We start from the raw sequence: 46,149 nt of genomic DNA on the forward strand, positions 1-46,149 counted from the left end.
TCCCGGAGCGCATGAAGATCCTGCTCACCTGGCGCGGCACGGTTCCGATCGCGACTTTGACCGACCACGATGTCCGCGAGGTCGATTTCGAGATGAGAAATCTCTGAGGGGAGGAAGTCTCGCCGTCCATGCAGCCCACCACCACGCGCGCTCCGAGCGTCAGGCTTGACGGCCAAAGTCAGCGGCCGGTAGCCTCGCATTTCCCGATTCCATGAGACGTCGGAACCCCAAGCACGCGCTGAGAGTACGCGGCTGACGCGGCGTACGGGACGGAGAGACCGGAATGGCCACGCACATCGTGCAGCAGGGGGAACATCTCCCGGGCATCGCGGCCCAGTTCGGATTCTCTGACCACAAGACGCTCTGGGATGATCCGAATAACTCGGAGCTGAAGAAGCTCCGCGGGAATCCCCTGGTGCTCCTGCCGGGAGACCAGGTGTTCATTCCGGAGCGCGAGACCCGCACGGAATCGGCTTCCACCGAACAGCGCACGAAGTTCACGGCGACGAGCCAGGCCCTGAAGCTGCGGGTGAAGCTCCTGGACTTGTCCGAGGACCCGATCGACCGTTCGGGGCATGCGACGACCAGCGCCGGGACCGTGGATGTCTCGCCGCAGGATCACATCTACGAGATGGATATCCAGGCCACGGACAAGAACGTGTCCCTGAAATTCGATCCCGACCCGGCCTTCGAAGTGAAACTGGCCGTCGGATCGCTCGATCCGGTCAAGGAGCAATCCGGGCAGCAGGAGCGATTGAATAACCTCGGCTACTTTGCCGGCTTCAGCAAGAAGATCGATCCGCAGCAGTTTCAATTTGCGGTGGAAGAGTTTCAGTGCGACCGGAAGAAACAGGGGCTGAAGGTGGACGGGAAGATCGACGAATCCACCCCGAACGGCAAGAAGACCCAACAGGCCCTGGAGAAGGACCACGGGGTATGACGGCCGATCGCGGCGACGATAATGTGAAGCAGGTGATCTCGCTGGATCTCGGGCAGGACGGCGTTGCCGCCACTCATCCCGTGGAGATCGACTTTCCTCACTTCGTGGCGCCGTCGCTCGAATCGGACAAGACTCACAATACGATCAAGGATTTCTTGATCGTGGTCGGGTGCGTGACGGTGCCGGACGCCCACTTCAAGTTCGATCACTCGTTCGTCGTTCCCGAAGCAAAGGTGTCGATGAAGCGTCTTGCCAAGATGCGGGACGCCCTGGCGGATCCGGACAAGCCAGCCGATCCCAACGATGGCAACTCCAAGCCGACGCCGGGGGCCAAGCCGCCGCTCTCCCTGTTCGGCCACGCCGATCCAGTCGGAAACGATGAGTACAACAGCGAGTTGAGCCAGCGGCGCGCCCGCGCGATCTACGGGATGCTGATCCGCGACGTCTCCGAGTGGGAGAAACTCTTCGACCATCCGCACTCGAAGGGCGGAGACCAATGGGGTAGCGACGAGACCGCGCAAATGGCGGTGGCTACCGGCGAGGACCCCGACAAGAAGTTCTCCCGGCCGGAACGCAAGGCGCTCATCGCCAAGTACATGGACACCGTGTGCGTGCGCGACGGCGCGAACGGCGAGGAGCCGTTCCAGTTGAGCCCGACCGAGGATTTCCTGGCGCGCGGGGCCGATCGGAATCGCAAGGGCGACGTGCAGGGGTGCGGCGAATTCAATCCCACCTTCGTGATGTCGAAGAAGCGCTCGGACGCGTTCGACGCGGCCAAGGACAATGAGGGCCGCGACGACGCCAATGAGGTGGACCGCCGCGTGGTCGCATTCCTCTTCAAGCCGGGCAGCCAGATCAAGCCCGCGAAGTGGCCCTGCCCCACGATGCGTGATCCCAATCCGGGCACGACCTGCAGGGGGCGCTTCTGGTCCGACGGGGACCAGCGCCGCAAGGCCGATTTGAGCTTCGACAAGGTGTTCGACACCCAGGTTCGGCTGGTGCCGGGGAAAGGCCCCGATGATCCGCCCGTGCAGCGCACGCCGACCTTTGCCTGCCGCTTCTACCACGGCATCGCTCAGAACTCCCCGTGCGAAGGCATCAGCAAGCAGTGGGTCTTGCGCATTCTGCGCGGGCCACCGATCTCGGGGAAGGCGGACCGGCCGTTCAGCAACCAGCGCTTCTCCGTCACGATGGGCGACGCCGCCGACGCGCCGGAGGTCCACGGTCGCACCGACGACGAGGGCGTCATTCGCCTTCCGGTGCTGGACGAAGAGACCACGATGGAACTGAAACTGGACGTCGGGGATGCTCTGCTGCCGCCGGGGGTCGATCCGCCCGCCGACCAGGGCGACACCAAGGACTTCACCTCCTTCACGCTCCTGGCGGGCGCTCTGTTGCCGATCGATGTCGAGAAGAAGAGCGACGCCGATCCCGGCGACCTCGAGGTGAAACAACGCCTCTTCAACCTGGGATACGGAAAAGGAGAGCCCGAGGAGTTCGACGACGACGTCACCCGGGTCGCGGTCAGCGCTTTTCAGCGCAATGAGAAGCTGGACAAGACCGGGGTGGCGGATGGCCCGACGCGCCAGAAGCTGGCGGAGGTGTATCAGTTCGTGCCATCGGAGGATTCGGCGTCTTCGTCGGGAGGGTCGGGATCACCGAACGCTTCGGCCTCACCGCCCGCGGGCAATTCCACGAGCGGCTCCACCACTCCGGCCTCGCCTGCCGGGCGCTAGTGGAGCGGACCATGTTCCACGCTGGGTGCCGCTGAATGCTCCAGGACCTGGACAACGACTCCAAGCCGTGGGATGCGGTGCACCGCCAGCTCTTCCACCGGATCAACAGCGACGACTTCGACAAGGATCGCGCCCCAGCCTCGGGTGACGGTCGCAAGGCCGGCGCCCGGTCGCTCAAGGACTTCAAGGAGGACGGGCTGACGGATCTGCTGGCCAACGGCGTCCTGGTGGCCGTCGAGAACGCGCTCACGGGCTTTCTGCCGGCACTGGTCACCAACCTGCTCAAGCAGTTCTCGAACGCCGCGGGCGACGCGTTGCAGAAGAAGATCGACGAGATCAACGACGCGATCGCCAAGCTGATCGCCTCGTCGCTCGAGGGCCTGGTCTTCGGGAAATTCATCCGGTCCATCCCGGCCTGGGTTCCTGTCGAACGTCAGCTCACGCCCGTTCCCGAGGACGAAAAGGACGATAAGAAGCTCAAGGCCGCCGTCGACAAGAACGCCAAGGAGCGTGTGGACTTCGAGAAGACGGCGAAGGAGAACGAAGTCGAAGGACGGCTGACCGGCAGCTATCAGCTCCCGCGCGGCATTCCCTTCCTGCAATGGAACCGCTGGTTCAACTGGGCGTTCGACGTCAAGCCGATCGATGGCTACCGCTTCATGGTCGGCAAGGGCAACGTGCGCGACGAGCCGGAGGACGATGCCCTCAATCCTCCGACCGGCGATGACACGCTGTCGCCCGCCACGGATGTGAACGAGGGCCCCGACCAGGCCATGCAGTGCCTGATGGACTTCGGCGCGTTCTCCAAGACGCCGGGCGAGATCGGCGACAAGCTGTTCGCGTCAGGGCCGATGTTCCAGAGCGGCTGGCCCTTCTGGCCCAGCTGCGGCGATACCTTCTGGGCCACCGGCCGTTGGGTCTACGACGGCACCCACCAGAAGCCCGACGACCGGGACAAGGACAAGGAGCTGATGCCCACCCAGCTCCATCCGCTCAAGGCGTTCGCCTCCGCCCGATACGAGGGCTTCAAATTCGACGAGAACCAGCGGCCGGTGGCGGCGGTCCGGTTCCTGTTCTTCGCGACCAAACGGGGTGGCTACCTGAATCTCGGCGCCCAGGGTCAGGACGTTGCGGACGACGAGTGCGGGGTGAAGATCAATTCCAGGGACTACGAGTTCATCCTCGATCTGCCGGAATCGCCCCCCATCGAGGACATCCGATGGCCGATCGGGCATTCACCGGTCACCGACGCGAACACGCTGGTGTTGCGGCCGTCGCTGCTGATCGACGTCAAGTTCGCCCCGTTCGACGTGGACGCCGGCACGTTCGCGGACAACCTGCAGTTCGACCAGGCGGTCATCCCTTCGGTGCGGCTGCTGAAACCCCCCGATCCCAAGAAGCCGACGCAGCAACAGGTGAAGGTCACGATCCCGCTCACCAAGTTCGATGCCGGCAAGGACGCGTACGGAGTCTGCATCTCCCTTGGCTGGGCCGATCCCAGCGGCGAGCTGGCCGACCAGGTGAAGCGGATCGAAATGAGATTCGACGACATCAAGTACTTCGACGGCCACAGCGACGTCCGGCTCAACTTCGCCGCCAACGGGCGCTGGGTGCACAAGGGGCTCGGGAAGGTTCCGGGTGGCACCGCGATCGACATCAGCACGCCCGGCTTCCTGCTGTTCGTCCCGGACGATGGCATCGTGCAGATGGAGTGTCACTCCACCCGCTTCAATGGCTTCGGCCGCTTCGAAGAGGAAGACAACGACGCGGATCGGACCCTCCACGTCGGCGGCATCTTCCGCACTCCAGAAGAACTCCGAAAGCTTCTCGAGAATGCCAAGAAGCAGGGGGTCGACAAGATCATCACCGATGGGCTCGGGAAGATCAGCACCGACTTCCTGGGAAACCTTTCCCAGCAGGCCATCGACCTGCTCGCCGGAAAACGCGAGGTCGTGGACTGGAAGAAACATGTCGACCAGCCCGATTCCGACATCGCGTCGGCGGTGGCCCGGGAGATGTTCGCCAAGCTTCCCCCGTTGTTCAACGACCAGAACGAGCCTCTCGGAATGGTCGAGCCGAGTCCGAACCCGCTCAGCGTCCGCGGGCCGATTGGCGACAACTCGCCCGGAGAGAACCCGGTCTTGATGCGGGACCTCGTCAAGAAGGTGGAGGCGTCCAGTCCACAGAAATTCGGCTTCAAGTTCGACTCCGTCCCCAAACTCGAGGCGATTGGTGATGCCGACAAGCTGGCGTTCCACGACAGCCGAGCCGGCACGAGCGTGTTCGAGCTCCGTGTGGAGCTGAACGTCTCGAAGCAGCCGGATCCGTCCTAGCCGGTCTCCGGGGCGGGGCCGCGTGAGCGTGAATCCCGCTGTCAGTTTCCGAGCGGCAGCAGGAACGAGAAGTCGGCGGGCTTGCCCTCGAGCATGACCCGCGGCGCGACCTTCACGTCGGCGAACCGGACGCGCTTTCCGTCCATCTCTTCCTCGCGCACCGCCACCTGCACCGCCTGATCCGGCGCGTCGCCGGCCAGCGGCCCGAGGAACGCGAGCAGCTGCTCGCGAACGAATGCCGCGGTGGCGTTGGCGTCGCCGCCCGGCAGCGAGTCGAGGATGCGCGCGCAGGTCTGCGCGAGGCGACCGGCCAGCAGCTGGTAGGCGAGCGTCCCTTCGATGGTGGGCGTGGCCGGCCTGAGGCGGAAGATGCTCATCGCCGAAGCCAGCATGGCGAGATTCTGGCTCATCGGCGCCACGATCGGCGCGAAACCCGCCCGCATCAGCTCCATCACCTGCATCTCGGCGAACGGCGCCTCGGCGGCGAGCGGCGCCGGCTGGCTCTTGGTGCCGGGGTAGAGCCGCGTCGGAAGGTTGTCGAACCGGCCGCCCTGCGCGCCGGCGATCGCCAGAGCGTGACCGTAGGTATTGACGCTGCGCGCCACCGCCGCGGCCGCGAACCAGACGCCGCGCGCCCACAGGTAGGAGTCGGGATTCGACTCCGCGCACTTCTCGGCGTGTCCGCCCGCCTCGGCGGTGTAGGGCGCGCGCGCCAGCCAGCGATTGATGGTGAGCGTGATCCAGCGCGCCGGATCGGTGGTTTGAAAGGTCTTCCAGCCCGAATGGTTCGAGTCCATCAACCGCGGCAGCAACTCTCCGAGCGTGGCGATCTGGACCAGGTAGCGGAAGTCGAAGAAACCGGCCGAAGCCTGCGCCACCACCGGGGCCTGCAGCACCTTGGCCATCGAGCCCAGCTCGTTGAGCGTGGCGAGATCGTCGCCCTTGTACCCGAACTCGAAGTCGAGCGCGATCAGCGACGGTGGTTCGGCCTCGTGGTACTCGGGAAGGAACACGACTTCCTTGAAGCGCGCCGCGAGATTCTTGCGCGGCATCGAGGCGAGCCGGATTTCGACCCTGTCGCCGGCCTGCGCGAGCAGGAGCTTCATCCCGCGCCAGGCGGCTTCCACGCGCTGGAACGACGGGTGATGCAGCACGGCGTCCACCGCGTCCGCGCCATTCGGGGCGCCCTGCGCCGCCAGCCAGGCCGCCACTGCCGGCGGCTCGAACGCCGTGGGACTCGTGAGCGGCATGCGCACCGAGGCTCCACCCGCCTTGGCCGGCACGTCGGCACCGGCGTTCAGCGACGCGAGCCAGGTGTCGGCTTCGGCGGGCGTCACGCGCCGACGCTCGCCCGGGTCCACGCCCACGTCCGTCACCACCACGATCTTCCAGCCCAGCGGTTTCATCGATTGGGTCCTTTCTCAGCGTTGGGATGACAACGGGAGTGTCAGCTCGGGGAGGCCGCGAAGCGGGTCGCGCCAGGGCGCGATGTGCAGGGCGCCGTCTTCGAAGCGAGTCTCGATCGAGGGGCCCTCGCCCGTCGCCGACAGGACCTCGAGCCCCCTGGCGATCGCCGCCGCGCGCTCGGTGTCCGAGGCGAAGTGGCCGAAGGCGTCGAGGTGCTCGACCCAGGCCGAGATCTGCGCCTCGAACATCGCGAACGCGAGCGAATCGCGGCGCGATTCGTGAGGCGCCGCTTTCGCGCGGCGGTGAACCATCGGCGTCGCCGCGAAGAAGGCGAAATCATCGTCGCGACGGCAGACCGCGGGGAGGATGCCACACTCGACGAGTTCGTCCACGCGAGCCTCGGCGAGCAACGCCTCGAGCGGCGCGGGCGCGGTCTCACCCCCGCGCGCCGGCGCCATCCACACGTGCAGATCGGCGACGCGCGATTCTTCGTTCTGCCCCGAGAGGCGTACGCCCCAGCCGCAGCGAGCGAAGCTCGCCGCCACGCGTTCGGCCAGCAGCCACGACGCGCGGCCCCACAGATATCGGGCTACCGCCGGTGAGGGGTTCTCCTCGAAGGCGAACCCCTTCACCGCGTCGTGCTCCCTCCCGTACGGTTGCCGCAGCAGGAAGCGATTGGCGGCGAGCGCCAGCCAGCGCGAGGCGTCGCGATCGCGCAGGGCGTTCCAGGCCGAGTGCGATGAGTCGCCGAGGAGCGTTGCGAGATCTTCGATCCGCGAGAGCTCGGCAAGCGAGGTGAGGCCGAGCAGCGCGGGATCGACCCCGGCCACGACCGGCGTGCGGGCCGATGCGCCCGCGGCGGCGAGATCGGCGGCCAGCGAGAGGTCGGATTCGGCGCCGAAATCGAAGTCGGCGATCGCGAGCACCACGCGCGCATCGCGCCGTTGCTCTTCGGCGAACGGCACGAGGGCCTCACGCGCGAGCCTGCCCGACGATTCCCGTCGCGCCGGCAGAACGAACACCCGGATCCCCGAGCGGTGATCGATCCGACGCATCAGGAAGCGGAGCCCCATCCAGGTCTGTTCGAGCGCCTGGAACCGTGGATCATGGAGCGCGGGACGCAGTGTTTCGGCCAGCGCTTCGTCCACGGCGCCGGCGAGCCCCTGCTGCGTCGCGGTGGCGACCCGCGCACCCGCACCGCCGATCCCGAGCAGGCGCACCAGGCGGTCGAGCGCGCGCCCGCTCGAGGCGGCCTCGGGCGCGGCGCTTGTCTGCTCGGCGCCGTCGCCAACCTCCACCATCCGGAACAGCGCCTCGAGATCGCCGCTCGTGGCGGGCGCCGCCGGGGGAGGAGCAGCGGGCGCGGGCGGCGCATGCGCCTTCGGAGCGTCGGCCGGGCGTTCCGCGAGCGCGCTCGACAGCGCCTGCCGGAGCGGCGATCCGTCCGGCAGCTCGCGCACGATCTGGCCGAGGTCGTCGCTCGAGACTCCGCGTTGAGTGAGTCTTCGGCGCAGCTCGAGCAGGGCGCGCGCTTCGGGGAGCTGCGGGGCGACCGCCTCGGGCCGGAACGCGCGCAGGTCGCCGAACTCCAGCCGCAATGGCGCGCCGGAGGATTCCAGCGTCACGCCCGGCCGCGCCTCGAGCATCAGCGCGGGCAGACCGTCGTTCTCGAGCCGCCGGACCCGGCCCCACAGCTCGCTCTGTCCGTCCGAGCCGAGATCGGCGATCACGACGAGATCGAGCGGCAGATCCTGGCGTGGTTCGATCCCCATCGGCGGCTCCTGGTGGCGCGCCGGGGCGCGCCCTTCACGGGTTCGAGAGCTGGGCAGAGTCGCCACCGAGACTAGTCGGCGCGGGCGGGTGGGGCAATCCCGCGGAGCCCGCGTTGACACTGCATGGATCGCTTCCTAGATTCGCGCGGCGCCTGTCGGCGCCGAGTACCCGCCGGGCCCATCCGCAGCGGAGGAGCACTGCAGCGCACCTTCATCGGCACCCTGTTGTTCGTGGTGGCCGGCGTGCTGGCCATGGCCGCGCAGTCGTGGGTGTCCTACCAGCGCGTTCGCCACGCCCTCGAGACCGAATACGAGCACCGGCTCGAGAACGTCGCCAACACCATCGCCTCGCAAATCAAATCCGACGACCTCAAGGACGTGCGCACCTACGGCGAGGAGGCCCGCGGCTTCGCCGAGTTGCAGTTCGTGGTGTTCGGCATCCAGCAGACCTCCGGGCTCGCCAATGCCAGCGTGATCGGCAGCGATCGGGTGGTGATCTTCGACTGCCGCAGCGACGAGTTGCAGGGCGCGCGCACCCCGCTCGACACGCTCGCCTTCAACGAAATCGGGAGCGCGCTGGCGGGGAAGGCGGCGGTGTCGCGTCCCTACGTGGCGAATGGGCTTACGCTCCGCGCCGGGTTCGCGCCGATCTTCGGCGCCGGGGGTGCGCCGGTGGGCGTGGTCGCGGTCGAGGCCGAGCCCGACTACGGGCCGGTGCTGGCGGGCCTCGAGCGCGACTTCCAGCTTCGCACCACGATCGTGGTGCTGGCGCTGAGCGTGCTGGCCGCGCTGTTCCTGCGGCTCGCCTGGTCGTCGCAGCGGCTCGAACGGCGGCTCTCTCGCGCCGAGAACCTCGCCGCCATGGGCCGGCTCACCGCGACGCTCGCGCACGAGATCAAGAATCCGCTCGCGATCATTCGCGGCTCGGCGGAGCGCCTCTCGAAGCTGGCCCCCGACGCCCAGCGCATGGCGGGCTTCGTGGTGGAGGAGAGCGATCGCCTGTCGCGCACGGTGGGCCGCTACCTGCAATTCGCGCGCGCCGAGGACTCGCTCGAGGGAGAGGGCGACGCCATCACCGCGCTCAACGCGACCCTGGCGCTGCTCGAGGGCGAGTTCGCGGCGCGCAACGTGACGCTCCGCCGCGAGGCCGCTCCCGCCGCGGCTCCGGTGCGCCTCGACAACGAGTCCCTGAAACAGGTCTATTTGAACCTGATCCTGAACGCGATCGAAGCCATGAACGAAGGCGGCGCACTCACCGTCGGCGCCGCCGAGCGTGGAGGGAAGATCGAGGTGCGCATCGCCGACACCGGCCCGGGGATTCCCGCCGAGGTGCTCGCCCGGCTCGGCAATCCGTTTGTCACGACGCGCGCTCAGGGCACCGGGCTCGGCCTGTTCCTGACGCGCCGGCTGGTGGAATCGGCCGGCGGCTCGCTGCAGCTCGAGAGCACGGCGGGACGCGGCACGACCTGCGTGGTGCGGTTGCCGCGGCGCAGCGGCGCCGTCGCCGAGCCGACGGGAGGGAAGCCGTCGTGAGAGTGCTGGTGGTGGACGACGAGATCCGCAACGCCGAGCTGACCGCGCTCGCGCTCCGCGACGACGGCCACGACGTCGAGTTCACCGGCGGCAGCCGCGATGCGCTCAAGAAGCAGGAGTCCACGCCCTTCGACGCGGTGGTGACCGATCTGCGCATGAAGGATCTCGACGGACTTCAGCTCCTCGCCGCGCTCAAACAGCGCTGGCCGCAGACCTCGGTCGTGCTGATGACCGCCTATGACACACGCGAGATCGCGCGGCGCGCGCAGAACGAGGGGGCCACCGGCTACGTCGACAAGGAAGGCGAGTTCCGCGAGGAGATCAAGACCATCCTGCGCCGGGTGGCGCGCGAGCGGAACCTGGTCACCGAGAATCGCACCCTGAGCGACACCGTCGAGAGCCTGCGCCAGGGCGCGGCCACCGTGATCGGGAGCGCGCCGCGCACCCGCCAGGCGCTCGAGCTGGCGAAACGCGTGGCGGCCACCGACTCGACGGTGCTGCTGCGCGGCGAGAGCGGCACCGGCAAGGACCTGTTCGCGCGCCTCATCCACGTCAGCAGCCGCCGCGCCGGCGGACCGTGGGTCAAGGTGAACTGCGGCGCGCTGCCCGAAAACCTGCTCGAGAGCGAGCTGTTCGGACACGAGCGCGGCGCCTTCACCGGCGCGGTGCGGCAGAAGCCCGGCCGCTTCGAGGACGCCAGCAAGGGCACCATCTTCCTCGACGAAATCGGCGAGCTGCCGCTGCCGCTGCAGGTCAAGCTGCTCCAGGTGATCGAAGAGAAATCGTTCACGCGCGTGGGCGGCAATCAGAACGTCGCGGTGGACGTGCGCATCATCGCCGCCACCAACCGCGATCTCGAGGAGATGGTGCGTGCACGGACGTTTCGCGAGGATCTGTTCTTCCGCCTGAACGTCTTCCCGATCGCGTTGCCGCCACTGCGCGAGCGGCCGGGCGACGTGCCGGCCCTGGTCGCGTACGTCCTCGAGCGTCACGGCGCCACGGCCGACAAGGTGACGTCAGCCGCGATGCAGGCGCTCGAGCGTTACACGTGGCCGGGCAACGTGCGCGAGGTCGAGCACACGCTGGAGCGCGCCATGATTCTGGCCGGATCCGATCCGATCGGCCTGGAGCACCTTTCGTTCGCACGTCCCGAGCTGCTGGGCTCGGCGCGGGCCGGCGCAGCGGTCGGAGCGCCGCCCTGGGTGCCGACCATCCCGCCCGAGGGTCTGTCGCTCGAGGAGCTCGAGCGACAGCTCATCGTCCAGGCGCTGGCGATGGCGCGCGGCAACAAGAGCCAGGCCGCACGTCTGCTCGATATCTCGCGGCGGACTCTTTACTCTCGCATGGAGCACCACGGCCTGCGCACGCCTGGCGAGGGCGGTGCGGAAGAGGCGGGCGAAGAGGATTCCGACGCCGCGGGCGGATCGGAAGGCTCGAAATCATGACCACCTTGCGCGGACTGCTGTTCGACAACCTCGGTCTCAAGCTGATCGCGCTGCTGATCGCGGTGCTGATCTATCTCAACGCCTATACCGAGCGGCCGGCCACGCTGGTGGTTTCGTTCCCGATCCAGCTCGACGGCCTGGCCGACACGCTGTCGCTGTCGGGGCCGATGCCGTCGGTGGTGCAGGCCGAGCTGCGCGGGACCGGCAAGCAGCTCATCCGCCTGAGGCTCACCGAGCCGCGACTGCGCGTGTCGCTGGCGGGCGTGGGCGCCGGCCGCTTCGAGCGCGCGATCGCCGAGACCGACCTGCCGATCTCGAACAGCAGCGGCGTCACGGTCGAGCGGCTGATCGGGCCGCGCATGCTTCAGGTCCAGATCGATCATCGCGCGAAGAAGATGGTGCCGCTCGCCGGGCGCGTGGACGGAGCGCCGGCGTCCGGGGACGCGTGGGACGGCACGGTGATCCTGATTCCGCCGCGGGTTCTGGTGACCGGTCCGGCCAAGGTGCTGGCCGATCTCGACAGCCTCGAGATGCCGACGGTGCGCATCGACGGCCGGCGGGACACGGTACGCGCGCTGCTCGCGCCCGAGTCGGTGCCCGACTGGTGCACCACCGATCCGGCGCTGGTGCACGTCCTGGTGCCGGTGGTGCGGAAGCCGCTCTAGCCCCGGACCGCGGTGGTCGTGGAGTGCTCAGCCAGCCATTGATCGAGCCGCCGAGACAGCTCCTCGCGCACCTCACGGAATTTCGCGCGCGTCGAATCGGGGTCGCCGCGGAAGGCCGCCGGATCCTCGATCGGCCAGTGAACGCGTGAGATCGCTCCCGGCCACACGCTCGGGCAGCGGCCTTCGGCGTCATGGCAGACGATGATCAGGTGCCGGACCGGCGCCTGGCCGAGGAATCTCGCGATGTCCTTGGGTTGCGCCCCGCCGAGGTCGATGCCGACCTCGCGCATGACCTCGATCGCCATCGGATGCACTCGCGCGGCGGGTTCGGTGCCCGCGCTCGCAACCTCGAACCGGTCACCGGCTCGGGTGCGAAGCAGCCCCTCGGCCATCTGGCTGCGCGCCGAGTTGCCGGTGCAGAGTATCAGGACCATCGGCAGACCCATCTCGACCTCGCGGATTCCATCGCCCTTGCCTTCCGCGAGCCCACTCACGACGGCAGCGGCCTGGTCGCTCGAACGAACGCGCTCATGAACTGTCCCTCGACCTGACGCGCGACCGCATCGGCATCCAGGCCCTGGGCGGAGAGAAGCTCTCGCGCGTCGTGAAGATCGTAGACCCGCGTCGGCTGAAGGCTCACGGCCACGAATCCCGCGCGCTCGAGCTTCGCGACGTAGTCCGATGCTTCGAGCGCGCCCGCCACGCACCCGACCCACAGCTCGACGCTCTTTCGGATCACGTCCGGAACCGCGCCGCGCACCACCACGTCGGACACCGCCAGTCGCCCGCCGGGCTTCAGGACGCGGAAGGCCTCGGCGAGCACGCGATCCTTGTCGCCCGAGAGGTTGATCACGCAATTCGAGATGATCACGTCCACCGACGCGTCGGGGAGCGGGATGGCTTCGATCTCGCCCTTGAGGAACTCGACGTTGGTCGCGCCGGACTCCGTCTGATTCCTGCGTGCGAGCGCCAGCATCTCGTCGGTCATGTCGAGGCCGTACGCCTTGCCGGTCGGACCCACGCGCCGGGCGGACAGCAGCACGTCGATTCCGCCGCCGGAGCCGAGATCCAGCACGATTTCGCCGGCACGCAGCTCGGCGAGCGCGGCGGGATTGCCGCAGCCGAGCGATGCGCGCACCGCGTTCTCGGGCAGAAGCCCCCTTTCGAGCTCGTCGTACAGATTCGACGTGATCGGGTCGCCGCAGGAACTCTCGCCGGTACCACAGCAGCTCGAGTCGCCCGCGCTGCTTCCACAGCACGAGCTCTTCTCGCCGCGAACCGCGCGCTTCGCGGCTTCGCCATACTTCTCGCGAACGACTTCCTTCAACGACTCGCTCATGAACCTCTCCTCTTTGGCCCGATTTCACACAACTGGATCACGGCATCTGCGCTGACCGCTTTGCTTCTCGAGCAGCACTCCGCGAACAGGAATCCGAGGAGTTCCTGCAGCGCGGCGGTGTTCGCCGTGTAGCGCAGAAACGTGCTTTCGCGTTGGACGCTCGCCAGCCCCTCGCCCTTGAGCTTCTCGAGGTGGTGGGAGAGCGTCGAGGCGGGGATATTCAGCTCCGACTGGATCTCGCCGACCACCATGCCTTCGGGGTGGGCGGTAAGCAGCAATCGGAGGATTTGAAGGCGGATCTCGATCCCCAGAGCCGCGAACATGTCGGCGTAGCGGGCGGTCTGGACGGGGGCGGCGCGGGGCGTCGTCGTTCTCGATTTCATAATTCGATCATTGTAAAAATACCGAATCAAGTCAAGGGCCAAGTGCCGCAAAGCACCGAGCCCCGGCTGCGGGGCCGGGGCGTCGTGGTGGTGATTGGATGGCGGGGGCAGAGGCCGCGCGCTGGAGATGGCAGGCTCGGATGGTGGGACGCGACTCCCGGCGTCCCCGCCGATCCCGGAGAAGCGCAACCCACGTGCCACGGAGAGCTCGCCCGGACGGCGCTCGAAGCCCTTGAAATGCTTCGCGGCCGCCCGAGTCCCGGCCGAGATGCGCCAAATCACCCGCGCCGCGACTGCGAAGCGCACGCCGGGCGAGCCCGCTTTGCAACGGGAAACGGCGCCGCTGCGCGAGGAGCCGATCGCCGAAGAGCGCCGTCGGGCGCCGCGCTCGAGTGGTATGGGAACATGCGCCGCGCCCGTTCGGCTTGAGTCGGGTCGGCGCGCCGACTGGCGGCGCCCTCGCGCTCCTAGTTCGCGACCCGCCGCCGCGGCGCGCGCACGAACTCCTCGTCGGCGTCGACCGGGGTCGTGCGCGCCCGCTCCAGCGAGCTCTGCAGAATGTGGCGCCGCTCGTCGTCCTGGGCGGCGTCGAGCAGCTGCTGGACCGCGGCGACGTGCGCTTCGCGGAGCGCCGAGCCGGGAGCGACGTCATGGTCGGGCTTGACCCCGACTCCCTCCCAATTGGTCTTGGTGACCGGGTTGATGGCCCGCCCGGTCGCGATGAACGCCGCGAAGTGATCGCTGAGCCGGAACAGTCCGCCCGGATTCGCACCGCCCGCGCTGGTCGCGCCATACAGGGTGCCGAGCTTGTGGGTCTGCACGTCGTAGGCGAATTCCTCGGCACACGACCCGGTGAGATTGCTGATCAGCACGTAGAGCGGCCTGCCGTTGAGGCGCGGGCCCGGCACCTGGGCCGCCGACCAGGATTGCTCGGTGACGTTGCCGTCGCGGAGGTAGAAATCGTTGATGTGCAGGCGATCGCCGGGGGCGACGAAATAGGTGAGCAGGGTCTGGAGCATGTCGGGATCGCCACCGCCGTTGCGGCGAAGATCGATGATCACCGCGTCACAGTTCGCGAGCAGATTCATGGCCGCGACCGCGGTGGCCTGCGCTTCGGGCATCCCCGAGAACATGCGCAGGTCGAGGTATCCGACGTTGCCCGCCAGCCGCTGGACCCGCTCGAAGCCGAAATTCAGCAGTCGCTCGGATTCGAGCATGTGGCGGCGCTCGGCTTCGTCGGGTGTCTTCTCGTCGTGGAGGTCGGCGGGGAAGGGGCGGTAACGGTAGTGGACGCGCATGTGCCGGTCGTGGGTGAGCGCCTGCATGTGCGCGAGGAGCGAGTCCGCGAACTCCTTCGAGCTCGTGATCCGGTCGTATTCGTGGCGGGCCAGGCGCTGCCGCAGGTTCCTGGCCAGCGCCGCGCCCTTGTCGGCGAACACGTAGCGGCTCTGCACCGCGACGGCGAGCGATTCGACCACCGCGGCCCGGGTGCGCGCGTCGAGCGGGGTATCGGGGTCGTCGGGGCCTCCGCCCATCATCTGGGCGGACACCGGGAGCGCGATCAGCAGCGCCGCGATCGCGCCAAATGCCAGGCGCAGGTTCATGGATTCCTCCGGGGGTTGGGTCGGGACTCGACCGGGCCCGGGCCGTGGGCCACGAGTCCGGCCAGCAACAGGTCGATGACGGCGTCGGTCTGACCGGCGAGGGCGTCGCGGCGTCCGAGCTCGCGAACGCTCAGGCTGTAGGGAAGCAGCGCGTTGGTGGCGATGACCAGCGCCATTCCGGCGCTCGAGGGGTCGCGCGCGGCGAGGCTGCCGTCGCGGCGTCCCGCTTCGACCACCCGGGCGAGCACCGCCGCCTCTCTGGCGAAATGAACCGCACGACGCTCGAGCATCGACTGGCGCATGACCGCCAGTTTCTGGTCGATGCTCGGCGCGTGCCGGCGGGCGTAGTCGAAGCGGTCGAGCACCCGCACGCGCAGCATCTCGCGCAGACGCTGGACCACCGGGGCGCGGCCCGATGCGATCGCCTCGAGTCGCTCCACCACGCGCGCCGCCATCCGGTCGATGCACGACAGCGCCACGTCCTCCTTGCTGTCGAAGTGGAGATAGACCGAGCCCTTCCCGATCGCCGCCTCGGTGGCGAGCGCCTCGACGGTCATGCGCCGAAAGCCGTGCCGCGCGAGCAGCCGGTCGGCCGCATCGAGGATGCGGGGGCGCATTTCGGGGTCGGGCGGGCGGGCCATCGGGCACTCCAGATAAATGACCAAACCGACAATGTGGTCATTTAAGCAGAGGACGCCGGACTCGGAGATGGCCCTCGCGCCGAGCGCCCGATTCCAAGAGACGAGCGCGGAAGCGCCGCGCCGGCTCACCCGACTCGGAGTGCACTCAAGCTCGCGACGGATCGTCCGACACTGGTGGATGGAGCCGGTGCGCGGTGCTTGACTTCACCTTCGGCCGCTCCTAAGCTTCGTTTCGTCGCAACCCCACCCGTGCTTTCGCCGTGCCGCGGGCGCGATCCCGAGGGCCCATCCCGGGCCCGAACGTAGCGACCCCGGCGGGCGTTCGATTCCCTTAAGAAAGCCAACGCCGCACGTAGAACCCGTTCCAGAACCCCCGGCCCGCGAGTCTGAAAGGCTCGCATCCACGGCCCAACCGACCGATCGCACGCCTTCGGCGCGACGCACGGCGGCAACGCCACCACTCTCGAGGCGAGACTACATGGACACAGAGGCTACCCCGACCGCCGCGCCTGTCACCGCACCGCCCGCCGCCAACATCCAGACCATGGAACTGACCCAGCTCAAGGGGAAGACCATGGCCGAGCTGCTTCACCTCTGCCAGGAGCTGGGGGTCGTCGGCACCAGCGGCCTGCGCAAGCAGGAGCTGATCTTCAAGATCCTCGAAGCGCAGACCGAGAAGAACGGTCTGATCTTCGCGGAAGGCGTGCTCGAGATCCTGCCCGAGGGCTACGGATTCCTGCGTTCACCGACCTACAACTATCTGCCGGGCCCCGACGACATCTATGTTTCGCCGTCGCAGATCAAGCGCTTCGACCTGCACACCGGCGACACGGTGTCGGGCCAGGTGCGCCCGCCCAAGGAAGGCGAGCGCTACTTCGCCCTGCTGCGCGTCGAAGCGGTCAACTTCGAGAGTCCGGAGATCGGCAAAGACAAGATCCTGTTCGACAATCTCACGCCGCTCTATCCGCTCGAGAAACTCAATCTCGAGACCAAGGACCGCTGCATCGAGACGCGGATCATCGACCTGCTGTGTCCGTTCGGAAAGGGCCAGCGCGCGCTGATCACCTCGCCGCCCAAGGCCGGCAAGACCATCCTGCTCCAGAAGATCGCCAACGCCGTCACCGAGAACCATCCCGAGGTGATGCTCATCGTGCTCTTGATCGACGAGCGCCCCGAGGAAGTCACCGACATGCAGCGGACCGTGAAGGGCGAAGTGGTGTCGAGCACCTTCGACGAGCCGGCCGAGCGCCACGTTCAGGTGGCCGACATGGTGATCGAGAAGGCCAAGCGGCTGGTGGAGCACAAGCGTGACGTGGTGATCCTGCTGGACTCGATCACCCGCCTGGCGCGCGCCCACAACACCGTGGTGCCGCACTCGGGCAAGATCCTGTCGGGCGGCGTCGATGCCAACGCCCTGCAGCGGCCCAAGCGCTTCTTCGGCTCGGCGCGCAACGTCGAGGATGGCGGCTCGCTCACCATCATCGCCACGGCGCTGATCGAGACCGGCTCGCGCATGGACGAAGTGATCTTCGAGGAATTCAAGGGCACCGGGAACTCCGAGCTGGTACTGGATCGCAAGATCTCGGACAAGCGCATCTTCCCGGCCATCGACATCAACAAGTCGGGCACCCGCAAGGAAGAGCTGCTGATGACGCCCGAAACGCTGTCGCGCGTTTGGATCCTGCGCAAGTTCCTGAACGAGCTGAATCCGGTCGAGGCGATGGAATTCCTGATCGGCAAGATGAGCGACACCAAGACCAACAAGAAGTTCCTCGAGAGCATGAATCAGTAGCTCGTGAGGCCGCGTTGAGCTCGCTGGCGCTGGTGACGCTGGTGGTTCGCGATTACGACGAGGCGATCGAGTTCTTTCGGGACGCGCTCCGCTTCACGCGGGTCGAGGATCGCCCGCTCGAGGGTGGCAAGCGCTGGGTGGTGATGGCGCCCGCGGGGCCGACGGGCGCCTCGCTGTTGCTGGCGCGGGCGGTGAGCCCCGAGCAGTCGTCGAGGGTGGGAAACCAGACCGGCGGCCGCGTCGCCTTCTTCCTCGAGACTCCGGACTTCGAGGCCGACTACGCGCATCTCCGGTCGAGGGGCGTCCGCTTCGCAGAGGAGCCGCGCCACGAGCCCTACGGCACGGTCGCAGTATTCTTCGACCTCTACGGGAACAAATGGGATCTCGTGGAGCGCGCCCGCTGAGACCCTCGATCGGGAAGCAGCGTCACGCCGCCTGACGTGGCTCGTCACGCCCGGCAGCCAGCGCGCGGAGCGCGATTACGACATGGTCGGCGCTCTGAGGGCGATCCTCGGCTGGCTTGGCGAGCAGGGAGGCCACCAGGCTCGCCAGCTCCGGCGGCACGCCCGGAGTGATCGTGCGCACGTCGGGCGCCGGCTCGCTCGCGTGGCGCGCGAGCACCGCCGCGAACTCGCCGTCGAAGGGCACCCGGCCGGTGAGCATCTCGAAGAACGTGACGCCGAGCGCGTAGAGGTCCGAGCGCGCGTCGGCCGGCTTCCCGGCGACCTGCTCCGGACTCATGTAGTACGCCGAGCCAAGGAGCGAGCCGGGCTGGGTGTGCTCCGACGATTCCGCCAGGCGCGCGAGCCCGAAGTCGGTGAGCTTGGCGACCGGCGGCCGCGCGTCGGTGAGCAGCACGTTCATCGGCTTGATGTCGCGATGGATCACGCCCTGCGCGTGCGCGAAGCCGAGCCCCTCGGTGATCTGGAGCCCGATGCGCGCCGCCTCGGGCCAGCCGAGTGAGCCTCCGGCGTGGCGCATCGTGCCGGCGAGTGTGCCGCCCCGCACGAGCTCCAGCGCGATCCACAACCGGCCGCCGTCCTCGATCAGGTCGTGCACCTGCACGATGTGGGGGTGGCTGAGCTTTGCGACCACGCGCGCCTCCTGGCGGAAGCGGCTGGCGATGTCGCTGCGACCGCCGAGGTGGAGCGGCAGCTCCTTGAGCGCGACCTCGCGCTGGAGCACGGTGTCGAGCGCGTGATAGACCACGCCCATGCCACCGCGGCCGAGCTCGCGGAGGATCCGGTAGCGGTTCGCGGGGCCGCCGGGCTGCGCCCCTGCGCCGGCGCCCGCGACACCGGCACCGGACTCGTGCGCTGGTGCGGCGCTCGCGCCGCCGGGCGGGGGCGGCTCGATCACGGTGAGACCGGAGGACGAGGCGCCGGAGCTCGATGTCGACGCCGAGGGCTGCGCCTGGCGCGCGCGGAAGCGGACGATCGACACGGCGAGGACCAGCCCCGCGGCCACCACCCACAGCGCGCACCCGGCGAGCAGGATCTGATCGCGGCGATCGAGCCCGAGCCGCGGCAGCGCGAGCTCGAGCGCGGTCGGAAGCGCCAGCACCACCACCGCGCCGATCGCGACCAGCGGAATCAGGGTCGCGGGCGTCGCGACCACCCAGCCGGTGTGAGGCCCGCCGGCCGCCGGCACGATCGACTCCTTGCGCGAGCTCGCAGGCATCGGCTCGTGACTCCACGGAGAAGGGAAGAGACCGCGCATGTTTTCGGCCGTTGTCGCGGATCACTGAAGCCCATCCACCCGTGAAAACCGCGGGCGCTTCAGGCTTGCTATTCTCCCGACTCTGGTTCCAGCGCATGGCGAAGCACGCCAGCGGCACCCACCGTCTCAACCGGAGACTCGCATCGTGAAGAGCAAGGCCACGACGGTCGCCGCGTACCTGAACGAGCTTCCCGCCGATCGGCGCGCGGTGATCTCGGCGGTGCGCAAGAGCGTGGTCGCGAACCTCCCCAGGGGCTATCGCGAGGGGATGAGCTGGGGAATGATCGCCTACGAGGTCCCGCTCAACCGATTTTCCGAGACCCACAATGGCCTGCCGCTCCTGTACGCGGCGCTGGCGGCGCAGAAGCACAATTACGCGCTCTACATGACGTGGAGGTACGCGGACCCGAAACTGATGGCCCGGCTTCGCGAGCATTTCAAGCGCAGGGGGAAGAAGCTCGACATGGGCAAGGCCTGCCTGCGTTTCAGCCAGCTCGAGGATCTGCCGCTCGACGTGATTGGCGAGATCATCGCCGCGATGCCCGTCGACGCCTATGTGAAGCGCTACGAAGGTTCGCGGGCCAGGCGGGCTTAAGGAATGACTGAAGCGCAGTCGCGACCGGAATCCGCCGGGTCCGAGCCGCAACGCCGGGAATCGGCGGTGCTGGTGCCGGTGTTCCGCGATCGCGACGCCGTCCTGCGCGTCGTGCTGGTGCGCCGCGCGCCCGGCGGCCTGCACGGCGGTCAGCTCGCGTTTCCCGGCGGCACGCGCGCGCCGGGTGACGTCGACGCGCTCGATACCGCGCTGCGCGAAGCCGAGGAGGAAATCGGGCTGGCCCGCGCCAACGTCGAAGTGATCGCCACCTTGCCGCCGATCGCGACCCGCACCTCGGGCTACCGTATCGAGCCGTTCCTCGCGCGCATCACGCGGCCTTCGAGCTGGAAGCCCGAGCCGCGCGAGGTGGCGGAGGTGCTCGAGATCGAGATCGAGACCCTGGCCCGCCCCGAGTCCCGCGGGGCCGCGATCGAGACCTTCCCCACCTGGCCCGGCCCGCAGCGCATCGAATTCCTTCGTGTCGGCGCTCATCGGCTCTGGGGAGCGAGCTACCGCATCTTCGAACCGCTGGTGCCGCGCCTGCTCGCCGGCGAGTGGAAGTTCTAGCGGCGCTGGCGCCGGCGCTGGCTTGTCGGCGATCGTCGGGCATGGCAGCTTCCCGCCATGGCGACCCACTCGATCGAGCCGACGCGCGCACATCTTCACGGACATTTCTCCGCCGCCCTGCCGCCGATTCTGACCATCGAGCCCGGCGACACGGTGCGCTTCCGCACGCTCGATGCCGGCTGGCGGCTCGAGCCGCCGCGTCTCGATGGCTCGAGCCCGCGGATGCTCGAGCCGCGCGACGACAAGCTCGACGCCGGCCACGCGCTGTGCGGCCCGCTCGCGATTCGCGGCGCGCGGCCGGGGATGGCCCTCGAGATCCGGATGGACGCGATCGAGCCCGAAGCCTGGGGCTGGACCCGCTCGGGCGGCTGGAAGAGCCCGATCAACGATCGGCTCGGCGTCGCCGACGGCGCGGGACACTGGCTGATCTGGACGATCGATGCGGCGCGCAAAGTCGCGCGCGATCAGCATGGCCACGAAGTCTCGTTGCGACCGTTCATGGGCGTGATGGGCCTGGCTCCGGCAGAGCGCGGCGTTCACTCGACGATTCCGCCGCGCGCGAGCGGCGGCAACATCGACTGCAAGGAGCTGGTGGCGGGGAGCACCCTGTTCCTTCCGATCGCGGTGAACGACGCGCTGTTCTCGGTGGGCGACGGGCACGCCACCCAGGGCGACGGCGAGGTCTCGGGGCTCGCCATCGAGTGCCCGATGCGCCGCGTCGAGCTGACCTTCGCACTGCGTGACGATCTCGGGCTTCGCCTGCCCATGGCCGAGACGCCGGCCGGTACCGTCACCCTGGGCTTCGGCGCGACGCTCGACGACGCCGCGGGCGACGCGCTCGACGCCATGGTGCATGTGATCGGCGCGCGGTTTGGCGTCTCGCGCAAGGACGCGCTGGCGCTGGCCAGCGTGGCGGTGGACCTGCGCGTCACCCAGGTGGTCAATCAGGTGGTGGGCGTCCACGCGGTGCTGCCGCCGGACGCGATTCGCGGAGGCGCGCCGCGCCGCGCGTGACGCGATTCCGCTGGGGCCGGCATCTGCCGGTGCTGGCCGGTCCGCGCCTCGAGCTGCGCGCGCTCCAGCCGCGCGACACGCAGGCGATCTTCAACGTCTTCAGCGATCCCGAAGTGATGCGCTACTGGAGCTCGCTGCCGCTCGAGCGCCCGGAAGAAGCGCTGCGGCTGATCCTCGACATCCAGGTCCACTTTCGCGAGCGCCGGCTCTTTCAGTGGGGCATCGCGCGAAAGGCGGAACGCGACGTGATCGGCACCTGCACGCTGTTCCATCTCAACACCGAGCAGCGCCGGGCCGAGATCGGCTACGCGCTCGGCCGCCATGCCTGGGGCCAGGGCTACGCCACCGAGGCGCTGGCGGTGCTGATCGGCTTCGCGTTCGAGCGGCTTGGGCTTCATCGCCTCGAGGCCGACACCGATCCGCGCAACGCGCGCTCGATCCGCGCGCTCGAACGCCAGGGGTTTCGCCGCGAGGGACTGATGCGCGAGCGCTGGCGCGTGGGAGGGGAGACGCAGGACGCGCTATTGTTCGGCCTGCTGGAGCGCGAATGGACGCGAGGGGAGGATTGAGCCGTGTGGCTGCTGCTCGTGGCGCTGTTCGGATTCCTGGTTCCCAACGGCATTTTTCTCTATTGGCTGACGCGCGAGTTCCACGGCTGGGGGCCGGCGCTCTCCGACAAGCTCGCGCTCTCGTTCGTCCTCGACATGTTCATGGCCATGGCCCTGCTCGCCGTGTACTTCGCGCGCCGGCCGATCGGCAAGGTGGGCTGGCCGTGGTTCGTTCTGCTGTCGCTGGCCGGCGGGCTCGGTTTCAGCCTGCCGCTCTACTGGTGGCTCAATCATCGCGGCCCGAACGCCGCATCGCCGGGAGGCTTGCGTGGCTGAGGTGAAAGACAAGCTGTGGGGCGACGTCGACCAATACATCAATGGACTGCTGGCGCCGCCCGATCCGGCCCTCACGGCCGCGCTCGAGGCCAGCGCCAAAGCGGGACTCCCCGACATCCAGGTCACGCCCAATCAGGGAAAGCTGCTCCACCTGTTCGCTCGCATGATCGGCGCGCGGCGGATTCTCGAAGTGGGAACGCTCGGCGGCTACAGCACCATCTGGATGGCGCGGGCGCTGGTGCCCGGCGGCCGGCTGGTCACGCTCGAGATCGATCCCAGGCACGCCGAGGTGGCGCGCTCCAATTTCGCCCGCGCCGGCGTCGCCGATCGCGTCGAGCTGCGCCTCGGGCCAGCGCTGCAAACGCTGCCGAGGCTCGCCGCCGAACCCGGCGGGCCGTTCGATCTGATCTTCATCGACGCCGACAAGCCCGGCAATCCCGAGTATTTCGCCTGGGCGGTGAAGCTGTCGCGGGTGGGAAGCGTGATCCTCGTCGACAACGTGATTCGCGACGGTGGCGTGGTGAACGCCGCGAGCGCCGATCCCAACATCCTCGGCGTACGCCGCTTGAACGAGCTGATGGCGCGCGAGCCGCGCGTCAGCGCCACCGAGATCCAGACCGTCGGTGCCAAGGGCTACGATGGCTTCGCGCTCGCGCTGGTGGTCGCCGAGCCGTGAGCGGCGCCCGGCGCGGCGCGACCAGCCCGCCATGAAGCTCGAGCGCGAGAGCCTTGCGCTGCTCGACGAGGCGCTGCAATCGATCGAGCAGGGTTTCCGCGACCTGCCCGACGCGCCGGTGCACGTCGATCGCGCCGCGTTGCGCGAGGCGGTGCTGGCCGCGGCCGAGCGCATGCGCGACAACTTTCCCTACGCGCATCCGCTCTACGTCGGCCAGATGTTGAAGCCGCCGCATCCGGTGGCGCGTATCGCCTATGCCATGTCGCTGTGGCTCAATCCCAACAATCACGCGCTCGACGGCGGTCGCGCCAGCTCGGCGCTCGAGAAGGAAGCGGTGGCGGCGATCGCCCGCATGTTCGGCTGGGAGACGCACCTCGGTCATCTGTGCGGCGGCGGCACCATCGCCAACTTCGAGGCGCTGTGGGTGGCGCGCGAATTGGCGCCCGGCAAGGCGATCGCCGCCTCGTCGCAGGCCCACTACACGCACTCGCGGCTCTCGGCGGTGCTGGGCGTCCCATTTCGCGCGATCACGGTGGACGCGCGCGGCCGGATGGACCTGGCGGCGCTCGAGCGGGCGCTCGCCGGCGGCGAGATCGGCGCCGTGGTGGTGACGCTCGGCACCACCGCGGCCGGCACCGTGGATCCGCTGCCCGAGATCCTCGCCTTGCGCGCGCGCCATGGATTCCGCCTGCACGTGGACGCCGCTTACGGCGGCTACTACACCCTGGCCGGCAATCTCGAGCCGTGGGCACGTCGCGCGTTCGATCGCGTGGCCGAGGCCGATTCGATCGTGGTGGACCCGCACAAGCACGGGCTCCAGCCCTACGGGTGCGGCTGCGTGCTGTTTCGCGATCCGGCGGTGGGGCGCATCTATCGCCACGACTCGCCCTACACCTATTTCAGCTCGCCGGAGCTCCATTTGGGCGAGATCTCGCTCGAGTGCTCCCGCCCCGGCGCCTCGGCGGTCGCGCTTTGGGCCACGCTACGCATGCTGCCGCTCGTGCGCGGCGGCGAGTTCGCGCGCTCGCTCGAGTCGTGCCGCGAGGCAGCGCTGGCGATGCACGCGGCGCTCACGACCGACGCCCGCTTCGCGCCGCTCTTTCCGCCCGAGCTCGACATCGTCAGCTGGGCGGTGCGGGCCGACACGGCCGGCGAGTCGTCGCGGCGGGCGCGGCGGATATTCGAGCAGGCCGCCAGGCAGGGACTTCACCTCGCGGTGGCCACGTTCCCGCGCGCCATGGTCGAAGGCGCCGCCCCAGTGCGCGACTGGGACGCCGCCGATCTCACCTGCCTGCGCGCCTGCGTGATGAAACCCGAGCACTGCGACTGGATGAGCGAGATCCTCGCGCGTCTCGATCGCGCGGCAGCCGCCGCATAGGGACCCCTCGCCTCTCGGCCGCCGGGCTGGGCGCGATTCCGCCCGCCCGATTTGCGGCGGCGGCGGGGCTGAAGCCCGCGGCCCGAAGTGTCGAAAACCACGGGCGAGGCTTTTTCTGGAGTCCGCCCGCCGCTCGGCGTGGCCGGCGAGGAGTTCCTGCACGGAGGGGTGCCGCGATGGCCCGGTGCGATTTCTGCGGAACCACGATCCTGTTCGGAGGGCGGAAGCAGGGCGACCTTCAGTTCTGCGGTCCCCGCTGCCAGCAGCAGGGTGTGGCGCTGGCGCTGGCGCGCCTGCTGCCCGCCGACGAGGTTCAGCGCGAACTGAGCGCGCTTCACCAGGGCCTGTGCCCGCGCTGCGGCGGTACGGGTCCGGTCGACGTTCATATGAGCCACAAGGTGTGGTCGGCGCTCCTGATCACCAGCTGGCGCAGCACGCCGCGCGTCTCGTGCCGCTCGTGCGGAGTGCGAGCGCAGCTCGGCAGCGCGCTGTTCTCGGCGGTGCTCGGTTGGTGGGGATTTCCGTGGGGCCTGCTCATGACCCCGGTCCAGATCGGGCGCAACCTGGTCGCGATCGCCCGCGGCCCCGACCCCGCGAGGCCCTCGGCACAGCTCGAGCGGCTGGTGCGGTTGACGATGGTGGCGAGGAACGCCGCGCGGAGCGCGAACGGCGCCCAGAGCCCGCCGGCCGCGAACGCGCCCATGAAGCGCGCCGCCTGAGGGCGGCTTCAACACCGAAGAACATTCGGTGGCCTTCCGGCGGCGCCCCGGGTTGGCGCGAATCACGGCCGCGCAGCCGGCCGCGCGATCGGCTAGTCTTGCGGCATGCCCGAGACGCCGAAGCTCGACTCGCGTTCCACCACGCTCGTCCTGATCGATCTGCAGAAAGGGATCGTATCGCGTCCCACCGCGCCGCATGCCGCGCCCGACGTGGTGAAGCGCGGCGTTCGGCTGGCGCAGGCGTTTCGCGAACGCGGTGCCCTGGTGGTGCTGGTGCGGGTGGCGTTCGCCGCCGACGATTCCGATCGGCTGAAGCCGATGATCGACGCCGCGATGCCGCCGGGCCCGTGGCCCGCGGATTTCGCCGACCTCCTGCCCGAGGTCGGTCCGAAGCCCGGCGACCTGGTGATCACCAAGCATCAGTGGGGCGCGTTCTACGGCACCGAGCTCGATTTGCAGCTGCGCCGCCGTGGCATTCGCAACCTCGTGATCGGCGGCATCTCGACCAATTTCGGCGTCGAGTCCACCGCGCGCGACGCGTGGGAGCGCGCCTATCAGCTCATCTTCGTCGAGGACGCGATGGCCGGCCCGACCGCTGAAGCGCACGCGTTCGCGACCGGCACCATCTTCCCGCGTCTCGGCATCGTCCGCTCGACCGAGCAGGTGCTGGGGGCGCTCGGAGGTTCGTCGTGAGCAACGCGGCATCGAAACCCGCGGCGCCGGGTTCGTTTCCGTACGAGACGCACCTCGACGTCCGCTTCCGCCCGCTCGAGACCATCGACGTGCAGAGGGTCGCCGATGCGGTGACGCACCCGTGGTTCAATCAGACGCTGTGCCAGGTGAACGCGTCGGTGGTGCGCCTTGGCGTCGTCAAAGGCGAGTACCACTGGCACAAGCACGACGACGACGACGAGTTCTTCTACGTCGTCGAAGGGAAGCTCTTGATCGACCTCGAGGGCCGCACCGTGACGCTCGAGCCGCGGCAGGGCTTCGTGGTGCCCCGGGGCGTCGTCCACCGCACGCGCGCGCCCGAACGGACGCTCATCCTGATGGTCGAGAACGCGGGCATCATTCCCACCGGCAACTAGCGCCGGGGCCGCCCGCCGCGGCCGGCACGCTACATCCTTCTCCGCCGCCGATCGGGCGCGTTGCGCACCGGCCGCCGGCCATGCGACGGCGCGGCGTGTGAGGGCCCCGCGGGATTTTCCGAGCCGGGGCCGCCTGCGTAGGGCGAACCGGTTTCCGAGCTCGACGGCCGCGACCAGCCGTCGCGCGGCCGACCGTCCCGACCGCGATCGCGCCCGCGACCGCCGCGGCCCGAGCGCTCGCCGCCGTGACCGTGCCCTTGTCCGGGCTCGGCGCGACGGTGGTAGTCGAAATCGGGCAGCGACACGCGCGGTATCGAACGTCCGAGGAAGCGCTCGATCGCGGTCACGTCCGACTGCTCTTCGGGACTCATCAGCGTGAAGGCGTCGCCGACCGCCTCCACCCGCCCGGTGCGGCCGATGCGATGCACGTAGTCCTCGGGCGTGTGCGGCACGTCGAAGTTGACGACGTGCGAGATGTCTTCCACGTCGATGCCACGCGAGGCGATGTCGGTGGCCACCAGGATCTGCACGCGCCCGCGCCGCAGACCGGCCAGCGCCCGCTCGCGCTGCGACTGCGTGCGATCGCCATGCAGCGCCGCCACGCTGTGACCGCGTTTTTCGAGCTGGCGCGTCAACCGATCGGCGCCGTGCTTGGTGCGGGTGAACACGATCGCGCTGCCGACGTCCGAGCGCGACATCAGCTCGTCGAGCAGATCGGTCTTCAGGTGCCGCGGCACCGGGTAGATCGCCTGCGTGATGCCGGCGGCCGGCCGCGAAGGCGGCGCGAGATCCACGCGCTGGGGATTGCGGAGGGACTCCTTCGCCACTTTGTTCAGCTCGGGCGGCATGGTGGCCGAGAACATCAGCGTCTGTCTGCGCGTCGGCAGCAGTCGCAGGATGCGCTTGAGGTCCGGCGCGAATCCCATGTCCACCATGCGATCGGCCTCGTCGAGCACCAGTATTTCGACGTCCTCGAGGCTCACGCTCTGCCGGCCGTGAAGATCGAGCAGGCGACCCGGCGTCGCCACCAGCAGATCGACGCCCTCGTGGCGCAGCAGCCGCTCCTGCGGGCCGATCGGCACGCCGCCATAGGCGACGCCGGCCCGCAGCCGAGTGAAACGCGCGTAGTCGCGCGCGTTGGTCTCGACCTGCGCGGCCAGCTCCCGCGTGGGCACCAGCACCAGCGCGCGCAGCGCGGGATGGCCTTCGAGCAGCCGCGCGAGAATCGGGAGGACGAAGGCGGCGGTCTTGCCGGTGCCGGTCTGGGCCGCGGCCACCAGGTCGTGGCCCTCGAGAACGATGGGAATGGCGCGCTGCTGAATCGGCGTCGGCTGGTTGTAGCCGGCGGCGCGCACCCCTTTGACGATCAGGGGCGGCAGGCCAAGCTTGGCAAAGGGCACGGGATCTCCAGGGTAGTTCGTGAATCGAATGGCGCGCGAGTCGGGGCGCGCCGCGTGGAATCTCATGGACTTGCGGGCATGATGCGAGAGAACGCCGGCCCGTGGCAAATGGACGCGGCACGAGCTTTGCGGCATACTCCCCGGCCGCTTGTCATCCGAGGCGGAGCGCCGGACCAGATGACCCGCGCCAGGCGGGTCGAGTCCGGGAACGCCGCCGATCAGGAGGTAGTTGTCATGAAAGCCGGGATCCATCCCGTTTACGAACTCCGGACCTTCCATTGTTACGGCTGTGGCACGGAGTGGCAGACGCGCACCACGCTCCAGCCCACGACCAACGACGGCAAGATCCATCTCGACATCTGCGCCAACTGCCACCCGTTCTATACCGGCAAGCAGAAGCTGATCGACAAGGCGGGACGTGTCGAGCGCTTCCGCAGGAAGTACAGCAAGAAGACCGAGGCCACGCCGGCCGAGCCGGCCGAGTCGGCCAAGTCTTAGCGTCGTTCACGCGGCTTCCGTTCCGGGCGCGTTGCGCCTGGCGGAAGCCGTTCGTGTGTCTGGGGAGCCGAGATGCCATTTCTGCCGGTGGGCGGCCAGGCGGTGATCGAGGGCGTGATGATGCGCTCGCCGACGCTGATGTCGGTGGCGGTGCGTCGTCCCGACGGGGCGCTGGCGTTCCTCGAGAGGCGCTTTACTTCGATCACTCGGCGCGTCAGGCCGCTCGGCCTGCCGGTGGTGCGCGGGGCGGTGTCGCTGTTCGAGACGCTCTACCTGGGCATCACGGCGCTCAACTTCAGCGCCGATGAGGCGGTGAAGGAGACGGCCGAGCCGGCGAAGAAGGCGCCGTGGTGGCAGATGCTGGCGCAGGGCGCGATGGTGGTGTTCTCGGTCGGTGTTGGGCTGCTGTTGTTCGTGGTGCTGCCGGCCCGGATCACGGGCTGGCTCGGCTTTCAGGATCGCGTGCGCTTCGGCCTGGTGGACGGCTTCTTCCGCCTGCTGGCGTTCATGATCTACCTGCTGCTGATCAGCCAGTGGAAGGAGATGGCGCGCGTGCTCGGCTTCCACGGCGCCGAGCACAAGGCGATTCACGCGCTCGAGAACGACGCGCCGCTGACGCCCGAGAGCGTGCAGAGCTTCTCGCGCTTCCATCCACGCTGCGGCACGTCGTTCCTGTTCCTGGTGGTGGTGGTGAGCATCGTGGTGTTCACGTTCATCGGAAAGCCGCGCGGGGTGGGTGACCATCTGCTGCGCATCGCCTGCATGCCGCTGATCGCGGGCGTGGCATTCGAGTTCATCCGGATCAGCGGCAAGTACGCCGACCGGCCATGGGCGAAGGTCCTGATCTGGCCGGGGCTCCAGTTCCAGCGGCTGACGACGCGCGAGCCCGATCTCGAGATGTGTCGCGTGGCGATCGCCGCGCTGGAAAAGGTGCGACACGACGAGGCACTACGCGCGCCGGCAGAGCCCGGCAAGCGCGCAGACGTGCAGTTCGTGCAGTAAGCGCCTCGCGCCGATCGAGCGCAGCGCAGCCGGGAAGACGAAATCATGTGGGACGCGGTCAAGAAGGTCGAAGCGCGATTCGAAGAGATCACGCAACTGCTCGGAACGCCCGAAGTGGCGAGCGACCCGCGCAAGCTGCGGGACCTCTCGAAGGAGCGCGCCCGCCTCGAGGGCACGATGCGGACGCTGGCCGAGTACCGCCGCGTCGAGCGCACCGTTGCCGACGACGAGGCGGCGATCGCCTCGGGCGACGCCGAGCTGAGCGAGCTGGCCAAGGCCGAGCTTCCCGAATTGCGCGAGCGCCAGACGAAGCTCGAGGAGGAGCTCAAGCGCCAGCTTCTGCCACGTGACCCGGACGACGACAAGAACGTGATCGTCGAAATTCGCGCCGGCGTGGGCGGGGAGGAGGCCGCGCTGTTCGCCGCCGATCTGTACCGCATGTACTCGAAATACGCGGAAAAGAAGGGCTGGAAGCAGGAGATACTCAGCAGCGCGCCGGCCGAGGCCGGCGGCTTCAAGGAAATCGTGTTCTCGCTTGAAGGCGACGGCGTCTATCGCGAGATGAAATTCGAATCGGGCGTCCACCGCGTGCAGCGCGTGCCGGCCACCGAGGCCTCGGGTCGCATTCACACCTCGGCCGCGACGGTCGCGGTGCTGCCCGAGGTCGAGGACGTCGACATCGAGATCGCCGAGAAGGACATCCGCGTGGACGTATATCGCGCCGGTGGCCCGGGAGGCCAGGGTGTCAACACCACCGATTCGGCGGTGCGCATCACCTACCTGCCCACCGGGCTGGTGGTCACGTGTCAGGACGAGCGCTCGCAGATCAAGAATCGCGCGAAGGCGATGAAGGTGCTGCGCGCGCGGCTCTACGACCAGCGACTCCAGGAGCAGCAGGCGAAGTATGCGGCGCAGCGCAAGTCGCAGGTCTCGACCGGTGATCGCAGCGCGAAGATCCGCACCTACAATTTCCCGCAGAGCCGCGTGACCGATCACCGCATCGGGTTGACGCTCCATTCGCTCTCCAACTTCATGGAGGGCGACCTCGGCGAGATGAACGATGCGCTGCTCGCGGCCGACATGGCCGAGCGCCTCGCCGCGATGGGGGCGGAGAAGTAGGAGCGATGGACCGCACCATCGGCGACGCGCTCGAGTCGGCGCGTTCGCGGCTGTCGGCGTCGTCTTCTGCCGAGTCCGACGCGGTCGAGCTGCTCAGCCGCCTGCTGAATCTCGGCCGCGTCGAACTGCAGCTGCGCCGCAACGAGCCGATGGCGCCCGAACAGTGGCAGACGCTCGACTCGTGGCTGCGCCGCCGCGTGGCCGGCCAGCCGGTGCAATACATCACCGGTCGCGCGGCCTTTCGCTCGCTCGATCTCACCGTTGACGGTAGCGTTCTGATCCCGCGCCCCGAAACCGAGCAGCTGGTCGAGGCGGTAATCGGCGTCTTGCGCGAAGAGCTGATGAGCTGGGCCGCGCCGCGGGTGCTGGATCTCGGCACTGGCTCGGGCGCGATCGCCTTGAGCATCGCGCGCGAGTGGCCGCAAGCGATCGTGAGCGCGACTGACGCGAGCACCGAGGCGCTGTCGACCGCCGAAGCCAACGCGGCGGCCCTGGGGCTCGCCGGACGCGTTCGCTTCATGCAGGGCAATTGGTTCGACGCCGTGGACGCCGAGGCGCGCTTCGAAGTCGTAATCTCGAATCCGCCCTACATCGCCACGATCGAACAGGAGCTGCTCCCCGCCGACGTTCGCGACTTCGAGCCGCCGCAGGCGCTGTTCTCGGGCGAGACCGGGCTCGAATCGCTTCGCGAGATCATCGACGAGGCGCCGCGGCATATGGTCGCCGGCGGCCTGCTGGCGCTCGAGCTGGCCGAGATGCGCGCCCGCGAGGTCGCAACCTGGCTCGAGGGCGCGCGCGACTGGCGCGACGTGGACCTGCGCGACGATCTCTCCGGCCGGCCGCGCGTGCTGCTGGCGCGCCGCGAGCGTGGCCCGGCGATCGCGCCGGCGCAGTGGGAAGAAGAGCGGGAGTAGCGCCGCTTGATTGGGCGCGCCGCCACGCGTGGAGCCGCGCCCGACTGTCGGTCGCGACGACGCTTTTTCGGGAGCGGCTCGAGCGCTTCGCGGAGACTTCGCTTCAATCACTCGAAGCATCGGCCACGGCGCGAGCGAGTTGCGCGATCGAATGACGCGCACACGAGAATTGGCGCGAGCGTTGCAAGAGCCTCCGATCCCCACGTCACCACGGACTCGGAGGCGCCATGCGTCGCAACTTCGCGATTGCCCCCGTACTCGCACTCGCCGCATCCATTCCCCTGGCGTCTCCGACATTCGCCAGCCATCGGATCGTTCGCGCCGACGGCAGCGGCGACTACCCGACGCTGACGGCGGCGCTCCAGGATGCGTGGGCGAATCACCCGGTGGACACGATCCTCGTGGCGCCCGGTAGCTATGGCGAGGTGGTCAACATTCCCGAGCCGCTCGACTGCGTCATCGCGAGCACCGATGGCGCGGCGGTGACGAAGATCGAGGGATTCACCTCGATCCCGGAGAACCCCAATTCCTATTACTACTCCTCGGGTGTGGTGAGCGGAATCACCGTTGAACAGCCGGTGGCCTTCGGTCAGGACACGCGGTTCGTGTATTGGAACCATTGTGTGTTCGAGGGCGGGTTCCACGGGCTCGTGCCCGAGGGCGAGACACCGAATTTCACCGCCTGCACGTTTCGCGACACCTCTTCGTTCATCAACTACGCCTATTGGATGACAGACTGTTCCTTTGAGGGTGCGCCAGCGTTCTTCAAGAACATCCTGGGCGCCATCGTGATGGAGCGGTGCCATTTCAAGGGGCCCGCGAAGGCGCTCGCGACCGTCGAGCCACACGACAATAGTGAGATCGCGTTCCGCGACTGCACGTTCTCGGGCGCGGAGAATGGCATCGTCGTGAATTCGAAGAACTACTTCGATCAGGCCATGTGGGCGGATTTCTGCCAGTTCCACGATCTGTCCGGGGCTGCTGAATTCTATGAGTATGGAGATTGGAAGCAGGTTGAGCTCGGGTATCTCTTCATTTCTCTCGACCACTCGAGCGTCCGAAACGTCGGCCAGGCCATTCATGCCTATGCCCCGATTCCCATCTTCATGTCTTGCGTCGGAGACACCATTCTCAATTGCGCCGGTGTGGCGATCGAAGCCAGCGCTCAACACGCGGTCCTACAGAACGTGCAGATCGATCACGCCGGTGGCGACGGCGTCCACTGGATTCTTCAGCTTCAAGATCCCGGCCACTACGTGCCGCCGACGGCCTACCATCAGATCTGGAACTGCGCGATCTCGAATTGCGCCGGCAACGGCGTGACGATGCTCGAGCGTCCCTACTCTCCGATCGATTTCACAGAAGACTTGTCGGTCCGGAACACCACGATCCATCAATCTCTCAACGCCGGCCTGTGGCTCGAATCCGCCGCGCCGACAGTCACGAGTTGTCTGCTGCGTGGCAATGGCGGCGACGGAATCCATCTCGTGCTCTCCGGTGGCGCCCCGACCTGCAGCCTGGGCGTGAATACCCTCGTCGACAATGGTCGCGACGGGCTCGCGATCGAGTCCGCTCATCAGCCGACCGGCATCGTCGCCGCCAACAATCTGCTCGCCGGAAATCAGCACTTCGGGTTCAACATGCTCGCCAGCTATCTCGGAGATGCATCGCGAAATGACGCCTGGTCAAATCACGGCGGCGATTTCGCTGGCCTCCATGCAGGGGAGAGCGAGTTGGGGGCGGACCCACTCTTCTGCGCAGCCTCGGCGGGCGACTTCGAGCTACGCGCCGACTCACCCTGCGCGCCGGGCGGCGTCTATGGCCCGATCGGCGCGTACGGCGTGGGCTGCGCGGCAATCGCCGCGGCGGGAATCCCGCCGCCGACCCGCGACTTTGCGCTCTCGCCAAATCCCGCGCGCGGCTCGATCGCCTTCAGCTGGCCCGCCACCGAGGCGCCGCGCGGGATCGAAGTGCTCGATGTGCAGGGTCGCGTGCTCTGGCGCTCGGCGCCCGGCGGCGGCGCCGGCGGAAAGCTCCGATGGGACGGCCACGATTCGCAGGGGAAACCGCTCGCCGCCGGCGTCTATCTGGTTCGGTGGGATGCCGCCGGACGACCGCCGCGATCCGCCCGCTTCGTCTGGCTCGGCGATTGACCCCGCGTGGCGCCGGGCAGCGCCGCCCGGAGATCAATGCACGTAGTGCGCGTCCATCTCGCCGGCCTTGATGTCCACCTTGAGCCGATTGTCCTTGCTGGGAAGGGGGCAGTTGTAGTGCGGTGAGAACGCGCAGGCCGGGTTGTAGGCCTCGTTGAAATCGAGCACGTAGCGGCCGTCGGGCAGCGGCTCGGGATCCACGTAGCGGCCGACGCTGTAGGTCTCGTGGCCGGTGGTCTCGTCGCGGAAGAACACCGACACGTCCTTCTCGCCCACGCCGGGCTCGAGCAGACGCGTTGCTTCCAGGTCGCAGCGTTTGCCGCCGATCTTGAACACGAACCAGCCGGCACGCAGCGCCTGGCGTGGCTGGCTGTGGGTCGAGAGCACCGTCAGAGTGTCGGGAATCGGGTTCGGCACCAGCGGCAGCACGAAGCGATACTTGAAGTCCGGGGGAAAGTATTTCAGCCCCTTGTACTCGGCGTAGCGCGGGCTGTTGGGATCGAAGACGATGATCGCGGGATGTCGCTGGTGGGAGAGCCGCAGCATGAACCGCCCGATGCCGATGGTTCCCGGTCCCACCACCGCGTACCGCAGCGTGTCGGTTCCGGTGACGAACTTGGCGCCCGGATCGAGTCCCTCGACGCGGAACGAGTCGCCCACCACCACCACCCTCAGATGGTGCGGCATCACCTCCGGGTCGTTGATGTGCACGTCGTTGCCGGGATCCCGGCCCACCCCCAGCACCGGCGTCGCGGGAAAGTCCTTGCGCGCGACGGCGGCGAGGTACGAAGTCGGCGCGCTCTTCAGCCACTCCTGCGTCTTGTCGCGATCCTGCTGGAGCGCGCGCGTGAGCGAATCCGTCTCGGCGGCGGTCAACACCACCGGTGCTGCCTCCTTGGCGTGCTTGAGCGCCTTGACGCGTGCGGCCTTGGCGGGGTCGTAAACTTCGGTGATCGAGTTGCTCGCAAATGCGCTCGCCCAATAGAGCAGCAGGAAGCAGAGGGTGAACCAGCGTTTCATCGCGCTTGATCTCCGGCGGGCAGATGACAGGAAATGGACACGGCCACACTCCATGATAGCGATCTTCGGCCCGTGCCGCGCGAGTTCGGCCCCGGCCCCGTGCGTTTTCCTTGATGTCGGCGCACGACCTGCCGATAATGCCCGCATCCGCCGCCACATCGCTCACTCGCTGCCGGCCGCGCGCCTCGGGATGGAATCCCGGGCCCTACGGAGATCGCCCACATGGACGTGGCATCGCGCCATCACACCAGTTCGCCTGTTCCCGTCGCGGCTGACGCCGCCCAGGAGTCCACTCCCAAGCCCATGGATGCGCTGATCATTCGCGGCGGCAATCCGCTGTCGGGCCGCGTCGAGGTGAGCGGCGCCAAGAACGCGGCGCTGCCGGTGATGTGCGCCACGCTGCTGGCGCCTGGCGTCCACACGCTGCGCAACGTGCCGCAGCTCTCGGACACGCGCACCATGGCCAAGGTGCTGGAACAGCTCGGGGCACGCGTCGAATTCCGCGGGCACGCCTGCAAGATCGACACCTCGCGCATCCAGTCGCTGGAAGCCCCTTACGAGCTGGTGCGCACCATGCGCGCCAGCATCTACGTGCTAGGGCCGCTGCTGGCGCGCTTCGGGGGCGCCCGCGTATCGCTCCCCGGCGGCTGCGCGTGGGGCCCGCGTCCCGTCAATCTGCACATCGAGGGCTTGAACGCGATGAACGCCAGGCTCGAGATCGAGCACGGCTACATCGTGGGTCGCGACGTCCACCTGAAGGGCACGCACTTCCACTTCGACACGGTTTCGGTGGGCGCCACCGCGCAGTTGATGATGGCGGCCACGCTGGCCGAAGGCGAAACCGTGCTCGACAACGTGGCGCTCGAGCCCGACATCACCGTGCTCGGCAGGGTGCTGGTGGAGTGCGGCGCGAAGATCGAGGGCCTCGGCACCCGGCGCGTCACGATCCACGGCGTCAAGCAGCTGCGACCGATCGACACCACCATCATTCCCGATCGCATCGAGGCGGCCACGCTGATGGCGACCGTCGCGATTGCCGGCGGCCGCGTGACGCTCGAGCGCTGCGAGGCCGGCCACATGGCGGCCGCGATCCACGCGCTCGAACAGTGCGGCTGTGAAATCCTGCCCGGGAACGGCGAGGTCACGATCATCGGCCCGAGCCGCCCGCGCGCCACCGACATCGTCACCGATCCCTATCCCGGCTTTCCGACCGACATGCAGGCGCAGATGATGGCGGTCGCATCGATCGCCGACGGCGTCTCGCACATCACCGATACCGTCTATCTCGACCGCTTCACGCACGTCCCCGAGCTGATGCGGCTCGGCGCGAAGATCGAGCTGAATGGCAACGCCGCGGTCATCACCGGCGTGGAGAAGCTGCAGGGGGCGCCGGTGATGGCCACCGACATCCGCGCCAGCGCCGCTCTGGTGTTGGCGGCGCTGGTCGCCGAGGGGGAGACGCACATCTCGCGCATCTACCACCTCGATCGCGGCTACGAGGGGCTCGAGCAGAAGCTGGCCAGGCTCGGCGCCGACATCCAGCGCATCAAAGAGTGACGGGCGCCGCTCGTGTAGTCTGCGGGGCGTGACACGCCCGTCCTCGCGGCGCCCCAAGGTCTACGACCGCGCCTACTACGACCGCTGGTACCGCAATCCTCGCACGCGCATTCATCGGCGCGGGGCGGTCGAGCGCAAGGTCGCGCTCGCTTTGTCGGCAGCCGAATACCTGCTCGAGCGCCGCGTGGAAACCGTGCTCGACGTTGGCTGCGGCGAGGGCCCCTGGCAGCCGGTGCTCGCGCGCCTTCGGCCGCGGATCCGCTACGTCGGCGTCGATTCGAGCGAGTTCGCGGTGCGCCGCTGGGGACGGACGCGTGGCCTGCGCCTCGGCACCTTCGGCCAGCTCGCCGATCTCGGTTTCAACGAAACCTACGATCTCATTGTCTGTTCGGATGTGCTTCACTACGTGCCGAGCGCCGAACTGCGTCCGGGTCTCGACGAATTGGGCCGCCTGCTCGGCGGGATCGCCTGGATCGAGGTGTTCACCTCGGCCGACCGCATCACGGGAGACTTTCGCGACATGAAGCGCCGATCGCCCGCGTTCTATTCGAGGCTGTTTCGCGAGGCCGGACTGGTGCCGTGCGGCCTCTACGCCTTCGTGCGCGACGACGTGGCCGGGGCACTCACCGCGTTCGAGCGAGGGAGCGCGCGATGATCGGCGCGGCGGTGGCGCTGGCCGTGGCGCTGACTGCGGCGCCGCCGTCGGCTGCGGCGCCGGCGTCTCTGCCGGCACTGGCGAAGCCGCACGGCGTGGGCAGCCCGGCGCGCGCCGGCGCGAGCGAGCCGCGACTCGCCGCCACCGCCGACGGTGCGCTGCTCATGACCTGGCTCGAGCCGGCGGGGGGTGTCACCGCGTTGCGCGTCGCCTCGTTGCGCGAGAGCAAGTGGAGCGCGGCGGCCACGGTGGTGCAGAGCGACTCACTGGTTCAGAGCTGGCCCAATCTTGCCGGCGCGTGCGCCTTCGGCGCGCACGGCGTCGCCGTGGCCTGGCCGGAGCGCGCGGGGGCCACCGAACGGCTGCGCATCGCGCTCTCGAAGGACGGAGGAGCCACGTGGGGGAAGGCCGCGATCCTTCACGACGATCGCGAAGGCAGCACCCACGGGTTCGTGAGCCTGCTGCCACAGGGCGAAGGCGTGCGCGCGATCTGGCTCGACGGCCACAATCTCAAGGACGGGCTCGAGGAGGGCGCCGCGCCGATGACGCTGCATTCACGCTTCATCGCGCCCACCGGAACGCTGGCGCTCGAGCAGGAGCTGGATGGCCGCGTTTGCGACTGCTGCTGGATTGGCGTTGCGCCGCTCGGTGACGAACTGCTGGTCGCCTATCGCGATCGGAGCGACGACGAGATCCGCGACATCGCGGTCACGCGGCTCGAGTCGGGGCGCTGGCAGCCGCCCTACGGCCCGCGCTACGACGGCTGGAAGCTCAAGGGCTGCCCGGTCAACGGCCCGGCCATCGCGACGCGCGGCGATCGCGTGGCGGTCGCGTGGTACACCGCGGCGGCGGATTCGCCGCGGGTGCTGACGGCGTTCTCGAACGATCGCGGCTGGACCTTTGGCGACGCCATCCGCGTCGACGACGGCCATCCGCTGGGTCGCGTCGGCCTGGCGCTGCTCGATGACGGCGGCGCCGCCGTGACCTGGCTCGAAGGCGATCGCTCGCGCTCGACGCTCCGCGTTCGCCGGCTGAAGCCCGGCGCGCGCTCCAGCACTTCGACCGAAATCGCCCGGTTCGACGGCCCGCACACGCCGGGCGTGCCGCAGCTCGCCCGCGATCGCGACCGGTTGCTGTTCGCCTGGACGCAGGCCGGGAAAGCGCAGGCGATCCAGGTGGCGTCGCTGCCGGTTCCGCGCCCGTAGCGCATCCGAGAGATCTCGAACCGCCTTGCGCCGGTCTCGGCGCGCTGATATATTAACCACATGGTTAACTATTTGGAGGCCGAGCTCGACGCGATCTTCGGCGCGCTCGCGCACCCCATCCGGCGCGCGATGCTCTCGCGCCTCAGCCACGGCGGGGCCACCGTAGGCGAGCTGGCGGCGCCCTTCCAGCTCTCGGCGCCGGCGATCTCGCGCCACCTGCGCGTGCTCGAATCCGCCGGGCTGCTCGAGCGCCGCATCGATGGCCGCATTCATCGCATCGGGCTCTCGCCGGCGCCGCTGCGCGAGGCCATGGCGTGGCTCGAGGAGCACCGGCGCTTCTGGGAGCCGCGCCTCGATCGACTGGTTCAATACCTCGAATCATCCACCGCAAAGGAGGAGTCGTCATGGCATCGCAAGAACTCGGCGCGGACGTCACGCTTCGTCTCGAACGCACGATCGCGGCGCCGCCCGCGAGGATCTACGCGGCGTGGACGCAAGCGGAAGAGCTGACGCGCTGGTTCGCGCCCAGCAACGAATTCAAGACGGTGGTGACGGCGCTCGACACGCGAGTCGGCGGCCGCTACCGGATCGAAATGCATCGTCCCGACGGAAAGATCTCGATCGCGATTGGACAATTCCGTGAACTTAATCCCCCGAATCGTCTGGTCTTCACCTGGAAGTGGGAGGAGAATCCCGACATGCCGGATTCAATCGTGACCGTGACGATCTCGCCGGAAGGAAAGGGTTCGCGGCTGGTGCTCGTGCACGAAAAGCTGGCCGACGCGAAGTCGCGCGAGGGTCACAATCAGGGCTGGATCGGCTGCCTCGGCAGGCTCGAGGTCTTGTTCCAATTCGCGTGAGCGGAAGAGTGGGACGCGAGAAATCGCGGCAATCGAGGGGGATGCGATGGCTCAACAGACGATGACCGAAAAGGACATGTTCCTGCAGAACTTCGAGCGGGAGTACCAGACCACGCTCAAGGTGCTGCGCGCCTTCCCGCAGGGAAAGGGAGAGCTCAAGGCCGCGCCGAACATGAGGACCGCGCGGGAGCTCGCGTGGATGCTGGCGATCAACCAGATGGTTCCGGCCGCGGTGATCACCGGCGCGCTCGACCCATCGGCGTTTCCGCCGCCGCCGGCGACACTGGATCAGGTGATCGCGGGCTTCGAGAAGGCCCATCACGACGTCATGCCGAAGCTCAAGGCGATGACCGAGGCGGATTGGAACGCGATGATCAAGATGCCGGTCGGGCCGAAGCAGATGGCCGACATGCGCAAGGGCGACGCGCAGTGGTTCTTCTTGAGCGACACCGTGCACCATCGCGGGCAGTTCAGCGTGTACATGCGCATTGCGGGCGGCAGGCTGCCGAGCATCTACGGCCCCACCGCCGACGAGCCGTGGTGGTGATCGCGCAATAGCAGGTCGTCGCCGAACGATTCGCCGGCTCGGGTAGAATGAGCGCGATCATGAGCGCGCAATCCGGGCCGGCGAGTTCGCTTTCGGCACCACGTCTGGCGGTGGTGGGCACCGCCGGGCACATCGATCACGGCAAGACCGCGCTGGTGCGGCGGCTGACCGGCGTGGACACCGACCGGTTGCCGGAAGAGAAGCAGCGCGGCATCTCGATCGACCTCGGCTTCGCGCCGCTCGTCACTCCCGGCGGCGTGCACGTCGGCATCGTCGACGTGCCGGGACACGAGCGCTTCGTCAAGAACATGCTGGCCGGGGTCGGCGGCATCGATCTGGTGCTGCTGGTGATCGCCGCCGACGAAGGCGTGATGCCGCAGACGCGCGAGCACCTGGCGATCGTCAAGCTGCTCGGCATCTCGCGCGGCATCGTGGTGCTCACCAAGCGCGACCTGGTCGAGGCCGACTGGCTGGAGATGGTGAAGCGCGACGTGCGTGCGCTGCTCGCCGGCACCGCGCTCTCCTCGGCGCCGATGATCGAGTTCTCGGCGGTGACCGGCGCCGGCACCGCGGAGCTGCTCGCCGAGCTCGATCGCCAGCTCGGGTCGCTCGGCAATCGCGCCGCCCATGAGCCGGCGCGACTGCCGGTGGATCGCGTGTTCACCGTCGAGGGCTTCGGCACGGTGGTGACCGGCACGCTGTGGCGCGGGCGCGTCGCCACCGGCGATCTGCTGCAACTGCTGCCGGCCGATCTCGAACTGCGCGTGCGCCGCGTCCAGGTACACGGGCAGACCGTGGACGCCGCATTGGCCGGCCAGCGCACCGCGATCTCGCTCGCCGGCATCGAGCGCTCGGCGATCCAGCGCGGCGACTGGCTCGTGGCGCCGGGATCGCTACGGGCGGCGAGCATGCTCGACGTGCGGTTCGAAACCCTGAGCGATCTGCCCAGGCCGTGGCCCGGCAACAGCCGGGTGCGGTTTCATCTCGGCGCGAGCGAGATCATCGGGCGCCCGGTGTTGCTCGAAGGGAGCGAGCTCGCGCCCGGCCAAAGCGCGCTCGCGCAATTGCGACTCGAGCGGCCGACCGTGGCGGCGCGCGGCGATCGCTTCGTGATCCGCTCGTATTCGCCCTCGCGCACCGTGGGCGGCGGCGTGGTGATCGAGCCGGTGGCCGAGAAACGCCGCCGCCACGCGGCGGGGATCGAGCAGCTCGCGGTTCACGAGAGCGGTTCGCTGGAAGCACGCCTGATCGAGAAGCTCGCGACCTTTGCGAAACCCACGCCGACCGCGGTGCTGGCCCAAGCGGTGGGCGAGAGCGAGGCGAGCGTGGGGGCGGCGCTGGCCGCGCTCGCGCGCGCCGGCGAGATCGCCGCATCGGGCGAGGGGCGCTGGCTGTCGGGGGCGCGATGGGACGCCGCGCGTGAGACGATTGCCGGGACGGTGGCCAGGTACGTGGCCGATCATCCCGCGCGCTTCGGGGTGATGAAAGGCGAGCTCAAGCGCGACCTGCGCGCCACCATGGACGCCGCGCTGTTCGATGCTGCGTTCGATGCGCTGGTCGCCGAGCGCGTGCTCGAGCAGCGCGGCGAGCACGTGCGGCCGGCCGGTGCGCCCTGGTCGCCGCCCGCCGAGACGCTCGCGGCGCTCGAGCGAGTCGAAGCCGAGCTCGATGCGGCTGGCTATCTCGTGCCCGAAGCTCCGGTTTGGCAGGCGAAGCTGGGCGCGTCGGCGGCCGAAGTGGTGGCGCTCGGCACGTTTCTCGGGCGACTCACGCGCGTCAGCCAGGAACTGACCTACACCGCGAAGCAGATGGAAGCGCTGCGCGCGAAGCTGGCCGAGCACTTCGCGCGCAAGCCGTCGCTCACCGTGGCCGACTTTCGCGATCTCACCGGCGCTTCACGAAAATTCGCGGTGCCCTTGCTCGAGCATGCCGATCGCCTCGGCTGGACCATGCGCGTAGGGGATGAGCGGAAGGCAGGAGGGAGGCTGCCGGGGTGAGCGGGGGCCGAACGGCTCGATTAGCGCGAGCGCGCTTCCGAGACTCCTACTTCGCGCCCTTGTCACCTCGCCAGTTGACCATCACCGTCATCGGCGTCTCGTTCTCGCCATAGGGGACGAGGAAGAGGAACTTCTTGCCATCGGCCGACGGGCAGTAGACGTTGCGCCGCAGGCCGGGCTCGGTCTGGATCCGGAACAGCGGCTGCGGCGTGCCGGGGTTGAAGGCCGCGCCGGTCGCGACCGGCACCGACATGAATTTCGCGTCGGGGCTCAGGTAGAAGAGCTCCTTGCCGTCGCGGCTCCAGCCCGGCTCGATGCCGCCGCGCGTCGAAATCTGCCATTTGCCGGAGCTGATCGGGAACGAAGTGACGTAGATCTCGTTGATGCCCGATTCGTCGGACTGATAGGCGAGCCAGTGCCCGTCGGGAGAGAGGCGCGCGCGCGTCTCGTTGAACCTCGACCCGAGCACGATCGTGGACTTGCGATTGTCGAGATCGAGCGCAAGAACGTCGCTGAGGTTCGAGCCGAAGTTCGAATAGAGCAGGTAGCGCCCGTCGTGCGACCAGTCCAGAAGGATGCTGTTCGTGCCCCCGTCGGCCACCGTCTCCTCGGATCCCGCGCCGTTCGCGGTCTTGACCCAGATGGCCTCCTTGCCGCCGCGGACTCCGCTCCACGCGATCTTCGAACCGTCGGGCGACCAGACCGGGTTGCTGTCGTCGCCCGGATCGAACGTGAAGCGCGTCGTGGTCCCGCGAGCCGGCTCGATCACCCAGACGTCGATGTTCGAACCGTCGCCGTCGCGACGGCGGATGGCGATCTTCGTGCCGTCCGGCGACAGCGCGGGAGCGCGGTAGTCGGCGGCCGCGGCGACCTCGGAGAGCTCGCGACCGCCGCGGTCGATCCAGATCAGACGACTCAAGCTGCCACCGGTGGCGCGATAGACGAGGATGCCGTTGCCCGAAACCGTGAAGTTCGCCGCGCCGTTTCCGCCGACCGGGAGGTTCTCCGCGACGGGAAACGGCTCGCCGACGAGCTTGAGGCCGCCGACGTCGAACTTCTGGGCGAGCAGCGTGCGATCGCGCGCGAGCAGTACGTAGCCGTCGGGCGAATATTCGATCCGCGATCCCTCGATCGCGAGCTCCTTGCCCTTGATTGAGCCAAGCGTGCCGGCGAAGGTCTTCGAAAGTCCGGTGTTGCCGACACCCGAGTAGAGAAAGTGTTTGCCGTCGGGCAGGAAGGCCGGCCAGCCCACCTGCTTCACGCTGTCCCCCGGGATCGCGACTGCTTTGATGCCGCCGCCCGCGTTCACCCGGTAGATTGGATCCGCGCCCTGGCCGTCGAAGAGAATGACGTCGCTCCTGCTCCATGACCCGTCGGAGCCGGTCGGCGCGTCGCAGATCACCTGCGGCGGCCCGCCGGCCACCGCGACCTTCTTCAGCTTGCCGTCCGCGACGAAAGCGAGGTACCGGCTGTCGGGCGACCAGAACGGCGCGCGCGAGCCCTCGGTGCCGGGCAGCGGATTCGCGACGAGGGAATTGAGCGGGCGGAGCCACACCAGGGTGCGGTTGAGCGAGTCCTGCCCGATGAACGCGATGATCTTCCCGTCGGGTGAGATCCTGGGCATGAACTGCGGCGTCACCGACGGCGGGATCGGGATGGTGAAAACGAGCTGCTGCTTCGACGCGTCGCTTGTGCCGCCGAGCCCGCCGCGCCACGCGAAGAACGCGGCCGAGGCGATCGCGAGACCGGCCACCGCCCACGCGATCGGTTCGTTGCTGCGGCGCCGCCTGGGCAGCGGAGGCGTGGCGGCGCCCGGCTGCGAGCTCGACTGCGCGATCCAGCTCAGCTGCAGCTTGACGTCGTGCGCGGTCTGGATGCGCTCGTCGGGATCCTTGGCGAGACAGGAGCGAATCAGCGCGTCGAGCGCCGGCGGCGAGAGCGGCGCGGCGGTGGCGAGCGGCGGCGGCTCCGAGTGCATGATCGCGCCGATCAGGCTCGCCTGCGATTTTCCATCGAAGGCGCGGCGGCCTGACGCCATTTCGTAGAGCACGCAGCCCAGCGACCAGAGGTCGCTGCGGGCGTCGGCCTCTTTGCCCTCGAGCTGCTCGGGCGCCATGTAGAAATAGGTGCCGACCAGCGTGCCCTGCGCGGTGAGCGGCGAGACCTGCGTGGGCGACTGGCTGAGGTTGGCGACGCTCACGCCCGAGGCGCTTGGTGCTGCGACCGCGGCCCGGGCGAGCCCGAAATCCATGAGCTTCGCGCCGCTTCGCGTCAGCATGACGTTGCCCGGCTTGAAGTCGCGGTGAACGATGCCGGCGCGATGCGCGCGATCGAGCGCGTCGGCGATCTGGATGCCGAGCTTGAGCAGCTCCGGCGTGGGGAGCGGGCCGCGCTCGAGCCGCTTGGCGAGTGTTTCGCCGTCCACCAGCTCCATCACGAGGTACTCGACGTCCGCCGACCCGGCTGTGCCGGGTGCCCGCCCGACATCGTGCAGCGTGCAGATGTGCGGGTGGTTGAGGCTCGAGATCGTGCGGGCCTCGCGCTCGAAGCGCGCGAGGATCTCGGGGTCGGCCATCAGGTGCTCGGGCAGCACTTTGATCGCCACCTCGCGGCCGAGCCGCGTGTCACGGGCGCGATAGACCTCGCCCATGCCGCCGGCCCCGAGCGGCGCGACGACTTCGTACGGACCCAGACGTGCCCCGGCGGAGAGGCGCATTTCCGCAATCTAGGGGAAAGGCTGGCGGGTGGGAAGGCGGCCAGCGAGCGAGCCGGCCGCGGGAACAGCGTCAGGCTGCGGGCGGGCGACCGCATAGCATGCGCCAGAGCATGTTGCACCGGCGGGGGCGGACTCTTGCTGACCGCGCCGCCCGCGACTGATAGTCTTTCACGCATGAAATCCCGTCCGGACTTCGCCATGCGGGGAGTGTTCGTGGCCGCGATCGTTGCGCTCGGCGCGTACGTGATCTCGTGCTCCAACTCGCCGACCTCCCCAACCGGCAGTCTCGCGGCCCTTAGCGGCACGGTGTTCGATTCCGGCGGCCACGCGGTGTCCGGCGCCCGCATCGTGGTGTCGTACCCGTACCCGGATCCGACGTCTCCCGCGCTCCGCTCGAGCGCGCCGTCGCGGCTGCTGGACATTCCCAGTCCACTTCCGTCCGCGCGATCGCTGGCGGTCTTCAACAACCCGTGTTCGCTCGGCGTGATGACGTTTCACATCGGCCTTCCCGACACCGCGTTCCTGACCGGGCGGATCGTGGATCGAAATGGGACGCCGAGGAGGCTGCTGTTCGAGAGGACGTTTCAGTCCGGGGTCTATGCGGTGGCCTGGGACGGCAAGGACGACACGAGTGCGACGCTGGCGCCGGATGTCTACGTGTTCCATCTGACCGAGGTCCAGGGCGACTCGACATTCAATCTGAGCGCGAACGTTCTCTGGAACCCGAGCGACCCGACCGCGGCGTACGCGATGCAGGCGAATTCGCAGGGCGCGTTCTCGGTTCCACTTTCGTCGCTGGCGAACGGGCAGAAGATCGATGCCGTGGACATGACCGGCGCGCCGCTCGGATCGTTCGTCGTCGGCAAGAACCTGCGCGTGACCGCAACCGGCCCGCCGAGCGGGATCGCGACCGTGGGCGCGACCACCGTGGCGACGAATGCTCAGGGGAAGGGCGTGAGCGTCACGGTGAGGTTGCCGTAGGGGGGGCGGCAGAGCAGTTCTCAGTGCGCGGTCGAACGGAACTGCTCGTAGCGCTCTTCGAGAAACTCTCGCTTCGGACGCTGGGCACGAGACCGCGGCAAGTGTCCGAGTGGCGTCCCGTGCAGCTCCTGCAAAGCGTGGCGAAGTGTCGGCCCGTCATCCTCTTTCCGAATGTCTGAGCGCACTTCGACGATCAGGTCGTGAGGTCTGATTCCGAGGACGTTCTTGTCGTACGCGGCATGATGCAGCTTGCAGAGCGATATTCCATTTGAGACCCACGGCTCACCCTTCGGGTGCCCATCAGGAAGAATGTGCGCAGCATCGAGAAGTTCCGCATGTCGAAGCCTGCAAATTGCGCACGTGTGCTTGTAGGCGCGCAGGACTCTGAACCTAAAACTCGCTTGGTGAACTCTCCTGAGGACCGCCGCCGTGACGTACTCACGTTGAATCTCCGCCATGCTCTCTGCCACCGCAAGTGCTGGCAGCGCCTCCCCGGCTAGACGCGGATTCGATACCGCGACGATGAAGAACTCACGTCTTGGATCGTCTCCTACGATCAACACCGGGTAGAGCGCTTCGTAGTAGCCGGGCTCGACGCCGTGGAAGTAGACGAGGGGCGTCTTCTCAGTCATCGCAAGTCTAAGTCCGACATTGTCGCGGTGTTGCGGCCCACCGTGACTTCGATACTTGTAGCTGATCAACCCGTCTGGACGAGTCTCGTCCTCGTAGGGCCGCGGCTGGCCCTCGATGATCGGGACAGTCGTGATGCTAAGGGGAACCCGCTCGAGAGCTGCTGGCTTGAAGATTCCTTGGGCGCTTAGGAGTGGAACCCGAATTCCGTCGAACACGAATCCCTTGGCAAGTTCAGCACGAGGAAGAATCTCTCCGAACTGAGATCTCAGTCGGTCCAAGAAGCCAAAAGCCTCCATCCTGATCAAGGGATCACGATCGTCCATGCCGGTCACCCCTCCACCCGCTCCACCTCCCTCGGCTCGCCCCTCGCCACCACGACGGCCGCGGCCAAGTCACCCGTGACGTTCAAAGTCGTGCGACACATATCGAGGAAGCGGTCGACGCCGAGAATCATCCCGATTCCCTCGGCCGGAATGCCCACCAGTCCCAGAATCATCACCACGACGGGAATGGACCCGGCTGGCACGCCGGCGGTGCCGATCCCGCCCAGGATGCAGATGAACACCACGGTGAACTGCTGCGCGAGCGTCAACGCCACTCCGTAGAATTGCGCCAGGAACAGCACGGTCACGCCCTCGAACAGCGCGGTGCCGTTCTGATTG

At 68.3% G+C, this 46,149-nt stretch carries 44 protein-coding genes; 31 read left to right on the forward strand and 13 right to left on the reverse strand.

All coding sequences use genetic code 11. The features are described 5' to 3' along the window. Positions 1 to 283 precede the first annotated feature (283 nt). From VMJ70_11850 to VMJ70_11860, 3 genes are read left to right on the forward strand one after another with little or no spacing between them, the layout of a single operon-like run. Positions 284 to 940 carry a peptidoglycan-binding domain-containing protein gene (locus tag VMJ70_11850; GenBank protein ID HTO91815.1) on the forward strand — a complete coding sequence of 219 codons (657 nt, stop codon included), beginning with the start codon at positions 284 to 286 and terminating at the stop codon, positions 938 to 940. Then, complete coding sequence (locus VMJ70_11855; GenBank protein HTO91816.1) at positions 937 to 2,676, forward strand: peptidoglycan-binding protein; 1,740 nt, start codon at positions 937 to 939, stop codon at positions 2,674 to 2,676. Before VMJ70_11850 ends, VMJ70_11855 begins: the two co-directional genes overlap by 4 nt. A 35-nt stretch (positions 2,677 to 2,711) precedes the next feature. Beyond that, the gene (locus tag VMJ70_11860; GenBank protein ID HTO91817.1) at positions 2,712 to 5,009 is read left to right on the forward strand and encodes a hypothetical protein; all 2,298 of its coding nucleotides are present in this window, start codon (positions 2,712 to 2,714) and stop codon (positions 5,007 to 5,009) included. Positions 5,010 to 5,050: 41 nt separating this feature from the next. Here VMJ70_11860 and VMJ70_11865 read toward each other — a convergent pair whose 3' ends face one another. Continuing rightward, positions 5,051 to 6,415: a type VI secretion system contractile sheath large subunit gene (locus VMJ70_11865; protein HTO91818.1), complete on the reverse strand. Its 1,365-nt coding sequence runs from the start codon at positions 6,413 to 6,415 to the stop codon at positions 5,051 to 5,053. 15 nt (positions 6,416 to 6,430) lie between these two features. Further along, positions 6,431 to 8,188 carry a type VI secretion system contractile sheath large subunit gene (locus VMJ70_11870; protein ID HTO91819.1) on the reverse strand — a complete coding sequence of 586 codons (1,758 nt, stop codon included), beginning with the start codon at positions 8,186 to 8,188 and terminating at the stop codon, positions 6,431 to 6,433. A gap of 123 nt (positions 8,189 to 8,311) precedes the next feature. On the opposite strand from VMJ70_11870, the gene VMJ70_11875 reads away from it, so the two are divergent. From VMJ70_11875 to VMJ70_11885, 3 genes are read left to right on the forward strand one after another with little or no spacing between them, the layout of a single operon-like run. Beyond that, complete coding sequence (locus VMJ70_11875; GenBank protein HTO91820.1) at positions 8,312 to 9,721, forward strand: ATP-binding protein; 1,410 nt, start codon at positions 8,312 to 8,314, stop codon at positions 9,719 to 9,721. After that, positions 9,718 to 11,166: a sigma-54 dependent transcriptional regulator gene (locus VMJ70_11880; protein ID HTO91821.1), complete on the forward strand. Its 1,449-nt coding sequence runs from the start codon at positions 9,718 to 9,720 to the stop codon at positions 11,164 to 11,166. The genes VMJ70_11875 and VMJ70_11880 overlap by 4 nt, the downstream gene beginning before the upstream one ends. Further along, positions 11,163 to 11,831: a hypothetical protein gene (locus VMJ70_11885; GenBank protein HTO91822.1), complete on the forward strand. Its 669-nt coding sequence runs from the start codon at positions 11,163 to 11,165 to the stop codon at positions 11,829 to 11,831. The genes VMJ70_11880 and VMJ70_11885 overlap by 4 nt, the downstream gene beginning before the upstream one ends. On the opposite strand, the gene VMJ70_11890 is transcribed toward VMJ70_11885, so the two are convergent. The 5 genes from VMJ70_11890 to VMJ70_11910 form a co-directional block, all read right to left on the reverse strand. Next, a complete protein-coding gene (locus VMJ70_11890) occupies positions 11,828 to 12,325 on the reverse strand; it encodes an arsenate reductase ArsC (protein ID HTO91823.1) in 498 nt (165 codons plus the stop codon). The genes VMJ70_11885 and VMJ70_11890 overlap by 4 nt on opposite strands. Next, entirely contained in the window at positions 12,322 to 13,170 is an 849-nt protein-coding gene (locus tag VMJ70_11895; GenBank protein HTO91824.1) for an arsenite methyltransferase, read from the reverse strand. The genes VMJ70_11890 and VMJ70_11895 overlap by 4 nt, the downstream gene beginning before the upstream one ends. After that, a complete protein-coding gene (locus tag VMJ70_11900) occupies positions 13,167 to 13,859 on the reverse strand; it encodes a helix-turn-helix domain-containing protein (GenBank protein ID HTO91825.1) in 693 nt (230 codons plus the stop codon). The genes VMJ70_11895 and VMJ70_11900 overlap by 4 nt, the downstream gene beginning before the upstream one ends. Positions 13,860 to 14,020: 161 nt before the next feature. Further along, positions 14,021 to 15,157, reverse strand: coding sequence for a S41 family peptidase (locus VMJ70_11905; GenBank protein ID HTO91826.1), 1,137 nt, complete (start codon positions 15,155 to 15,157; stop codon positions 14,021 to 14,023). Further along, positions 15,154 to 15,798 carry a helix-turn-helix domain-containing protein gene (locus tag VMJ70_11910; GenBank protein ID HTO91827.1) on the reverse strand — a complete coding sequence of 215 codons (645 nt, stop codon included), beginning with the start codon at positions 15,796 to 15,798 and terminating at the stop codon, positions 15,154 to 15,156. The genes VMJ70_11905 and VMJ70_11910 overlap by 4 nt, the downstream gene beginning before the upstream one ends. Before the next feature lie 478 nt (positions 15,799 to 16,276). Here VMJ70_11910 and rho point away from each other — a divergent pair, with 478 nt between their 5' ends. Further along, positions 16,277 to 17,590 (forward strand): transcription termination factor Rho, encoded by a 1,314-nt coding sequence (gene rho / locus VMJ70_11915; GenBank protein ID HTO91828.1) that lies wholly within the window; start codon positions 16,277 to 16,279, stop codon positions 17,588 to 17,590. A 14-nt stretch (positions 17,591 to 17,604) separates the two neighbouring features. After that, positions 17,605 to 17,994 (forward strand): VOC family protein, encoded by a 390-nt coding sequence (locus VMJ70_11920; protein ID HTO91829.1) that lies wholly within the window; start codon positions 17,605 to 17,607, stop codon positions 17,992 to 17,994. A gap of 22 nt (positions 17,995 to 18,016) precedes the next feature. Here VMJ70_11920 and VMJ70_11925 read toward each other — a convergent pair whose 3' ends face one another. Next, the gene (locus tag VMJ70_11925; GenBank protein ID HTO91830.1) at positions 18,017 to 19,270 is read right to left on the reverse strand and encodes a serine/threonine-protein kinase; all 1,254 of its coding nucleotides are present in this window, start codon (positions 19,268 to 19,270) and stop codon (positions 18,017 to 18,019) included. Positions 19,271 to 19,454: 184 nt separating this feature from the next. Here VMJ70_11925 and VMJ70_11930 point away from each other — a divergent pair, with 184 nt between their 5' ends. The 10 genes from VMJ70_11930 (at position 19,455) to VMJ70_11975 (ending at position 26,230) form a co-directional block, all read left to right on the forward strand. Next, positions 19,455 to 19,904 carry a DUF1801 domain-containing protein gene (locus VMJ70_11930; GenBank protein HTO91831.1) on the forward strand — a complete coding sequence of 150 codons (450 nt, stop codon included), beginning with the start codon at positions 19,455 to 19,457 and terminating at the stop codon, positions 19,902 to 19,904. Between the two features lie 3 nt (positions 19,905 to 19,907). Then, positions 19,908 to 20,471 carry a CoA pyrophosphatase gene (locus tag VMJ70_11935; GenBank protein ID HTO91832.1) on the forward strand — a complete coding sequence of 188 codons (564 nt, stop codon included), beginning with the start codon at positions 19,908 to 19,910 and terminating at the stop codon, positions 20,469 to 20,471. Positions 20,472 to 20,528: 57 nt separating this feature from the next. Further along, the gene (locus tag VMJ70_11940) at positions 20,529 to 21,485 is read left to right on the forward strand and encodes an acetamidase/formamidase family protein (GenBank protein HTO91833.1); all 957 of its coding nucleotides are present in this window, start codon (positions 20,529 to 20,531) and stop codon (positions 21,483 to 21,485) included. Continuing rightward, positions 21,482 to 22,054 carry a GNAT family N-acetyltransferase gene (locus VMJ70_11945; GenBank protein HTO91834.1) on the forward strand — a complete coding sequence of 191 codons (573 nt, stop codon included), beginning with the start codon at positions 21,482 to 21,484 and terminating at the stop codon, positions 22,052 to 22,054. Before VMJ70_11940 ends, VMJ70_11945 begins: the two co-directional genes overlap by 4 nt. A gap of 3 nt (positions 22,055 to 22,057) precedes the next feature. Further along, positions 22,058 to 22,369: a hypothetical protein gene (locus tag VMJ70_11950; protein HTO91835.1), complete on the forward strand. Its 312-nt coding sequence runs from the start codon at positions 22,058 to 22,060 to the stop codon at positions 22,367 to 22,369. Further along, positions 22,362 to 23,045, forward strand: a complete 684-nt coding sequence (locus VMJ70_11955; GenBank protein HTO91836.1) for an O-methyltransferase — start codon at positions 22,362 to 22,364, stop codon at positions 23,043 to 23,045. Before VMJ70_11950 ends, VMJ70_11955 begins: the two co-directional genes overlap by 8 nt. Beyond that, complete coding sequence (locus VMJ70_11960) at positions 23,008 to 24,423, forward strand: aminotransferase class V-fold PLP-dependent enzyme (protein ID HTO91837.1); 1,416 nt, start codon at positions 23,008 to 23,010, stop codon at positions 24,421 to 24,423. Before VMJ70_11955 ends, VMJ70_11960 begins: the two co-directional genes overlap by 38 nt. 176 nt (positions 24,424 to 24,599) lie before the next feature. Then, on the forward strand, positions 24,600 to 25,142 hold the full coding sequence (locus VMJ70_11965) for a hypothetical protein (protein HTO91838.1): 543 nt from the start codon (positions 24,600 to 24,602) through the stop codon (positions 25,140 to 25,142). Between the two features lie 105 nt (positions 25,143 to 25,247). After that, positions 25,248 to 25,835 (forward strand): hydrolase, encoded by a 588-nt coding sequence (locus VMJ70_11970; GenBank protein ID HTO91839.1) that lies wholly within the window; start codon positions 25,248 to 25,250, stop codon positions 25,833 to 25,835. After that, positions 25,832 to 26,230 (forward strand): cupin domain-containing protein, encoded by a 399-nt coding sequence (locus tag VMJ70_11975; GenBank protein ID HTO91840.1) that lies wholly within the window; start codon positions 25,832 to 25,834, stop codon positions 26,228 to 26,230. The genes VMJ70_11970 and VMJ70_11975 overlap by 4 nt, the downstream gene beginning before the upstream one ends. Before the next feature lie 29 nt (positions 26,231 to 26,259). On the opposite strand, the gene VMJ70_11980 is transcribed toward VMJ70_11975, so the two are convergent. Next, positions 26,260 to 27,630, reverse strand: a complete 1,371-nt coding sequence (locus tag VMJ70_11980; protein HTO91841.1) for a DEAD/DEAH box helicase — start codon at positions 27,628 to 27,630, stop codon at positions 26,260 to 26,262. A gap of 234 nt (positions 27,631 to 27,864) precedes the next feature. Here VMJ70_11980 and rpmE point away from each other — a divergent pair, with 234 nt between their 5' ends. The 5 genes from rpmE to VMJ70_12005 all read left to right on the forward strand — a co-directional run bounded on the left by rpmE (position 27,865) and on the right by VMJ70_12005 (position 33,316). Further along, positions 27,865 to 28,128: a 50S ribosomal protein L31 gene (gene rpmE, locus VMJ70_11985; protein HTO91842.1), complete on the forward strand. Its 264-nt coding sequence runs from the start codon at positions 27,865 to 27,867 to the stop codon at positions 28,126 to 28,128. Positions 28,129 to 28,200: 72 nt separating this feature from the next. After that, positions 28,201 to 29,130, forward strand: coding sequence for a DUF1385 domain-containing protein (locus tag VMJ70_11990; protein ID HTO91843.1), 930 nt, complete (start codon positions 28,201 to 28,203; stop codon positions 29,128 to 29,130). Between the two features lie 45 nt (positions 29,131 to 29,175). Next, on the forward strand, positions 29,176 to 30,249 hold the full coding sequence (prfA, locus tag VMJ70_11995; GenBank protein HTO91844.1) for a peptide chain release factor 1: 1,074 nt from the start codon (positions 29,176 to 29,178) through the stop codon (positions 30,247 to 30,249). 5 nt (positions 30,250 to 30,254) lie between these two features. Next, on the forward strand, positions 30,255 to 31,163 hold the full coding sequence (prmC, locus tag VMJ70_12000; GenBank protein HTO91845.1) for a peptide chain release factor N(5)-glutamine methyltransferase: 909 nt from the start codon (positions 30,255 to 30,257) through the stop codon (positions 31,161 to 31,163). A 227-nt stretch (positions 31,164 to 31,390) separates the two neighbouring features. After that, entirely contained in the window at positions 31,391 to 33,316 is a 1,926-nt protein-coding gene (locus tag VMJ70_12005; GenBank protein HTO91846.1) for a right-handed parallel beta-helix repeat-containing protein, read from the forward strand. 33 nt (positions 33,317 to 33,349) lie between these two features. On the opposite strand, the gene VMJ70_12010 is transcribed toward VMJ70_12005, so the two are convergent. Further along, positions 33,350 to 34,336 (reverse strand): DUF1684 domain-containing protein, encoded by a 987-nt coding sequence (locus VMJ70_12010; protein HTO91847.1) that lies wholly within the window; start codon positions 34,334 to 34,336, stop codon positions 33,350 to 33,352. A gap of 222 nt (positions 34,337 to 34,558) precedes the next feature. Between VMJ70_12010 and murA the strand changes: the two genes are divergently transcribed. Genes murA through selB form a run of 7 tightly spaced genes read left to right on the forward strand, consistent with a single transcriptional unit; the run spans position 34,559 to position 41,157 of the window. After that, entirely contained in the window at positions 34,559 to 35,893 is a 1,335-nt protein-coding gene (gene murA, locus VMJ70_12015; GenBank protein ID HTO91848.1) for a UDP-N-acetylglucosamine 1-carboxyvinyltransferase, read from the forward strand. Between the two features lie 28 nt (positions 35,894 to 35,921). Beyond that, the gene (locus VMJ70_12020) at positions 35,922 to 36,548 is read left to right on the forward strand and encodes a class I SAM-dependent methyltransferase (GenBank protein ID HTO91849.1); all 627 of its coding nucleotides are present in this window, start codon (positions 35,922 to 35,924) and stop codon (positions 36,546 to 36,548) included. Continuing rightward, positions 36,545 to 37,753: a hypothetical protein gene (locus tag VMJ70_12025; GenBank protein HTO91850.1), complete on the forward strand. Its 1,209-nt coding sequence runs from the start codon at positions 36,545 to 36,547 to the stop codon at positions 37,751 to 37,753. Before VMJ70_12020 ends, VMJ70_12025 begins: the two co-directional genes overlap by 4 nt. A gap of 60 nt (positions 37,754 to 37,813) precedes the next feature. Continuing rightward, positions 37,814 to 38,263: a metalloregulator ArsR/SmtB family transcription factor gene (locus VMJ70_12030; protein HTO91851.1), complete on the forward strand. Its 450-nt coding sequence runs from the start codon at positions 37,814 to 37,816 to the stop codon at positions 38,261 to 38,263. Then, entirely contained in the window at positions 38,158 to 38,613 is a 456-nt protein-coding gene (locus tag VMJ70_12035; GenBank protein HTO91852.1) for an SRPBCC domain-containing protein, read from the forward strand. Before VMJ70_12030 ends, VMJ70_12035 begins: the two co-directional genes overlap by 106 nt. 46 nt (positions 38,614 to 38,659) lie before the next feature. Continuing rightward, positions 38,660 to 39,160: a DinB family protein gene (locus tag VMJ70_12040; protein HTO91853.1), complete on the forward strand. Its 501-nt coding sequence runs from the start codon at positions 38,660 to 38,662 to the stop codon at positions 39,158 to 39,160. A 59-nt stretch (positions 39,161 to 39,219) separates the two neighbouring features. Then, the gene (gene selB / locus VMJ70_12045) at positions 39,220 to 41,157 is read left to right on the forward strand and encodes a selenocysteine-specific translation elongation factor (protein ID HTO91854.1); all 1,938 of its coding nucleotides are present in this window, start codon (positions 39,220 to 39,222) and stop codon (positions 41,155 to 41,157) included. A gap of 46 nt (positions 41,158 to 41,203) precedes the next feature. Here selB and VMJ70_12050 read toward each other — a convergent pair whose 3' ends face one another. Continuing rightward, a complete protein-coding gene (locus tag VMJ70_12050; protein HTO91855.1) occupies positions 41,204 to 43,873 on the reverse strand; it encodes a protein kinase in 2,670 nt (889 codons plus the stop codon). Between the two features lie 174 nt (positions 43,874 to 44,047). Between VMJ70_12050 and VMJ70_12055 the strand changes: the two genes are divergently transcribed. Further along, a complete protein-coding gene (locus VMJ70_12055; GenBank protein HTO91856.1) occupies positions 44,048 to 44,854 on the forward strand; it encodes a hypothetical protein in 807 nt (268 codons plus the stop codon). A gap of 20 nt (positions 44,855 to 44,874) precedes the next feature. Here the strand turns inward: VMJ70_12055 and VMJ70_12060 are convergent, their stop codons facing one another. Together VMJ70_12060 and VMJ70_12065 are read right to left on the reverse strand one after the other, a co-directional pair. Next, positions 44,875 to 45,810, reverse strand: coding sequence for an HNH endonuclease (locus VMJ70_12060; protein HTO91857.1), 936 nt, complete (start codon positions 45,808 to 45,810; stop codon positions 44,875 to 44,877). A 5-nt stretch (positions 45,811 to 45,815) separates the two neighbouring features. Next, positions 45,816 to 46,149 (reverse strand): cation:dicarboxylase symporter family transporter (locus tag VMJ70_12065; GenBank protein ID HTO91858.1); only part of this gene is annotated, 334 nt, incomplete at its 5' end.

The sequence above is a fragment of the Candidatus Sulfotelmatobacter sp. genome (assembly GCA_035498555.1).
GTDB lineage: Bacteria > Eisenbacteria > RBG-16-71-46 > RBG-16-71-46 > RBG-16-71-46 > DATKAB01.

What these genes read in the sequence shown, in the direction of transcription:
- VMJ70_11965 (HTO91838.1), top strand. Translation starts at nt 24,600, where the DNA reads ATGGCCCGGTGCGATTTCTGCGGAACCACGATCCTGTTCGGAGGGCGG.
- VMJ70_11865 (HTO91818.1), bottom strand. Translation starts at nt 6,415, where the DNA reads ATGAAACCGCTGGGCTGGAAGATCGTGGTGGTGACGGACGTGGGCGTG.
- VMJ70_12055 (HTO91856.1), top strand. Translation starts at nt 44,048, where the DNA reads ATGAAATCCCGTCCGGACTTCGCCATGCGGGGAGTGTTCGTGGCCGCG.
- VMJ70_12035 (HTO91852.1), top strand. Translation starts at nt 38,158, where the DNA reads ATGGCATCGCAAGAACTCGGCGCGGACGTCACGCTTCGTCTCGAACGC.
- VMJ70_12040 (HTO91853.1), top strand. Translation starts at nt 38,660, where the DNA reads ATGGCTCAACAGACGATGACCGAAAAGGACATGTTCCTGCAGAACTTC.
- VMJ70_11905 (HTO91826.1), bottom strand. Translation starts at nt 15,157, where the DNA reads ATGAACCTGCGCCTGGCATTTGGCGCGATCGCGGCGCTGCTGATCGCG.
- prfA (HTO91844.1), top strand. Translation starts at nt 29,176, where the DNA reads ATGTGGGACGCGGTCAAGAAGGTCGAAGCGCGATTCGAAGAGATCACG.
- VMJ70_12050 (HTO91855.1), bottom strand. Translation starts at nt 43,873, where the DNA reads ATGCGCCTCTCCGCCGGGGCACGTCTGGGTCCGTACGAAGTCGTCGCG.
- rpmE (HTO91842.1), top strand. Translation starts at nt 27,865, where the DNA reads ATGAAAGCCGGGATCCATCCCGTTTACGAACTCCGGACCTTCCATTGT.
- VMJ70_11875 (HTO91820.1), top strand. Translation starts at nt 8,312, where the DNA reads ATGGATCGCTTCCTAGATTCGCGCGGCGCCTGTCGGCGCCGAGTACCC.
- rho (HTO91828.1), top strand. Translation starts at nt 16,277, where the DNA reads ATGGACACAGAGGCTACCCCGACCGCCGCGCCTGTCACCGCACCGCCC.
- VMJ70_11885 (HTO91822.1), top strand. Translation starts at nt 11,163, where the DNA reads ATGACCACCTTGCGCGGACTGCTGTTCGACAACCTCGGTCTCAAGCTG.
- VMJ70_12025 (HTO91850.1), top strand. Translation starts at nt 36,545, where the DNA reads ATGATCGGCGCGGCGGTGGCGCTGGCCGTGGCGCTGACTGCGGCGCCG.
- VMJ70_12005 (HTO91846.1), top strand. Translation starts at nt 31,391, where the DNA reads ATGCGTCGCAACTTCGCGATTGCCCCCGTACTCGCACTCGCCGCATCC.
- VMJ70_11895 (HTO91824.1), bottom strand. Translation starts at nt 13,170, where the DNA reads ATGAGCGAGTCGTTGAAGGAAGTCGTTCGCGAGAAGTATGGCGAAGCC.
- VMJ70_11910 (HTO91827.1), bottom strand. Translation starts at nt 15,798, where the DNA reads ATGGCCCGCCCGCCCGACCCCGAAATGCGCCCCCGCATCCTCGATGCG.
- VMJ70_11870 (HTO91819.1), bottom strand. Translation starts at nt 8,188, where the DNA reads ATGGGGATCGAACCACGCCAGGATCTGCCGCTCGATCTCGTCGTGATC.
- VMJ70_11970 (HTO91839.1), top strand. Translation starts at nt 25,248, where the DNA reads ATGCCCGAGACGCCGAAGCTCGACTCGCGTTCCACCACGCTCGTCCTG.
- VMJ70_12010 (HTO91847.1), bottom strand. Translation starts at nt 34,336, where the DNA reads ATGAAACGCTGGTTCACCCTCTGCTTCCTGCTGCTCTATTGGGCGAGC.
- VMJ70_11855 (HTO91816.1), top strand. Translation starts at nt 937, where the DNA reads ATGACGGCCGATCGCGGCGACGATAATGTGAAGCAGGTGATCTCGCTG.
- prmC (HTO91845.1), top strand. Translation starts at nt 30,255, where the DNA reads ATGGACCGCACCATCGGCGACGCGCTCGAGTCGGCGCGTTCGCGGCTG.
- VMJ70_11925 (HTO91830.1), bottom strand. Translation starts at nt 19,270, where the DNA reads ATGCCTGCGAGCTCGCGCAAGGAGTCGATCGTGCCGGCGGCCGGCGGG.
- VMJ70_12060 (HTO91857.1), bottom strand. Translation starts at nt 45,810, where the DNA reads ATGGACGATCGTGATCCCTTGATCAGGATGGAGGCTTTTGGCTTCTTG.
- VMJ70_12030 (HTO91851.1), top strand. Translation starts at nt 37,814, where the DNA reads ATGGTTAACTATTTGGAGGCCGAGCTCGACGCGATCTTCGGCGCGCTC.
- VMJ70_11850 (HTO91815.1), top strand. Translation starts at nt 284, where the DNA reads ATGGCCACGCACATCGTGCAGCAGGGGGAACATCTCCCGGGCATCGCG.
- VMJ70_11990 (HTO91843.1), top strand. Translation starts at nt 28,201, where the DNA reads ATGCCATTTCTGCCGGTGGGCGGCCAGGCGGTGATCGAGGGCGTGATG.
- VMJ70_11935 (HTO91832.1), top strand. Translation starts at nt 19,908, where the DNA reads ATGACTGAAGCGCAGTCGCGACCGGAATCCGCCGGGTCCGAGCCGCAA.
- selB (HTO91854.1), top strand. Translation starts at nt 39,220, where the DNA reads ATGAGCGCGCAATCCGGGCCGGCGAGTTCGCTTTCGGCACCACGTCTG.
- VMJ70_11960 (HTO91837.1), top strand. Translation starts at nt 23,008, where the DNA reads ATGGCTTCGCGCTCGCGCTGGTGGTCGCCGAGCCGTGAGCGGCGCCCG.
- VMJ70_11940 (HTO91833.1), top strand. Translation starts at nt 20,529, where the DNA reads ATGGCGACCCACTCGATCGAGCCGACGCGCGCACATCTTCACGGACAT.
- murA (HTO91848.1), top strand. Translation starts at nt 34,559, where the DNA reads ATGGACGTGGCATCGCGCCATCACACCAGTTCGCCTGTTCCCGTCGCG.
- VMJ70_11860 (HTO91817.1), top strand. Translation starts at nt 2,712, where the DNA reads ATGCTCCAGGACCTGGACAACGACTCCAAGCCGTGGGATGCGGTGCAC.